This window comes from Pseudoalteromonas sp. SR44-8 (assembly GCF_014163635.1).
GTDB lineage: Bacteria > Pseudomonadota > Gammaproteobacteria > Enterobacterales > Alteromonadaceae > Pseudoalteromonas > Pseudoalteromonas rhizosphaerae.
Genome location: NZ_JACJDS010000021.1, coordinates 1 through 57,671 on the forward strand (window position 1 = coordinate 1; position 57,671 = coordinate 57,671).

A 57,671-nucleotide genomic window follows, 5' to 3' on the forward strand; every position below is an offset into this window, starting at 1 on the left:
TAGGTTCTAGGTTCTAGGTTCTAGGTTCTAGGTTCTTCAAAAATTTATAAACAACTATCTGTGTATCAAACTATTCTTAGAACCTAGGGCCTATTTCTTCCTAGTACCTTGTCACTTTTGTATGTGACTTAGGCTAAATAAACTCATTAACGCAGCTAAAGCGAACTACACACAGCAGACGTTCACCTAAGTAGTTTAGTCTAAGATAAGGCGGACACTCGACTTATCCCTATGAGCATACGTAGTTGTATGTGATTAGGGTCAGTCGAGTGGACAACGCAGTATTAGATTAAAATACGACGGTGATTACATTTGCTCCATGACTTCAATGCCTAAAAGATCTAGGCCCGTTTTCAGTGTATCCGCTACCAAATTACACAGCACTAAACGGCTATCGCGTACACTTGGCTCTACGCCTTCTTTAAGTACTGGGCACGCTTCGTAGAAGGTCATGTATAGGCTGGCAAGCTCGTATAGGTAACTACATAATACGTGCGGTGTTGCCTCACTGATCATTTGATCAAGTACTTCTTCTAATTGCAGTAGTTTAAGCGCAAGGGTTTTTTCTTGCGGCTCAACAATAGCGACATCTGCGTTTAAACTTGCTGCGTCTACGCCTGATTTACGGAAAATACTGCGTACACGAGTATAAGCATATTGTAAGTAAGGTGCTGTTGCCCCTTCAAAGCTAAGCATACTGTCCCAGTTGAAAATGTAATCACTGGTTCGGTGCTTAGAAAGGTCTGCATATTTAACTGCGCCAATACCTACTTTACGGGCAATTTCACTGCGCTCTTCATCAGTTAAGTCAGACTCACGCTCAGCAAGCTTAGCAGCAGCTCGAGTGATTGACTCTTCAAGTAAATCAGCAAGTTTTACCGTGCCACCTGTACGCGTTTTAAATGGTTTGCCGTCTTCACCCATCATGGTGCCAAATGGGCAAAATTCGTAGCTAGTTTCATCGCGTAGTAAACCGGCTTTACGTGCAGTAAGCTCTACTTGATTGAAGTGTAGGCTTTGACGCGCATCAACAAAAATTAAAATGCGGGCTGCGCCTAACTTGTTTGAACGGTAATCACAGGCGGCTAAATCGGTGGTTGCGTATAAGAAACCGCCACCTGACTTTTGCACGATAAACACTGATGGCTCACCATCTTTATTTGCCAGCTCATCTAAAAACACCACCTGTGCGCCTTGTGACTCAACGGCAATATTCTTATCTTGTAATAACTTAATGATATTGTTCAGTTCACTGTTATAAGCACTTTCAGCCATGATGTCGTCTGGTGTAAGCGTTACATTTAAGCGTTTGTATACTTCTTCAGAATGCTTTACCGAGGTTGCGATAAACAACTTCCATAGTTTTTCACAATGCGCGTCGCCACCTTGTAGTTTTACTACGTAATCACGCGCTTTATCTGCAAAACCTTCTTCATCATCAAAACGCTTTTTAGCGTCGCGGTAGAAGGTTTCTAGATCAGCAAGTGCCACAGAATCTAAATCAACACCTTGGCTGATTTGATCTTCCAGATGCGCAATCAGCATACCAAATTGCGTGCCCCAATCGCCCATGTGGTTTTGACGAATAACCGTGTCGCCACGAAACTCCAGTGCGCGTACTACTGCATCGCCAATGATCGTTGAACGTAAATGCCCAACGTGCATTTCTTTAGCAAGATTAGGTGATGAGTAATCAACCACTACTTTTTGCGGTTGTGCATGCTCAGCAACAGCCAGCTTTGCATCTTGGTTTGCCGCTTTTAAGCTTTGCGCTAAAAACTCAGGTTTTAGGTGAATATTGATAAAACCAGGGCCGGCAATTTCTGTTTTGTCTGCGATATCACTTACATCTAAGTGATCAATAATTTGTTGTGCAAGCTCTCGCGGGTTACTTTTCATTTTTTTAGCAGCGCCCATTGCACCATTAATTTGGTAGTCACCAAATTGTGGGCGGGTACTCTGTGTTACCGCAGGGTTAGTATCTGCTGGTAAGCCAGCGCCAGTCATGGCTGCGATGGCTCTTTCAATTAGTAGGGTACGAATATTCATGTAATTTATTACCTTTACCAACCCGCGTTAGCGGGCTTTAAATTAAAATTTGAGTCTAATTTTCACGCGTGTGGTTAAATGTCACTTCTGGATAGCGCTCAATTGATAAGTTAAGATTTACACGACTCGGCGCTATGTAAGTTAAATTATCGCCGCCATCAAGCGCTAAGTTGCTTTCGCACTTACGTTTAAAATCTTCAAACTTTTTAACGTCAGTCGAACTTACCCAACGTGCGGTATTTACATTTACGCTTTCGTATAAAGCATCTACGTTATATTCTGCTTTCAAACGCGCTACAACCACATCAAACTGCAATATACCAACCGCGCCTACAATTAAGTCGTTATTAATAAGCGGTCTAAATACTTGTACTGCACCTTCTTCAGATAGCTGCACCAAGCCTTTTAATAATTGCTTTTGTTTAAGTGGATCACGCAGACGAATGCGGCGGAATAATTCCGGCGCAAAGTTTGGAATACCAGTAAATTTAAGCTTTTCACCTTGTGTGAAGGTATCACCTATCTGGATCGTACCGTGGTTATGTAAACCAATAATATCACCTGCAAAAGCATCACCTGCACGCTCACGATCACCCGCCATAAAGGTTACCGCATCAGAAATACTGACTTGTTTACCTATACGCACATGGTTCATTTTCATGCCTTGGCTGTATTTACCCGACACAATACGCATAAACGCAATACGGTCACGGTGCTTAGGGTCCATATTCGCTTGAATTTTAAATACGAAGCCAGTGAAGTTCTCTTCTGTTGCAACAACAGTACGGTCTTCTGTTTCACGCGGTAATGGCGTTGGTGCCCACTCAGTTAGGCCATCAAGCACATGATCAACACCAAAGTTACCAAGCGCAGTACCAAAGTACACTGGTGATAACTCACCCGCTAAAAATAGCTCTAAATCAAATTCGTGCGATGCACCAATAACAAGTTCTAACTCTTCACGCAGTTGCCCAGCAAGCTCATCGCCAATCGCTGCATCAAGCTCAGGATTATCAAGCCCTTTAATGCTGCGTACTTCTTGAATAGTATGACCTTGGCCGGTTTTGTATAACAAGGTCTCGCCGCGGTGAATATGATAAACACCTTTAAACTCTTTACCACAGCCAATTGGCCATGTGATCGGTGCACAAGCTATATTTAGCTCTGTTTCAACTTCGTCTAACAACTCCATCGGATCACGAATATCGCGGTCACATTTATTCATAAATGTGACAATTGGCGTGGTACGTAAGCGCGTTACTTCCATTAATTTACGAGTACGATCTTCAACACCTTTAGCCGCATCGATCACCATCAAACATGAATCGACCGCAGTTAAGGTACGATAAGTATCTTCAGAGAAATCTTCATGTCCTGGGGTATCAAGTAAGTTTACTAGCGCTTTATTGTATGGGAATTGCATAACAGAGGTCGTGACCGAGATACCACGCTCTTTTTCCATTTCCATCCAGTCAGACTTGGCATGTTGATTAGAGCCACGGCCTTTAACGGTACCCGCTTTTTGAATAGCTTGTCCGAACAACAGTACTTTTTCGGTGATGGTAGTTTTACCAGCATCCGGATGCGAGATGATCGCGAACGTGCGTCGCGTATTGATTTCGTTTAATAAATTAGACATGTAAGCCGCTTTAAGTCATAACAAGGCGCAACCAAAAACAAACCTAAGCACAGGTCTTCGCTACGCACTGTAAATATAAAATAGAATTAGTCACATTATACCTTGTTTGTCTTAGCCAAAAAAGCAACGATTGCAAGTAATTAGCCGATAACTTGGTTTAAAATCAGCTCAACCCGTTTGCTGCAGCGAACGCACTAAACTTGTGTAATTTTACGCTAACGCATACTATTGATAGATTACATGGAGGATATTTTGTTTGGGTATGAGAACAAGTAAGTTAAGTATAAGATTATTATGGTATATCACGCCTTTGGTGATTTTACCGTTATTGTTTTTAGGTGGCTTTACTCTCACCAACGTTACCAGCTCCACACAAAAACAAGCCGAGCTCATTGTTAGCCGTTTTGTTGAACAGCAACAACAAAAAATGTTCAATTACATCGATTCATTTCACTCTACTACAAAGTTACTCTCGGCCTCCCCTGTACTAAGTGACTTTTTAGCAGATGACTTACGCGATAACGGCAATTACACCCGTCGCCTAGGCGCACTAATGGATGTATTTGCAAGCTATTCAGAAGCTTACCCCGATATTGTTAGCGTAAATTTAGTCTCTCCGGATGGTCAAAGCGACGCCTATTACTCCAGTAATTTAAATACCGCACCAACCAGCTATCCATTTTTCTCACAAGTTTTACAAAGTAACTTACGCCAACAACAGTTTATGGTGCAAAAACAAGATGGCACTACCAGTTTGTATTTTATTCAACGTATTTACAGTGCTGATTACTACCTTAAACGTCCGCAACAATTAGGGTTTATTGTGTTGCATGTTGAGCCATCGATTTTAAATACCAGCATTTTAGAAGCGCCCTATAACAATACCTTAAATTTATTACTGACCAGCAATGGCAAAATATTATTTAGCTCAGACTACAATAAGCGCGGTCAATATATTAGCGAATATGAGCTGCAACAAATTCACGACTTAGCCGATCTAGGTAAGCTCTCAACCATAGAGTTATCGAGTATTGATAAGGTTGAACGGATGATTTACGCCATCCAAATGAGCGGCGGTTATTATTATGTCTCGACCATCCCCAAAGCCTTGCTTTATCAATCCGGCAAAGCGATCAGTTTGATCACCGCCTTGATTGTAATTATTTCAGTGATCACCCTGCCGATGCTGATTTTTATTGTGGTACGTAATTTACTACTTAACCCAATTGAGTTACTTGGGGCAGCCAGCCATCGAGTAGGAGACGGCGATTTGTCGGTATATTTGCCTGCCCATAATAATGATGAGGTGGGGGTATTATTTAATGATTTTAATCACATGGTGAACCAAATTCGTCATTATCAAGACGAACTTGAAGAATATAAACATCACTTAGAAGATAAAGTCGAAAGCCGTACCAAAGCACTTGAAACCATGAATAGTCAACTCGAGGTGGCCATTGCCCAAGCGGAACAAGCGAACCAATTAAAAAGCCGCTTTTTAGCCAATATGAGTCATGAGATACGTACACCACTAACCGCTATCATGGGCTTTACTGAGCAGCTATTACACAGCCAAAATACAACCGGCGACGCTTGGCACCTAAATACTATATTACGTAACTCTAAACACTTACTTGAACTCATCAATAATATTTTAGACTTGTCGAAAATCGAAGCCGAAAAATTAGCAGTTGAAAAAGAACCGCTAGATATTGTGCAGTTAGTTCATGATATTGATTCGATTATTCGTCCTTTATCACAAGAGAAAAAACTTAACTGCAATATCAATTTTCACTTACCATTACCGCGCATAATTAATAGTGATAGCACTCGTTTAAAGCAAATTCTCATTAATATTGCCAGCAATGCAGTGAAGTTTACCGAGCAAGGTTTAATTGAATTAGATATTACCTATAACAGTGATTTACAACTCATAGAATTTGCCATTAAAGATAGCGGTATTGGCATGTCAGAGCGAGAAGTTGAGCGGGTATTCAAGCCTTTTGAACAAGCTGATACAACAACAACACGACGCTTTGGCGGCACTGGCTTAGGCTTATGTATTTCTAAAAATTTAGCACAATTGCTCGGTGGTGATGTTTATGTAACAAGCACGCCAGGCCAAGGAAGCTGTTTCTGCGTGCAAATTGCCTGTAACTTACCTGCTGATAAACAACAAACAGTGCCAATGCTGACTGAGTTAAGCCAATTAACTCCCGCTAAGGACTTACAGCTTTCATTCGCAGAAAATAGCTTTGATGCCAATATATTAGTCGCCGAGGATAACCCTGACAACCAAGTACTAATCAAGTTATTACTGCAAACATGGGGGCTTGAGCCTGATATAGCCAACAATGGTGCAGAAGCTGTTGAAATGGCGCTGGTGAATGACTATCAATTAATCATTATGGACATGCAAATGCCGGTAATGGGCGGCTTAGAAGCCACACAAATGCTCCGCCATGCAGCCTACGATGGGCCGATCATTGCACTTACCGCGAATGTAATGAAAGATGACGTAAACACCTATTTGCAAGCCGGTTGCGACGAAGCACTGGCTAAGCCTATCGATAAAGATGCCTTAGAAAGTGTGCTTGTTAGCTATTTAAATATTGAAAAAGACAGCCAAAATAAATGGGATAGCTTGCTAAACAGCGAAAAATTTCAACAGATCAACGACAACTATCGCTTAAAACTGCCAGGTTATTTAACCGACGTTACGCAGCTATACAATAATGGTGAGTGGGAGCAGCTCAGAGCACTGGCCCATAGTTTAAAAGGCAGTGCTGGTTGTTTTGGTTTTAGTAATATTCACCATGCGGCGGCCACACTTGAAGATAATTTACGTGGTCGTGATCACAATCGCCGTGATTATTTGGCACTGAGCTTAATTGAAGCGATAAAATATACCTTGCAACAAGAACAGTCATTAACCAAAAAGTAATGTCATTCCCATTAAGATAGCATCTTCATGGCCATTTTTTGATGGGTCACTACTTGGGTAGTAATTTTTACGTACCGACATTTCACTAAAGCCTGCCTGCTCATATAAGGCGATGGCACGAGTATTGGTTTCACGTACTTCTAAAAATAAGTTTTCAGCGTGATGCTTTTCGCCGTATTCAATAAACGCTGCAAGCAATTGTTTGGCAATCCCCTGCCCCTGAAAATCAGGTGCCACGCAGATATCCATTAAAGTAAAGTCAGGCCCTGCTTTTTCACCGATATAAAAACCAATAATTTGCTGCTCATTAAACGCAGCTAAATTAAAGTAACGCCCAGCGAGACATGATTGCATAGTGTTTACTGTCCACGGATGAGTGTGACACGCGTTCTCAACACGCATCAGCGCATCAATGGATAATTCATTAACAGATTCAAAGGTTATCAAGGTGTGTGCTCATCAGCGCCCATAGCGCGCGTTTATTATCAGCATTAAGCTGCTGGGTTGGTAAGCTCAATTGACCATCATGCCATGCAAGCTCATCGCTTTGCACTACTTGGCTAATTTTTAATGGCGCAATAGCGCGATTTAAATCAGCCAATAGCGTTGTACTTAGCTCTATATTTACCTGCGGCGCTGCACTTGGTGCATCAGAACGTTGTTCAGCGACTGGCTGTAATCGGAAATGCTGATTTAGTTCGAGGTTTTCTATACCAAAAATAGCTGCGTATCGTGGATGCATAAAAACTCAGTAGATTTAAACACTGGAACAATATAAGAAGTAATCAAGGCTATGTAAAGAAGAAGTGGCAGGGGCGGAGAGACTCGAACTCCCAACCATCGGTTTTGGAGACCGCTGTTCTACCAATTGGAACTACGCCCCTGCAATGACGACGAATTATAGAGAAGTTTCGCTAAAGGTAAAGAAAAAAATCACTCTTTTAGTTTAACTGCTTTTTAAATAAACAAAACGGCGAATTAGCCAACTAATTCGCCGTTTTTATAATTACTTACCTAAACTAGGATAAGCCTTCATATATCCATGCTCAGAACTTTTTACATTTTGCTACTCGCAGACGTTTTAGTTCAGCTTTGGCCCAGACTGAGGATTCGGCCATATCACAACGAAGCCCGTGCTTCTTTTCAGTAGTAAGCACGGTTAGGTTCAATTCTATTCACTTTTTATACTCAACTTGTTGTCCATTTTTAAAGCGTATCAAAACATGAGCGACCAGCTGCATATCAAGTCATACTAAGTGATGCAGACTCTGTTGTTAAAACTCATAACTCGCTTTTGCCCCAAAGTTATTTAACGCTCGTCGATATAAAAATATCCTTACTATTTTTTTCTTATTGTTTTTTAAGCGAAACTTTGTTGTTTATGCATGTACATAAAACCTTTCAGGTTGCTTAATAGCATCGGCAGTACGATCAATGCGAAGGCAATGTTAGATAAAGGGACGGCTAACCAAACACCATCGATACCTAGGTATTTCGGCAAGATGAATAGGAAAGGAAACTGTATCAACATATTGCCGACGGAAACAAACAGGGCTTGTCCGCTTTTACCAACGGCGACGAAGTAGATGGACGCCATGAATAAGAAGCCATCTAAAAACAATGCCATTAAGTGTAAACGAATACCGTTTTTGCTTGCTTCAAGTAATGCATCATTGCCTGTGGTAAAGATGCTGATAAAGATTTCTGGAAAAATGTTAAACAGTATTACCAAAGCTATACCGGACCCAACGGTAACAGAAAAGCCAGTTTTACGGTTTCGCTAATGCGTTTGTATTGCTTGGCGCCTAAGTAGTAACTCACTGGTGGCTGCAAGCCGCTGACTAAGCCTTCAGCGAAGAAGTAATAACAGCTCGCTAAGTAGCCAACAATCGCGAATGCGGCTAACTGCGTGGTGTCTCCGTAGGCCATAAATTGCATGTTATGGAACGCCATGACGAAGCTGAAGTAGATAAACATCACTAAGTTTGACGACCCTAATTGCACGATACGAGTGGCGATGGTCTTATCAAGTTGTTTAACCGATAGCTTGGTTTTAGCTTTTGACGACGTAAAGTAACGTATATCGGTAAAAAGCACCCTCTCGCTAAAGAAGATGTGTTGACTCTTTCGCAACTACAACAATATCGTCAGTTCGTACTATGTAACCGCTCAGGAGAAAACCGCGAAAATGCCCTAAGCCCAGATCATTTTGATTTAGACAGTTATTATTTGATTTGTGAATTGGTAACGCAGAATCAAGGCTGGGCCATATTTTGACTTATAGAACAAAGTGTCAGAGCATTTTTTCAGTGATGTTCCGAACAAAAAAAGTCCGCAATTACGCGGACTTAATTAAGATTTAATGTCTGTTAGTGCCAGACATTTCAGGCCTAAAAATTATTCCCACTCGATTGTCGCAGGTGGTTTTCCTGAAATATCGTAAACAACGCGTGAGATACCGTCGATTTCATTAATGATGCGGTTTGAAACCAGACCTAAGAACTCATACGGTAAATGTGACCAACGTGCAGTCATAAAGTCGATAGTTTCTACACAACGAAGTGAAACAACCCAATCGTACTTACGTGCATCACCCATAACCCCTACCGACTTAACCGGTAAGAATACCGTGAATGCTTGGCTTACTTTATGGTAAAGCTCTGCTTTGTGAAGCTCTTCAATGAAGATAGCGTCAGCACGGCGTAATAAGTCACAGTACTCTTTTTTGATTTCGCCAAGTACACGCACACCTAGACCAGGCCCAGGGAACGGGTGACGATAAAGCATGTCGTACGGTAAACCGAGCTCTAAACCAATTTTACGTACTTCATCTTTAAATAATTCACGCAGTGGCTCAACTAAGCCCATTTCCATGTCATCTGGTAAGCCGCCCACATTATGGTGAGACTTGATCACATGCGCTTTACCAGTTGCAGACGCTGCTGACTCGATAACATCTGGATAGATAGTACCTTGACCTAACCATTTTGCATTTTTAAGCTTTTTAGATTCGCTATCAAATACCTTAATAAATGTATGGCCAATCGCTTTACGCTTGTCTTCTGGGTCTGATTTACCAGCAAGATCCGCTAAGAATAATTCTTCGGCATCCACTTTGATAATGTTTAGGCCAAACTTATTGCCAAACATATCCATTACTTGCTGACCTTCGTTTAAACGCAGTAAACCGTTATCAACAAATACACAGGTTAAACGGTCGCCAATCGCGCGGTGAATAAGCATAGCCACCACTGATGAATCAACACCACCAGATAAACCTAAGATTACTTCGTCATCACCCACAGTATCTTTAATGCGCTCTATGGCGTCATCAATGATTTTTGCAGCAGTCCACAGTTTTTCACAACCACAAATATCAATCGCAAAGCGTTCTAGCAAACGTTGGCCTTGATGAGTGTGGGTTACTTCTGGGTGGAATTGTACGCCGTAAAAACGCTTTTCTTCGTTAGACATTGCCGCATGTGGGCAAGTAGATGTCTTAGCTGTGGTTTTGAAAGTATCTGGAATTTCCATTACTTTATCACCATGGCTCATCCACACGTCTAAAATGCCTTCACCGCCATCGGTAATGCTGTCTTCAATGGCATCAAATAATGCACAGTTACCGACTTTTTCAACTTGCGCGTAACCAAACTCTTTCTTATCAGAGCTATGAACGCTACCGCCAAGCTGAGTAGCCATTGTTTGCATGCCGTAACAAATACCAAGTACAGGTACGCCTGCATTGAATACATACTCAGGGGCACGCGGGCTGTTTTCTAAGGTTGTTGACTCAGGGCCACCAGATAGAATGATACCTTGTGGATTGAACTCACGGATCTGCTCTTCCGTTACGTCCCATGCCCACAGTTCACAGTAAACACCAATTTCTCGCACACGGCGGGCGATCAATTGCGTGTATTGCGAACCAAAGTCTAAAATAAGAATTCGTGAATCGTGAATGTCTTTGCTCATTGAGGGTCTCGTTAGTCAAGAACTAGCACTCAGGTTACCTGAATGACTATAATAAATAAGGGCTAGCGAAGCTAGCCCAGTAATTTTAATAGATTTGAAGCTATTAACCTAAGCGGTAGTTAGGTGCTTCTTTGGTGATTTGCACATCATGAACATGTGACTCACCCATACCTGCTGAAGTAACACGTACAAACTGAGGTTTAGTGTTTAATTCTTCAATCGTGGCACAACCGGTTAAACCCATTGCGCTGCGCAGGCCGCCAACTTGTTGGTGAATGATTGTCGCGATTGGACCTTTATAAGCCACACGACCTTCAATCCCTTCTGGCACAAGCTTGTCTGCTTGATTTGATTTTTGGAAATAGCGATCTGATGAACCTTCTTTTTGGTTCATCGCACCAAGCGAGCCCATACCACGGTATGACTTGTAGTAACGGCCTTGGTAAAGCTCGACTTCACCAGGCGCTTCTTCAGTACCCGCTAGCATTGAGCCAACCATCACACATGATGCACCAGCAACAAGTGCTTTTACAATATCACCTGAGAAACGAATACCACCATCAGCAATCACTGGAATGTCACGACCTTTTAGGCCATCAACAGCATCAGAGATAGCTGTGATTTGTGGTACACCACAACCAGTAACAATACGCGTAGTACAGATTGAACCTGGGCCAATTCCTACTTTAACTGCATCAACACCGGCGTCGGCAAGCGCAATCGCACCTTCAGCTGTTGCCACATTGCCAGCTACAATTTGTAGTTCAGGGTAAGTTTGACGAGTTTGTGCAACACGGTCGATAACACCTTGAGAATGACCATGTGAGGTATCAATTAGTAATACATCAACGCCCGCTTCGACTAATGCAGCAATACGCTCATCAGTACCTGGACCTACACCAACGGCAGCACCTACACGTAAACGACCTTGTTCATCTTTACATGCATGTGGTTTGTCTTGTGCTTTTTGATAATCTTTTACTGTGATCATGCCTTTTAATTTAAACGCATCATCAACAACAAGGATTTTTTCGATACGGTGTTCGTGCATTAATCCTAAGATTTCATCACGCGCTGCACCTTCTTTTACAGTGACTAACTTTTCTTTTTTAGTCATCACTGTTGAAACCGGTTGCTCAAGCTTGGTTTCGAAACGCATATCGCGGCTGGTAACAATACCAACAAGGCCGTTTTCAGCGTCCGTTACCGGAAAACCTGAAAAGCCTTTTTCTTCAGCAAGTACAATTGCATCTGCAATGGTTAAATCCGCTGTCACAGTAACAGGGAAAGAAACAATACCCGCTTCATACGTTTTAACTTTACGTACGTTTTTGGCTTGTTCTTCAATTGTCATGTTTTTGTGGATAAAACCTAAACCGCCCTCTTGCGCTAGCGCAATCGCTAAGCGTGCTTCGGTAACAGTATCCATAGATGCTGAAACTAGCGGCAAGTTAAGTTTGATACCACGCGTTAAGCGAGTTGAAATGTTTGCCGTGTGTGGCAAAACAGTAGAATGACCGGGTACTAAAAGTACGTCATCAAAGGTAAGAGCTTCTTTAGCAATTCTAAGCATTTTGGCAACTTCTCACATGTGGATCTTGTTTAAGGAATTGCGGCCAAATTTTATCAGCGTTGTGGGCACGAGTAAATAAGATTTCACAATTATTTATGATAAAATACCCCCATCATCGCTTTTTAGAGTCGCTTTATGGCCGTAACATCCCAGCAGCAAACGATTTATACCGTTTCTAGGTTAAATAGAGAAATAAGAACCGTACTCGAACAAGGATTCGCATCGTTAAATTTAACCGGCGAAATATCAAATTTCATTACACCAGCCTCTGGTCATTGGTATTTCACGCTCAAAGATGATCGCGCTCAAGTAAAAGCGGCGATGTGGCGAGGCAACAATCGAGGCCAACGCTATCGCCCTGAAAATGGCGCACAAGTGACAGTTCGAGCCCGAGTATCGCTGTATGAACCGCGTGGTGACTATCAGCTGATTGTTGAACACATGGAAGCTGCTGGCGAAGGGCAACTAAAGCAACAGTTTGATGAATTAAAAATGCGCTTAGCCGCCGAAGGTTTATTTAGCTCCGCCCATAAACAACCATTGCCTGGGGTTGTGCATCGTGTTGGTGTTATTACATCAGCCACAGGGGCGGCTATCAAAGATATTTTAACGGTACTTAAGCGTCGAGCGCCACAACTTGAAGTCGTGATCTACCCTGCTATGGTACAAGGTAAAGACGCGCACCTACAATTAATTGATAAAATCAATATTGCTAATGTCCGCAATGAAGTTGATGTAATTATTTTAGGCCGCGGTGGTGGATCACTAGAAGATTTATGGTGCTTTAACCATGAGCTACTGGCACGCGCTATTTTTGCCAGTAACCTACCAATTATCAGTGCTGTCGGTCATGAAATTGATACCACCATTAGCGATTATGTTGCCGATGTGCGCGCCGCAACGCCAAGCGCGGCTGCAGAGCTTGTTAGCCCCAATAGCAGCGAACTTTATAATCAAATCCAACAACAATTAAATCGCTTAGCCAATGCGTTTAAACATCAGTTATCTGCAAAGCAAAGCGTTGCAACAGCACTTGAGCACCGTTTAACATTATGTCATCCGCGTAATCAGTTAAATCAACAAGCACAACGTTTAGATGAATTGACAGTAGCATTACAGCAGGCGATACAAAATCGGCTCTATCAATATGAGCGCCGCTTAAATAATCTAACGCCGCGACTAATGCAGCGCTCACCAGATCGCAAAATTACTCAGGCAAGTCATCAATTACAGCAACTACAAGGGCGTTTAACACAAACCATGCAGCAACAATTACACAGTGCCCAAAATACCCTCGCAATGCAGGCTAGCCGATTAGAATCGGTAAGTCCGCTCAATGTACTCGCTCGTGGTTATAGCATCACTAAAAATGAGCAAGGGCAAGTGATTAAGTCTATTAAGCAAGTAACTCAAGGTGATTTAATTGTAACCGAGCTTGCTGATGGCGTGATTCAAGCTCTTGTCAGCTGAGGCTCGTTATTCTGACTCAGTACTTAATAATAATGAAAAATCGCGATCGCTTGATTTTGAAGTACTGACTTTAAATTGCTGCCAAAAGTCTTGTTGTACCAACTTATCGTTGAGTTCGCGCCATTGGGTATGATCAAAATCATCTACATCCTTTGGCGCTGCAAGTTCAAATTTACATACCGAACTTTTACACTGCGCACTAACTAATTCAGGGGTGATGCCAAGGTCAGCAATCTGTAAAAAGTCTTTCATAGCAGTCTCGGTACGATAAGCCCACTCTTCATTGCGACTTTGCTCAGTAAACTTGTCTAGCAAAGCTTGTTCAAAATCGGACGGTGCTTGTAATTGTTGTTCGTAAGCTTTTACTAATTTTTGCTGTTGCAGTAACTCACGCTTGAGCTGTTGCACTTGTTGCTCAAGCGTTTGTTCATCCGTTGTTTGCGCTGATGTATCTTGGGCAGACGAGGTAATATCAGTCACTTGTTGAGACTGGGATACTGTATCTAGCTCTGCAGCTACGGTACTGGCAGGCATTATTTTGACTTCTTGTTCAAGTACCTGTGTTTGTGTTGTAGTCACAGGAGCTGCTTCGTCAGAGCTCAACGCAAAATAACTCCACGTTAGAACAACACCTGTGATAAATGCTAACAACAGCGAAAATGGATTATTTTTACTCATACTTAATTCCTTTTAAGTTTTTTACTTAGAGCATTGCACTGGTGTGTGATTCGTTTTGCGGCTCATCAACCTCTAAAAAATTCTGATTCATACTTTTCGCTGGACAGGGGCAATTTGGTTTACCAACTATTTTAGCTGGTACGCCTACAACCGTGGTGTGTGGTGGTACGGCGCTCAGTACCACTGAGCCTGCGCCAATTCGGGCGCCCTCGCCGACCTCAATATTGCCGAGCACTTTAGCCCCAGCACCAATTAAAACACCGGCGCGAATTTTCGGATGACGATCGCCTTTTTCATTACCAGTACCACCTAGAGTAACTGATTGTAAAATAGAGACGTTATCTTCAATAACAGCTGTTTCACCAATCACTATACCAGTTGCATGGTCAAACATAATACCATGGCCGACTTTACAAGCAGGATGGATATCAACGCCAAATACTTCTGAGGTACGGCTTTGAATAAAGCGAGCGAGCTCTTTACGGTTTTGTAACCATAAGCAATGGGCGAGTCGATGTGCTTGAATTGCATGGAAACCTTTTAAATTTAATATCACAGTTAAATATGTATCGGCAGCGGGATCACGATCTTTAACGGCTTTTATATCATGGGCAACATAAGTAAGCATTCGATCACATTCAACAAAAGCCTGATCAAATAACTCCCGGATAGTAAATGCAGATACCACAGCATCAGATAACTTATTGGCAACGATAAAACTCAACGCAGACCCTAAACACTCATGATTTAAAATGCATGAATACACATGACTTGCTAATAGAGGTTCACGGGTAACGACTTCTTTTGCTTCGGTGCGGAGCTGTTGCCAAATTTCATGACGCATAGGACGGCCTTAGATTAATACGAAGATAAGCTTTTATGCAGTTTAACGGATTTCAAGTCAGATGTGTTAACGCTGCGGTTATTTGTTCTAGTTATTAGATATAACTAAATTTCAAAATCATTCTTTAATAATCTCATTATAGTTTTACATAATGAGTTACGACAGTAGATAAAATTAACGTGTAGCCATAAAAAATATAAAACTTTAAAATTCAATAACTAAACATCAATGACAGTTATACTGTCATATGACAAAATAACAACTGGCGTAAAGCTGACGGCGTAAAAAATAATAATAAACGCTAAATTAGCATCATCAACTTAATAAGGAATACGATGATGAACAATGACATACTCAATACAAAGAAACTAGGCTATAAATTTTACTTTCAAGATGGCGACGATCAAATAGCCTGCTTTGGCAGTTACTTCACCGGTAAGGAAGAAGTCTATATTAATGATGAGCTAGTTAGTGAAAAGCGAAGTATTAATGTCACAAGTAAACACCAATTTGAACTATCAGGTAATACTTTTAATGTTAAGTTTGAAATGCACAATATTTTAACTGGTAGGCTTGAGTGCTCACTGTTTAAAAATAAAAAGTTAGTTAAAAGCTTAGAGCAAACAACTTTATTTAGTAACCCTAAAAAATCAGCTCTTTTTATTGCTGGATGTTTTGTTGTTGGTTTTACTGTTGGGTATATTATTTCAACATTAGCTTTGGGGAAATAATCATGCAATTAAACCCCAAAACCATAAAAGCATTAAGGCAAAAGCTTGATTGGACTCAACAACAGCTTGCAGATGCCTGTGACGTAAGTTTACGAACTATTCAACGGGTAGAAAAAGAAGGTGCAGCGTCTAAAGAAACCACCATGGCCTTGTGTGCAGTGTTAGAAGTACGTCAAGGTGAGTTAATAAAACTTGAGGAAAATACAGTTTCAGTTGCTCAGACACACACTTTAAATACGCAAAGTATCACAACAATTTTAGCGCTGTCGTCCATTGCCAGCTTTGCGCTTGGCATGATCACCGTGTTTTTAATTATGAAATAAGGAGATTTAAATTATGTCAAAGGAATCGCGAGGACACATCACCTTAGTGCTTATCGTCAGTGCAATTATACTTTTTGGATTAGGTGTAAAAATTGGCGCAATGTTATAAAAATGCCCCAAATTTGGGGCATCTAAATTAAGCTTCTTAGTTATTTAAATGCTCGTTATTCAAACACCTTATCTACAGCAAGTACTTCAATATTTTTCGCTGGTATTGCCAGTTTGTAATTAGCGATTACTTTATCCTCAGCAACTAATTCAGCTGGTTTCTCTGCATTATATACCATAGGGGATGTTTGCTCTGACGCTAGGCGCTTTTGCATATCTTTTCCGTCGCCGGTGATAAACACATACTGAATATCATCCGTTTGTAAGTTCTCTTTTATGACACGATTTACATCAGCTACTGTCAGTTTTTCAAGCTTGCTCGTTACATATTTTACGAAAGTATCGGTGTTGTAAAACTCACTATCTAGCGCATACCCTAATTGACGGTTTTGGCTTGCTACCATTTGCGGCACAAAGTTAATTAAGAAGTTACGCGTTGCGTCAAAGTCTTTTTCTGTCATGCCATTTTTGATTAGCTTATCAAGTTCAAATAAAGCGGTACGCGTTGCAAAATGAGCGTCATTGTTCGAGCGCAGCGGGCGAAGCCATACTTGAAATATTTGCTCAGAGCGGCCTAAGTTTGCATCAGGCTTAGTCTGGAACATACCTCGTGGGAAATACTCAATATACGCGTAATCGCCGTAGTTCATACCGCGGGTTTGACGAATGCGCTCATAAAGATATGAGTTTGAACTGCGGTGCTCGCCAAAGTATGAGCGAACTAACCACAGTGCCGTCCAGTCTTCACTACTACGAATGGTATCAATTGGGAAGCCAAACGATACCGCAGTCGATTGCACTGATTTTTCTACAATTGTAGCGTGATGACCTTTTAGCGCTGGTGCATCAGGAATCGATAAACGACTTTGCTGACCTTTAGGCAAAGCACCTAAATCGCTAAACATGGTTGCTTTAAGTGATTCAGGTACTGCGCCAATTAAACCGACAGTCAGTTTAGCTTGAGTAAATTCTTTCGCATAAAACGCTTTCACGTCATCAAGTGTTAATGCTTCTAAATCAGATAGATCACCGTAGTTATAGCTCTCATATGGGTGACCTTGATACAGCTTATGATAAAGCACTTCTTTACCTAGCTCTTCGTCATTTGAGGCTTTTAGGCCAGATTTTATACCGTCGATGAGCTCTTTCTTAAGGCGTTTAAAGTCATCTTCTCTAAAGCCAGGATTTAGTAACTGCTCACTAACCAGTGCATACCATTGTGCAGCGTTATCTTTATGGACACGCCCTTGTAGCGAAATCATTTCTTTATCTATCTGATAACCAAAGCTACCTGCCAATGGATAAAGTGCCTGTTTAATGTCGTTGTAGCTCTTCGCCTGTGAACCACCTTGAGCAAGCATGGCCGCAGTGAGTGCAGCTACGCCTTTTTGACCTTTAGGATCAGCCGCAGCACCGGTATGGAATAACCAGTTAATATCAATCAATGGCGAACTATTGGTTTTATCTAGCACTTTAAAATGACGCTGTTGCACAGTTTGCTTGCTAGCAACGAGAGTGTTTAAGTCCACTTCTTGTTCAAAGCCAGCCACTTTATCCAGTGCAGACATAGTCACAGTAGTACGACCACTGTCTACAAAATACTTATTAGCAATGTCTTTAATATCTTGCGCGGTGATGCTATCTGCCGTTGCATATAACTGATTGACGACTTCTGGATCGCGCTCAAAATGCATATAACTGGCAAGGGTTGAACCTATAGCTTGTGATGAGTCTAGGCCGTTAATAAAGCTGTATTTAAGATTGGATTTTAAATCAGCTAGCTTTTGGCTATCAACCAACTCAGTGCGAGCTTTTGCGTAGGTGCTATTAATTGCATCACGAGCAACCGCTAAATCAGCCTCATTTTCAACTTTCACAAAAACATGTAATAAGCCGGGATCTTTGGTATCAGGGTTATAGCTAAACATTTGGCTAGCAATTTGTTTATCAACCACTAACTCTTGGTAAAGCTCTGAGTTGGTTGAAAAATAAAGCTGTGACAGTAAATCAAGCGCGGCTCTGTCTTTTTGTTTTGGCTGCCAGGCTGTGCCTTTATAAGATACTAATAACCAATGCCCTGGTAAGCCTTCGTTTTGCTCATGTATATATTTCGCCGCTTGCTGTTTTGGTTCGGTTGGAATATCAGCAACGAAATCGCCTTTTTGCCATTGGCCCCAGTGTTTTTTAACCATAGCCATAGTTTCAGCTGGATCAACATCGCCTACAATCACTAATGACACATATTCAGGTTTATAAAACTTAGCAAAAAACTCTTTACCGTATGCCATTTGATCCGGCATGGCTTCAATATCTTCAAAAAAGCCCATGGTGGTATGTTTATAAGTATGTTTTTCGAATGCTTCATTACGTACTGCAGAAAGTAACTTACGAACCGGGCTGGCATTATTTTTAAGGTATTCGCCTTTAACTGTTAATGCTTCGGTACGAAATTGCTCTTCTGAATAAGTCAGGTTTTGAAAAATATCCGCTTCAATTTCAAGTACTTTATCAAGATGTTGCTTTGAAAAGTTTAAGTGATAGTTAGTGTAATCATTGGTTGTATAAGCGCGATTATCAACCCCAGAATTTTTTAGAATATCAGAATACACATCTTGCGGATATTTTTCAGAGCCTTTAAACATCATGTGTTCAAAAAAGTGTGCAAAACCGGTTTTACCTGCTTCGACTTCATTACGAGAACCGACAGACACTGGAATTTGTAGTGATACCACATCAGGGTAATCAGTTTTCACCACCATAACGCGTAAACCGTTATCAAGCTCTTCTAATAAATAATCTTGTGAGAACACCCGATCATTACTACTGGCAACCGTTGACTGTTCAATCTCAACCTCTTTGACCATGTTTGAGCCGCTGTTATTTGCACAGCCGCTCAGTGCAAGCGTTACCGCAAGGCTCGTTGCTAATAATTTAAATTTCATTGCTATCCCTTGTTAGTTGAATAAATTTCTTGTTTTTAGTCATCCGATTATGCAACAAAGCAAGTCAATATAAGACCCCTGAGGTAATAAATTATGTAAACAGTTGTGTATCAGAGAACTCTTCATTCAGAGCAACATGAATAAAACTCACCTTCGTTGAAAAAGTTTCACTAAAAAAATCTATCTAGACGTCTAAATGGCTGCTATATTATTTGCCATAGACACTAACTTAGCTGGAATGAGGATTATGGCTTTATCACTACAAGAGAAAATTGAAGACACCAATCAGGGTGTGTACTTAATTGGTACAACCCCACCACGTATTGGTACTGATAAAGCGCAGCTTGAAATTATCGCCCAAAAGCTCTTAGCTCGTTTGCATGAAATTGAATACGATGGCGTGATTATTTATGACATTCAAGATGAAAGTAGTCGCACTGAGATGCCTCGCCCTTTTCCGTTCAAGCAAACAGTAGATCCTCGAGAATACAGTAACTTACTACGTAATTTATCGCATCAAGAAGTGATCACTTATAAAAGTGTTGCACAGCGCGGTGTGGCCGAATTTAAACAGTGGTTAAGCGAAACTAAAAACCAGTTTAATTTAAAAAACCTAGTATTAGTCGGTAGTCCATCATCTGACGGGGATATTAAATTAAGCCTGCCTGATGCTTATAAAGTCTTAAGCGAACAGCCTCAAGACTTCTTTTTAGGAGGCGTTACCATTGCCGAGCGCCACGCAAGTAAACGTAATGAACATGAACGCTTACTTGAAAAAACCACGCAAGGCTGTAAATTTTTTATCTCACAAGCTGTGTATAACGCGCAAGCAACCGTGGATTTGATCACCAGTTATGCGCGCAGCTGTAAAGCTCAAGGTATCGAACCTAAACGTATTATTCTAACCTTTACACCCTGCGGCAGTGAAAAAACCTTAGAGTTTATGCAATGGTTAGGAATTTCCGTACCTGATGCAACTAAATGGCGGATGCTTGATTCGCAAAACCCACTGAGTGAATCTGTACGTATTTGCCGTGAAAACTTAGATTTAATACTAAGAAGTTGCGCGCATTTAGACGTGCCACTGGGGTTAAATATTGAAAGTTTAACCAACCGTAAAGAAGAAATTGATGCATCTATTAATCTTTACCGCTTATTAAAAGCGACGATGGAATTAAACTTAGCTGAAAAACAAATTGCGTAAGTATCCGTTTTTATAATTTATCACTCAAAGTAAGCATATCCGTTTGCTTATTTTGAGCTTGATAATAAATACTATATTATGCAATGAATTAATAAGTCACGACTGAGAACGATTATTTGCGTCTTCTGTTTGGTGTTTTTTGCCCTGTAATACGTTTTTTGTCGCGCTCTTTACGTGATTTATTGGTGTTTTTACGGTTGTCTTTTGGCTTTTTATTTGGATCAGGTTCATAGCCAGCTAACCACTGCGGCGTTAGACGAGTATCAAGCAACACTTCAATTTCTTCAAGTAACCACTGCTCGTCAAGGCTGACTAATGACATCGCTAAGCCTTGCTCGCCAGCGCGCCCTGTGCGGCCAATACGGTGGACATAATCTTCAGCTATATAAGGTAATTCAAAATTAATCACATACTTTAACGAGACTATGTCTAGACCTCGAGCTGCAACATCGGTTGCCACTAGCACACGAGTGGTACCTTCTTTAAAATCTTGCAGTGCTCTATCACGTGCACCTTGAGATTTATCACCATGAATTGACTGTGTTTTTAAGCCATCTTTACACATTTCTTTGGCGAGTTGATCGGCCATTTGCTTTGTGCGAGTAAAGATCAGTACTTGGCGCCAGTTTTTCATGCCAATCATGTGCGAGACAAGCTCACGTTTACGGTCTTCATCAACCGCGTAAATGATTTGCTCAACTTCTACAGCCGCAGAATTACGTTTATTGACTTCAACAAGTTTTGGATCTTTTAATAACTTTTTACTGAGCTCAAATACACTATCGTCAAAGGTCGCTGAAAATAGTAAGGTCTGACGATCACTGGGAACATGGCGCAATATACGTTTAATTTCGTCAATAAAGCCCATATCAAGCATGCGATCGGCTTCATCAAACACCAGTGAATCAACACTTGATAGCTTAATGCTGCCTTTGATTATATGATCAAGTAATCGCCCTGGTGTTGCCACTACAACTTGTGCATCTTTCATGGCTTTAATTTGCGGGCCAATACTGGCACCACCATAAGCGAGTGCACCTTTAATATCAGTACCTTGCGCGTATTTCTCAAAGCTAGCGAAGACTTGCTGAGCAAGCTCTCGAGTTGGTGTCAAAATAAGTACTCTAGCAGTACCCGGCTCATCTTTACTTGGTGTATTAAGTAATTTATGTAACAGAGGTAATACAAAAGCAGCTGTTTTACCTGTTCCTGTTTGTGCACTCCCCATAACATCATGACCAGCTAAAATCAGCGGAATAGTTTTTAGCTGTATCGCCGTAGGGGTATGATATTCATTTTGTTCAAGTGCATTAAGCAGTACAGGATCGAGTTTTAACTCAGAGAAAGTAGTCGCAGACATAAGTTTAGCTTTGTGTAACAAATAATGGCGCTATTGTACGCCCAAAGCGAATAACAAAAAAGGCGCTTTGCGGCGCCTTTTTAAGCTTGCTAAATGTTCAAGCTGGTTTGAGGGTTTCTTTACGTTGGTTATAGAACGTAATTAGATCATCCACCGTATCTTGGCAATATTGTTGAATACCTGATACCAACATGTGCTTTTCACCACAGCCGACTTTTACGCCATTTTCTAACAAGTTAAAACGCAAAGTGATTTTTCCACGCTTGCCTGTATATTCAAAACTCGGCTCTGCGTATTCTAACGTAGGTGCATGGATCTCTAATGTATCGAGATTAATCAACATTGACTCATAGATAACCATAGGGCGAGCAGGGTTGATCATGACATCTTGCTTGCCCATGAGTGGAATAATAACATGCGGAAAAGTTGTACCTGAAAACTCAACGTAATTTTTTATTAGACTATCTGTGAGTGTTTGGCACTGGCTAGTTTTACCTTCACGCTTAACCTTCAGCATGACTTTATCGCCACTGGTAATATCAAACTCATCTGCCCCCTCAGGGAAGTTGAGTTTGGTATTCTCATCAACCATGCCGGCAAAGGTAAATTCCATTTTTTCACTGATGCCATAACGACTTAATACCAATGAAAATAATAAATCTCCAGGCACACAAAAACGTTTTGCATCTTTATCATGAAGTGGATTGTAATCATCAGCAACGCACTTTGCGAAACGACACCCTTGTTCACGAGAAATAGAGACATAGTCAGCATGTTGCTGATAAAAAGGACTTAACATAGTTGTTCACTGCTTAAACTGCTTATAACCTGCCTATTCTACCAGATAAAATTACAATAGAGGTCGAATCTGTTAAACTTTTGTTTCAGATACAAAAAAGCCGCGATATCGCGGCTTTTTTAATGATTTATTATAACTTATAAACCAGCACGTTCTTTAATAGCTGGTATTAATGCAGAACCGCCATGACCATTTGCTTCGGCCCATGCTATGTCAGCTCCATCTTCTAAAGAGCTTTTAGATAAGTTTTTCACAATGTATTCACCAGTATCAACTGCATTACTGGCAACCGCATGGCGTAGCAAGTTAAGACCATTACATTGTACTGCATCATAAATATTACGAATTTTCACACGTGAGCTTTTTAATTTATCACGTAGACGGTTTTTATCATCCGCAGCTATGTATTCACAGATTGAAACAGCTAACTGATCATCCGCTTTAACTGGCGCGCTAAAAGCAACAGAACCAGAAATAACAGCTGCAGCAATAACGAGTGTTGATAATTTAATCATTTTATACCCTTGTGTAATACTTTATAACTACCTTAGTTGTTTAATATTGTATCAACCTATAAGCTTAACCGCAATAATGTTACTTAACTTTATCCAATGTGACGAATTTATAACCATAAATGTTTTTATCGTCAGGTTGATTATACAGCTCTTCTACAACTTGCCAGTTTGCTGATTGTTCATAATCAGGGAACTGAGTATCCCCTGCAACATCAAGGTCAATAAACGTTAAATAAAGTGTATCGGCACTTTTTAAAAATTGTTGATATATATTCCCGCCACCAATCACCATTACCTCATCAGACTCACACAGCAATGAAATTGCGGCTTCAGGAGATGTTACTACATCAACCCCAACTGCAGTATAGTCTGTATTTCGGCTAATAACGATGTTGCGTCGACCAGGTAAAGGGCGACCAATTGACTCAAATGTTTTACGTCCCATGATCACGGGCTTATTCATTGTAACCGCTTTAAAATGCTGTAAATCAGCAGGTAAATGCCATGGCATATCATTATCTTGGCCAATCACTCTATTTTTAGCCATAGCTGCAATCATTGAAATTTTCACATTAAAACCCAATACTTTTTTATTATAAAAAGAAAAAGGAGCACCAGCTCCTTTTAAAATATTTTACTTTAGTCTAACGCTCATAGACAACTTCAACGTCATAATCGTCATCATCCCAACTATCCCAGTCGTCGTCATCATTCTTCTTAGTGGCATCTTTATGATAAGTATCCCATTTGAATTCAACTTCTTCATCTTCAACTGGTACAAACTTTTCTTTTGGCATGCTATCAAGTAGCGTCATGATGTTATGAATTAATGGCTGAGTATTTAGCTTATTAATTGCAGAAATATGATAAATATTTTCAGTCTCGCCTAACTCTTCAGCGATTTGCTCACATAGCTCCTGAGCTTCATCTTCAGGCAATAAGTCTATTTTATTAAAGACTAACCAACGTGGTTTTTCAGCCAGCTTCGGGCTGTACTGATGCAACTCATTGATGATCGCAAATGCATTATCTACTGGGTTTGAACCATCGGCAGGCATAACATCGATAATATGCAGTAATACACGGCAACGCTCTAAATGTTTCAAGAAGCGAATACCCAATCCAGCGCCATCAGAGGCACCTTCAATTAACCCTGGAATATCTGCAATAACAAATGATTTATTTGCTTCTGGACGTACCACACCTAAATTTGGAATCAGCGTAGTAAATGGGTAATCAGCTACTTTTGGTTTCGCTGCCGATACACTACGAATAAAAGTAGACTTACCTGCATTTGGCAAACCTAATAAACCAACATCAGCTAATAATAATAGCTCTAGTTTAAGGTTACGTACTTCACCCGGTGTGCCTAATGTTTTTTGACGAGGCGCTCGGTTAGTACTTGATTTAAAACGCGCATTCCCCAAGCCGTGGAAACCGCCTTTTGCAACCAAAATTCTTTGACCATGTTGAGTTAAATCACCAAGACCTTCTTGGGTATCAACATCCATGATCCGAGTACCTACAGGCACCATCACATATAAGTCATCAGCCTTTTTACCGGTACAGTTACGACTGCGGCCATTAGTACCACGTTCAGCTCTATGAAAACGCTCAAACTGATAATCGATTAGGGTATTTAAGTTTTCATCAGCTTGTAGATAAACACTACCACCATCTCCACCGTCACCGCCGTCTGGTCCACCATCTGGGACATATTTTTCACGACGGAAAGATACGATGCCGCTGCCACCGTCTCCAGCTTCTGCGCGAATTTCTACTTCATCTACAAACTTCATGATTACTCACTTTAGGGATTGGCTTGTTAATTTCACTATTATATACCTAAGCCAAGCTGATTGCAGGCTTGGCTTAGGTATATATTTATTTTCAAAACAAAAAACCCCGCAAAGGCGGGGTTTTTTAAGAACCGATTCTGATTACTCAGATACGATGCTTACGTATTTACGGTTTAAAGGACCTTTTTGTTCAAACTGAACTTTACCATCTGCTTTTGCGAAGATAGTGTGGTCTTTACCGATACCTACGTTTGTGCCAGCATGGAATTTAGTTCCACGTTGACGAACAATGATGCTACCCGCTAGAACTGATTCGCCACCAAAACGCTTAACACCAAGGCGTTTGCTTTCTGAATCGCGACCGTTACGAGTACTACCAGCTGCTTTTTTATGTGCCATTTCTAAGTACCTCTAATTAAGCGCTAATGCCAGTGATTTTAACTTCTGTGAACCATTGACGATGGCCCATTTGCTTACGAGAATGCTTACGGCGTCTAAATTTAACAACCTTAATCTTCTCACCGCGACCATGTGAAACAACCTCAGCTGTTATTTTACCACCGTTTACGAACGGTACACCGATCTCGATTTTCTCACCATCAGCAACTAAAAGTACTGAATCAAATTCAACTGCTGCACCAGTCTCAACGTCTAATTTCTCAAGACGAATTGTTTGACCTTCAGTCACACGGTGCTGTTTACCACCACTTTGGAAAACCGCGTACATAATTAACTCCGTCTGTGCGCCCTCAAATCGACGCAACTAAAATATTATTCAATAGGGCGCGAAGTTTACGCTAATGTGCAAAAACTAGCAAGCCTGTTTTATTAATTAAATGAATAAAAAATAGCTGCATTGAAGGCGATTCAATATTTTCACCTATTTTATATTAAATTGGCATTATGCCAAGCCTTTTTAGCGTTTCATGACAAATAAATTACACCACGAACAAACACGCACTAAGAATAAAAAACAACCATGTTGAATTAACGTAAATTTTCTCAAATAAAAAAGTTATCTTTCCAAATTAAGGCTAAATTAAGCTGCTTAACCGTGTTTTTTCAGCGAATCGTCACAAACTGTCGAGCAAAGCTGTTTTTTGTTGTACAATCAGCCCCGTATACCCATTAAAATTGGCTCGGAGATCAATGGATATAAAAGCTATCCAGGCGTTAATCGAAAACGATATGAATGACGTCAATCAACTAATTTACGCGCAAATGCGCTCTGATGTAGCATTAGTCAATCAACTAGGCTTATATATAGTAAACAGCGGCGGCAAGCGTGTTCGCCCTATGTTGGCTATTTTAGCGGCTAAAGCACTTGGCTATGAAGGCAAAGATCATGTTACTTTAGCAACTATTGTTGAATTTATTCACACAGCTACATTACTGCATGATGATGTCGTTGATGAATCAAATTTACGCAGAGGAACACCGACAGCAAATGCTGAGTTTGGTAATGCAGCCAGCGTACTTGTTGGTGACTTTATCTACACCCGCTCATTTCAGCTGATGGTTGGTATTGGTAAAATGCAAGTTATGCAAATACTCGCTGATGCAACCAACGTGATTGCCGAAGGTGAAGTGCTGCAATTAATGAACTGTAACGACCCTGATACCACCGAAGATAGCTACATGCAGGTAATTTATTCTAAAACAGCTAAATTATTTGAAGCTGCAACAGGCCTTGCTGCGATTATTACCGAAAAAGACGACTCTACGCTGCAAGCGCTTAATCTTTATGGTATGCATTTAGGAACCGCTTTTCAATTGGTGGATGACGTACTTGATTACAATGCTGATGCTGAGCAGTTAGGTAAAAACATCGGTGATGATCTGGCCGAAGGCAAACCTACCCTGCCACTACTTTATGCTATGCGCCACGGTAATGCTGAGCAAGTACAGTTGATCCGTGATGCCATTGAGCACAGTAATGGTATGGACCACTTAGAAGCTATTCTAAGTGCCCTCAATGAAACCAAAGCACTTGAGTTTACGATGAATAAAGCCAACGAAGAAGCCGATAAAGCGATTGCATGTTTATCTGTATTAGATGAATCACAGTATAAAGAAGCACTCGTTAGCTTGGCTCGTATTGCCGTTGATCGTAATCACTAATAAACACCTAATGTATAAAAATCCTTCGAGCATAAAAAAGCCTGCAAATGCAGGCTTTTTTGTATCAATCGACTTAGCAATTAAGCGTTGATGAAATCAACACCTTCTTGGATGTCTTTTTTCAGCGTATCAAGCATGTCGTTTTTAGCTTGCTCTTCAAATGCGCTTAGTTCACCGTAAGAAAGAATTTCTTCTACGCCGTTTTTACCTAAACGTACTGGGTGTGCAAAGTATGCAGCATCGCCATTTTCAACAGCAACGTAAGCGTAATCTACAACGTCTTCACCTTGTAAGCCTTTAACTAAAGACATACAAAAACGTGCAGCAGCAGCGCCCATTGATAATGTTGCAGAACCACCGCCCGCTTTTGCATTTACTACTTCAGTACCTGCATTTTGGATACGTGGAGTAAGTGCAGCAACTTCTTCATCAGTGAAAGTAACGCCTTCAACTTGAGATAGTAACGGAAGGATTGTTGTGCCTGAGTGACCACCAATTACTGGTACTTTCACAGTTGCAACGTCAACACCTTTAAGCTCAGCTACAAATGCTTCTGAACGGATCACATCAAGAGTGGTAATACCGAAAACACGTTTCGCGTCGTAAGTACCTGCTTTTTTGAATACTTCCGCAACAATTGGCACAGTGCCATTTACTGGGTTAGTGATAATACCCACTAATGCTTTTGGACAGTTAGCAACAATACCTTCTGCTAATGTTTTGATAATACCAGCATTAACATTAAATAAATCAGCGCGGTCCATACCAGGCTTACGTGGCATACCAGCAGGGATAAGAACGATATCACAACCAGTTAACGCTTGATCTAGTGCATCAACACCAAAGCCTGCAACTTTAACGTCAGTTGGGATATGAGAAAGATCAACAGCAACACCAGGAACAACTGGAGCAACATCATAAAGTGATAATTCAGAACCAGCTGGTAAGCCTGTTTTTAATAATAAAGACAACGCTTGGCCGATACCGCCAGCAGCACCTAATACAGCAACTTTCATTGGAATTCTCCGTAATTTGAGGTAGGAAATATTTGTGGCTCTAAAGATAATGAAATTAACGACTAAAGACAAATTTATCCTGCTTATTTCACATATAATTTAGACCATAGTTGTAAACTTGCTGGTTTACAGCACTAAAATCCATCGCAAAAGCAAACAACTACTGCATAAGTATGCAACATTGTGTACAATTAGCGCATCACTTATGAATAAGAACCTATAATATGCAACCACAAGATAAACAAGAAGCATTAGTAAAGGCCTTTAAGGCACTTTTAAAAGAAGAAAACTTTGGTTCACAAGGTGAGATTGTTGACGCCCTAAAAGAGCAAGGCTTTGATAATATTAGTCAAAGTAAGGTGTCGCGGATGTTAAGCAAGTTTGGCGCGGTACGCACTCGTAATGCCAAACAAGAAATGGTCTATTGTTTGCCTGCTGAAATGGGCGTACCTACAGCGAAAAGCCCATTACGTCAGTTAGTGATCGATATAATGCATAACGAAATGATGATCATTATTCGAACCAGCCCAGGAGCTGCACAATTAATTGCTCGACTATTAGATTCATTAGGTAAAGCAGATGGCGTACTAGGTACCATTGCTGGTGACGATACTATTTTTATCGCTCCAGCTAAAGTATCTGAAATTGATGTAACTCTTGAACGTGTGCGTATTTTATTTGATACGGTATAAATCTACCGATTCAAACTTTTTACAGCTGCTTTAAAAAGTTAATTGATGGGGCAAAAAACGCAGAACCCATATCGGCTTGAGTAAAATCAAGCCAATGATCGTAGCAATCGGCATCACCTAATCGACTTCGTAATACTTGCTCAAATGCATTTCCCTGTGCTGCATAACTAATCGCTAATATCCCCTGTTCGTAAACGTCACCATAAGGCATGTTTTGATTTAATTGCAGTGGTTGCCCTTGCTCATCTTTTAACTCAGTGCGTACAGCATGACTATTCTCAGTCGCAGGCATAATCAAGGTATTATCTAAGCGAGTGCGTCCCATTATTTGCTCTTGCTCACTCAGAGGTAAATTTTGCCACACACTTAAGTCATGCTTATAGCGCTGTATATGTACGTAACTGCCTTGATCTTCAAAATGGTTGGGTTTATTGATTAACGCTGTGATGCGCTTTTGGCGACCATGAGGAGTGTCACCACCGAGTATAAAACCATTAAAATCGCGACCATCTAAAAATCGAAAGTTTCGCACTTGCTCAACCAATTCAACATCGGGGGCAAATAACTTAAGAATTTGCAAAGCAAATAAATGGTTTACATCTTCCCTATCGGAACGAATTTGGACAAATAAATCAAAAGGCTGAGCCCCCATAATATGATCATTATGAGTAATATTAGGAAAGCTCTGTAATTCACTAGGCAGAAATTCAGGCAGAATGTGCGGCCAGTACTGTGCCCCCACTGCAACTAGGCTGGAGAGCATCGATTCAGAAAACTGATCTGAAAACTCATCTTGGATAGCGCTAACGTATTTTAACTTTTTGCGTAATGACTCATCGTGGCCATCAAATACATTAAAAAACAAATGTAAACCGTGCAAGTTTGCCTCAGCACAAATTCCAGATTGCGCTTGCGCCATGGTATTTCCTTAACTCAAAATCTCATACACGGCGTTTTTAATGAAATTAAAAATACTAAAGCACTTAATCTGCGAAAAAGTTAACCGTGTGTGGTGTTATTTTTATTGTCACCTGTTCATTTGCTAAAAATGAGTGGCCCAACTGAGCAGCAACTTCAATTTCTTGTCCATCAACCATAACCTTATACACAAAATGCGAACCAACAAAACGACTGTTTAAAATAGTCACCGTATTTGCACTACAGCCTTGTGATTGAAAAGGTATTAACTCAAGATGGTGTGGGCGAACATAAAGTTTCCCAACTTGCTTAACATGACGATGCGTAACTAATGACTCAACACATCCGAAAGCAGTATGATATTCAGTTGCTGTTAATACTTCTGCATCTAAGTATATGCCCTGACCAAGAAATTCTGCAACTACCTTTGAGCTTGGAGCACTAAATAGCTGCTCAGACGTACCTTGTTGAGCAATTTTCCCACAGTGCATTACCGCTAATGTATCAGCAAACGCAAATGCCTCTTCTTTTGAATGAGTAACAAATACAGCTGATACTTGCTGGGTTTTAATAATACGACGAATATCTGCAATTAACTCAAACCGTACTTGCGTATCAATATTGGAAAACGGTTCATCTAATAACAATAAACTAGGTTTATAAGCCAGTGCCCTAGCAATTGCCACTCGCTGCTGCTGACCCCCAGATAACTGATGCGGGAAACGTTCTGCACAATTAATTAAATGCACTAACTCAAGCATTTCAGCAACGCGCTTTAACTTATCCGCTTTTGTCATATTGGTTAAGCCAAAGGCAATATTATCAGCCACAGTTAAATGTGGAAATAGCGCATAATCTTGAAACATCATGCCAATATTTCGATACTCTGGCGCTAAAAAAGTATGCTCATCACTGACTAACTTACCATCAATAAATACTTTTCCTTGCTTTGCTTCAATCAGCCCAGCAATAGCTTTTAATGTGGTGGTTTTTCCACAGCCACTAGCACCGAGTAAACACACTATTTCATCTTGTGCGACAGTTAAATCTAAGTGCTCAATCACGGATGTGCCGTTGTATTGATACGATAAATTTTCTAATACTAAACTGCTCATTAACTGCGTTGCTCCATCGAGCGATTAATAAAGTATAAAGGAATTAACCCCACCAAAACAATTGCTAACGCTGAAATAGACGCCAGCTCTAACTGCTCATCACTGACATACTGAAACACATGAGTCGCTAAGGTTTCAAAATTAAATGGCCTTAATAACAATGCGGTAGGTAATTCTTTCATGCATTCAATGAATACCAACAATCCTGCGGTTAAAATACCACGACGTAATAACGGGATATGTACTTTGCGTAGAGTTTGGCCTTGGCTTTTCCCCATTGATTGACTCGCCATATCAAGCGATGGGCTTATCCGCATAAAACTAGCTTCAATTGCACCATGAGCTATAGCGTAAAAGCGCACCACATATGCAAATATAATTGCAAACAAAGTACCGCTCAATAATAGCCCCGGTGTAATACCTATTGGCTCTAACCAAGTATTTAATTTATCGTCTAACAAGGTCAATGGTAACAACACTGCAATAGCGAGTACTGTTCCAGGTAACGCATAACCTGTACTGGCTAATCGCCCAGGTACAAGTGGATATTGCTGCTTAGCAATGCGCTGATAAAATACCACTAACAGACTCAAAATAATGGTGATAATGCTCACGATGGCCGCGACTTTAAAGCTTTGCCATGCATAGAGAAAAAATACGCTATTCCATGCTTGTCCGAAATATGAAATGGCATAACCCATTAACACAGCGACAGGTAATATAAAGGCAAAAAATAACACTGCAATACAAAAGATAGTTGCCAGCCATGCACTTTTGCCCGTTAAGTTATATAGCGCATCACTGTTGACGCTTGGTTGGCGCTCAAATACAGCTTGATTACGACGACTAAAACGCTCCATCGTTAACGCTAAAAACAATATAAGTAACATAATACCTGAAATTTTAGCCGCAGCTGTTAACGAATAATACCCTAACCAAGTATCATAAACCGCTGTGGTTAAAGTACTTACCGCAAAATAATTAACGGTTGCAAAGTCAGCCATTGCTTCCATACTGATCAGCGTCAGTCCAGCCACAATCGCCCCTCGAGCAAGTGGTAAACTAACTTTGAAAAAGCTCTGCTTAGGTGATAATCCCATCAACTGACTCGCCTGCACCAATTTAAATGACTGTTCGCGTAATGCAGTTTTAAAAATCAAATACAAATAAGGATAAAGCACTAAGGCAATCATAATAATCGCACCAGATAAAGTACGAATATCAAAAAACCAATAATCATTAGGTGATTGCCAACCAAACCATTCGCGTAACCCTATTTGCACCGGACCGGCATAATCAAACAGATCAGTGTAAACGTAAGCAATAATATAGGTCGGCATCGCAAGGGGCAGCATAAGCGCCCACTCAAACTGTTTACGGCCGGGAAAATCACAATAAGCGGTTAACCAGCCAAGCGGAAGGGCAATAATACAACTGACAACGCCAACACCCAAAATAAGTAACAGTGTATTGCGGGTATAATCCCACAGCACGGTATCCCAGAGGTGGCTAAATACGTCAGAATCGCCTTGTAGTGATTCGAACAATAAAAAACACAATGGGGTTATCAACACTATGCCAATAACCCACGCGAATAACTGCCATCGCGACAGTGAAAATTTTAAACTCATTAAAGGTCGAACTTCACCTCATCAATTAGCTTAAGTGCTAAAGGACGATATTTGCTTATTTCATCAAGCGCTAAGCTATCTTCCTTAAAGCTACCCCATGATGCTACTAAGCTTGATAATTCAACGCCCAGTCTTACTGGATATTCCATATTGACCGAAGCGTACATATTTTGCGCCTTATTGTCGGTCATAAACTCGATTAGTTTCAAGGCATTTTCAGGATTTTTAGCGTACTTGGTCATAACTACACCAGATACGTTAATATGTGAGCCTCTGTTATCTTGATTCGGAAAGTTAATATGTACGGCATCAGCCCATGGTTTTTGCTCGGGATCTTCCATCATCTTACCAAAGTAATAACTATTACCGATCGCTAAATCACATAAGCCTTCTTTTACTGCCTTTACTTGCCCGCGGTCATTACCTTGAGGTTTACGAACTAAATTTGCTTTCACACCTTCAAGCCATTTTTTAGTTTCTGCTTCACCATGGTGTGCAATCATTGAAGCGACCAAGCCTAAATTATATGGGTGCTTACCCGAACGGGTGCAAATTTTGCCTTTGTATTTAGGATCGGCTAATTCTTCATAGCTTAAATGCGCTAATGCACCTATGCGCTCTTTTGATGAATAAACGTTACGCACCCGCTTAGTTAATGCAACCCATTGTCCTTCAACATCACGAAACTTAGCCGGTACATTACTATTAACGGTTTCACTATTAATTGTTTGGGTTAAATCTAATTCATCTAGCTGCACTAAATCACTAAAATTAGAGGTTAAGACTAAATCAGCTTGGCTATGCTTTCCTTCACGCTTAACACGCTCTATTAATCCTTTTTTAGCAAACACCACATTTGTTTTAATGCCTGTTTGCTTAGTAAAATCATCTAATATTGGCTGAATTAAAAACGGTTGTCGAAAAGAGTAAATATTTACTGCTTCATCTGCAAACACAGGGGTTGTTAACACTAAGCCAACTAAAGCTGCTAATGTCTTTTTCATAAATCGCTTCCAACTAAATAATAACTATTATCATGTAATGATAACTTGCTCCTTGAAAAAGTGCACTTATTAAATCTTAATCAATGATGACCATGCCCATAATGGAAATCACTTGTGCGATATATCTCACGGTTATGACAGCTATTGAGTATAAAACATCATAAAAAAAGTCTAAAAACAAACTAACCACATGAAATATAATAACTATTATAAAATTTCAAAATAATGACTGTATTTTCGTTACTGTTTTTAGCCTATTTTGTTTGCAGATACTCTCTATACTTACTTCATCGGTTAAGCAGTGACGCTTAAATGAGTAAACGGACAAGGAATGATTACTCATAAACCTCGAATTAAAGGTTACGTTAGGAAAAAATGGATTCACGGACAGGCTCAGGATGAGTAGCACTAAGGATAGTAAATACACGGACAGCGTCAAGATGATGCGAAAAGGAATAACAACAGGGCTCGCAAGAGAGTTGTTAGACAGGATGTTATAAAAGCGGACAGATGGACAGGCCCTAAAGGGTATCACAATGGAACTGTTAACTAAGGGATAGCATCAGGACGATGCGTAAAGGACCGGTAATAGAGATTACCAAAAAGGATCAAAAGGAAGCACATAGGACAGAGGCACGGATAGCCTATATCACGCAGAACGAATAAGTAACAGTGTGATCACATGGATTAGTAAAGTTTAGGAGTTGATTAAGTTCAATTGCAGGATGCAGAAAATTAGAAGATTCCGCAAGCGCGACTAGCAATAGTTCGCGCTTTTCTTTTGCCCAAAAATACCCTCTGCTTAACGACTACTTGTCAATTAACTCGCTCATTAATACTCTCGCGTCTAATCTAATACGTTATTGATTGTGTATAAGCGATGACTTCTCTAAAATAGCGCGCTCATAAATCATTGAGGTCGGCCGTGTTAATTAACTACAATCCTCCATTAGATCCTTATTTAACCATTTTATTTCAAGATGATGATTTACTGATCGTCAACAAGCCCAGTGAACTTTTGACTGTGCCGGGAAAAGATCCTAAACACGCCGATTGTTTGATAGCTCGCGTTAACCGTGTTTTTCCTACGGCAAAAATAGTTCACCGCTTAGATATGGCAACCTCTGGAATTATTTGTTTAGCAATGCATAAAGCGGCTCATCGTCATTTAAGTATGCAGTTTCAAGAACGCCAAACTGCAAAGCGCTATATTGCACGAGTGTACGGTAAATTAGAGCCATTAACGGGATCAGTCAATTTGCCACTGATCTGTGATTGGCCAAACCGCCCTAAGCAAATGGTTGATCATGACAAGGGGAAGCCCTCTTTAACTCATTACACTGTATTGGAGCATGAGTTGCACGCCACTCGTGTGGAACTTACCCCTATTACCGGACGCTCACATCAATTACGTGTGCATATGTTGTCATTGGGGCACCCTATTTTAGGCGATAGGCTCTATGCTAACCCTGATGCCCTGGCTGCTGCCCCGCGCTTGCAATTGCACGCACAAATGCTACAGCTCACTCACCCGGGAACAGCACAAATTATGACTTTTGAAGCTGAGCCAGAGTTTTAATTACGAGCTTAAAATCACACTAAACTTTTTGCTGTACACGCCGATAACAACTTATTGATTCATCGTGGTGGTTTATATGGCTATCGGCAAACAGTTTAAAGTATGGCAATTAATTAGTTTGGTTTACGCGACTTTCTTGGCCATGCAAGCCCAAGCAGCCGACTTTATTGCACCCACACCATGGTCAACAATCAGCAGTAATGATTTATCACGCCTAATGCCGCAAGATGAACTAAAACCGCTACTTGCTGGTGAGACTGAGTTTTTAAGTTTATATCGCCAACACATGAGTGCCCAGCAGCGCGGTGTGGTGTTGATTATCCCTGATTGGCAACACTTACCTACCAATAACAACGGGCTCAACTTTTTACGTACGCAACTTAACGATTTAGGCTATGCCACAATTGCTATGACGGTACCCGATATTGATTGGCAAGCAGCGCCACCTGCGGATGCAAGTGAAACAACTGAACCTGCAGCGGCTAAGCAAACTACAAGTTCAGACAATGGCGAACCATCAGCTGACACAGCCACTCCTGTTGTACATGTTGATGCTATCGCTCATATAAGCAATGCGATAATAGATAATTATAAACTCAACTTAATTGCACGCTTTAATGCGTTGTATCAAAGTGCATTGGATGAAGATGGGAAAATTGTTGTTATTGCACAAGGTGCCTCTGCTGGAGTATTGCTCGAACACTATGGCGAATATCCAAATACCAACATAGATGCATTTGTCAGCCTTAGCAGTTATTTACCAAACAGTAAACGTAACCAACAACTTAACGCGATTATATCGACTATTAGCCCGCCGTTATTGGATATTTACTACAACATAGATAACCCAGACTTACTGCTGAGTGTGGCGGATAGAAAACGCTGGGTTAAACGTCACAGTAAATATGATTACCGCCAACGTGAGCTGTTTGGTTTGCGCTCTGAGCCTGAGCAACATGAGCGCTTGACCAAAGAAGTAGACGGGTTTTTACGCCGCCTTTTTTAAATATTCGTAAGCGGCTTGAATATCTTGGCTTTTCTTGACTGCCAGTTCCATCATATGTTTAGGTAAACCTTGAGAAACTAATTTATCTGGATGGTGCTGTGCCATTAATTTACGGTACGCTACTTTTACTTCTCGTTCACTCGCCTCATTATTTAGCCCCAGCAAAGCCAGAGCTTGAGTACGGCTCATGCCACTATTTGGCGGTACATGATGCCCTGAGCCTTCACGATAACTACTGCTTTGCCCTTGTTGACGTTGTTGCTGCTGTTGATAGCGTTGTTGTTGCTGACGAAATGAAAATTCAGCTTGGTAACGTTTAAGTACAAATGCAAAGTGAGTTTTAGAGATCCCTAATAACTTACTTACCTCTTGGAGTAGCTCCTTTTCTTGCGCAGCTAACACCCCATCAGAAAACGCCATTTGGATTTGAATTTCTAAAAACAGTTGTAATAAATCATGGCGACGAGCAAAACGCTCTTTAAAATCGAAAACAGTTTCTTTTAATGAAAAATCAGCGTCTTTTCCCGCTTTAAATGCATCTTGTGCCTCTTTGCGATCATCACCAGTGAGTCCCATTTCATCCATAAATAAACTGGCAGCACGGATGTGGGTTTCGCTTACGCGGCCATTTGACTTAGCAATGTGCCCCATTACTCCAAAACAGCTGGTAAAAAATAACGCTTGGCGCTGATTAATATCATCATCGCCTTTAAATAAGCTTGAAAAGCCGCCGGCTTTATCAAAGTTCTGCTTTAAACTCTTGTCAAACATATGGCCCAGGTATAAGCCTATAAATAAGCCTATAATACGCCCAAACATAAAGCCAAAGCAGGCACCTAAAATTTTACCCCACATGAGGCGCTCCTATTATACGTGAATTACTTAATGAGTTTTTTGTTGCTCTATCAACAACTCATTCAATTGAGCTAATCGTTCTGGAGTTCCGATATCGTCCCAGTTACCTATGTACAGCTCCGTAGAGACAACATGCTCAGCCAATTTACTTTTTAATAATGGCCCTAAGCGATGAGTACCCGCTGTAATTCCTGCAAAAAATTGCTGATGAAAGCGACTGATACCAGAAAATGTATACTTGGGGCTATCTGCGCTTAGATGACGCAACGTAAAGTCACCATTTGGGTTGTGGGCTGGATTTTCAACCAACACAATATGTGCCTCGCCCGCATCTAAGTGAATATGCAGTAATGAACTAACATCATAGTCGGTAAATATATCGCCATTAATAACAATAAATTGCTCACCAAGCAAAGGTAATGCTTGAATAATACCACCTGCAGTTTCTAATCCCTGCTCAGGCTCTTGGCTATACTCAATATGTACACCAAGCCGGCTACCATCGCCAAAGTAAGCACGGATCTTATCTCCTTGCCAAGCAAGGTTAATAATAAAATCAGTGATCCCTGCTGTTTTTAGTCGCTCAATATGATGCTCGATTAATGGTTTTCCTTGCACCTTTAACATAGGTTTAGGTAATTCTGCGGTAAGTGGCATCATTCGCTGACCGCGACCCGCGGCTAAAATCATCGCTTTCATTATTTAGTTGGCACTTTATTAAGTGCGACTAAGGTAGCAGGAATAATCTTACTGCTGATCCATTTACCCAGCTCCACCAACGATGAATGATCTTGCGCCACATCACTAATGTAGCGCAGTGTCGGTAATACATTATCCATATAACCGAGTTTACCATCGCGTAAATTTAACCGGCAAAAAATACCCGCCGCTTTTAAATGGCGTTGAATACCGGTTAAATCAAACCATTGTTTAAAGGTTGCAAAGCTGATGTTACTGAGCAAGCCCTGTTGCTCAAACTCAGCAAATGCATGCTCAAGTAAGTATTCAAGTTCATCGTGAGGAAGTTTAAAATAACAATCACGCAGTAACGATACCAGGTCATAACATACCGGGCCTTGCACGGCATCTTGATAGTCAATAATTGCCCATTGCTGTTCACTGTGCATAATATTACGGCTATGAAAATCACGGTGTACAGTGACGCTAGGTTGCGCGAGTATATTTTCAATTAATAACTCACAGCTCGTTTGCCATAAAGTACGTTCTGCAGCAGTAACTTCTAGCTCTAAAAATCCCTCTACCAACCATTCTAAAAAAATACTTAGTTCTAATTCTAAAAATGCCCGATCAAAATCTTTCATGTGCTCAACAGGCGGCATTTTTGCCCATTGTGCACTAAGTTTTATAAGGTGTTTATAGTGATTAATACGTTCTTTATCATCTAGCATATCAGCAAGATGTGTGTTGCCTAAATCGCTTAATAAGAAGAACCCTTGCTTTTCATCAGCATGTAATATTTTTGGTAGTTTGAAACCATGCTCAGAAAAAACTTTGTTGAGTTCTATATAAGGAGTGTTATCAAGCTTAGCTGGATCTGAGTCCATAACTATATAGCTATCTTGACCGCGGTTTAGACGGAAATAACGACGAAAGCTGGCGTCTCCGGTGATCGCAGCTAGCTGGTATACTTCATCTTCGAAGTGCGGATTTAAAAACTGCTGTAAACTTTTATAACGATTCATTTTACAAGATATCTATTTTTCACTAAGTCAATTACTGTATTTGCCATTGTTTTCCTTTATTATGTCATTCTTACATCCAACGACAGCATATTAAGGTTAATAAATGAGCAAAACCTGGGGCATGATGATGCTAAGTGTGATCAGCGCACCATCGTTCGCCGAAACTGAACTGACACACAACTTTTGTGGCAATTCAATGCAAACCAGAGCTTGGCAACCGCTTGCTGGCCTTGACTTAGGCATGATCGATATCCGTTCAGATGATATTGAACTGCTTGGCACCCAAAGCGCAGAATTTACCGGTAATGTTGATATTAACACCCTTACTATGAGTTTGTCCGCACAAAGTGCGCTAATTGACAAACAGCGTGGGTTACTTAATGCAACTGGCCCTATTACTTACCGTGACGCTATCAGTGAAGTAAATAGCTCAGGTCTTAATGCTGATTTAAATAGTTCTGAAATCAGCCTACTTGGTGCCGATTATAAGCTGACGGATCAACAAGCACACGGCGGAGCAGAAAAACTCACTATTAATAAGTCTGGCTTAGATCTGCTGAACGCAAGCTTTACTACCTGTCCAAGCGATACGCCCGTGTGGGCAATTCAAGCTGAACAAATTTTATTATCCAGTGATGAAGGCTGGGGCGAAACCCATGATATGGTATTGCGTATTATGGATACGCCTGTACTTTATTTACCCTATTTCACTTTCCCAATTGATAATCGCAGAAAGTCGGGCTTATTAACACCCAATATTTCCAGTTCAGATCGCTACGGCGTAGAAACAGTTACTCCATATTATTGGAATATTGCACCAAACTTTGATGCCACGATTACACCACGCTATATGTCTAAAAAAGGCTTGCAGCTGCAAACCGAATTTCGTTATTTGAGTGATAGCAATGAAGGTCTCGTAGCACTTGAATACCTTGACAAAGACGACTCCGAACCAGAACTCAAAGAGCGCTTTCTATTTCACTGGCAACAACAAAGTTATTTTGCCGAAAATTGGCGTGCTAATGTTGATATAACCAACGTCAGCGATGATAACTATCTCACTGATTTGGGTTCTAATTACGCAACACGTACTGACACCCAACTGTACCGTACTGGCTCGTTATCACACTTAGGTGATACTTGGCGTACAGATATTAAAGTACAAAACTTTGAAGTGCTCGGTGATCATGTTGAATCGTATGCGGCGTGGCCACAAATTAGCTTTTCGCAAACAGCACCATTTAGTTTTCAGGATATTGAACTTACCCTAGACGGTGAACTGAGCCACTTTACAAATGACACTCAAGTTATTGAAAAGGCAACTCGTTTACACATCGAACCAAAAGCAAGCTACGGCTACCAAGAGCATGCATGGTCGTTTTTATCTGAATTTAGCGTATTGCACACCAACTATAAGCAAGAAGGTGATTTGGCAAATACTGATTATGCTAAATCAGTATCGCGTACTTTGCCTAAAGTGCGTTTATACAGCCAATTAAACTTTGAGCGTGAAACCACTATCTTCGCTGATGATGGTATTCAAACCTTAGAGCCACAACTGCAGTATTTGTATACACCGAATAAAGATCAATCCAATATAGGTTTATACGATACAACAAAATTACAAGATGATTTTTTTGGTTTATTCCGTGATAGTCGTTTTTCAAGTGTGGATCGTATAGCCGCAGCAAATCAATTTACATTAGGTGCAACCACGCGTTTATTTAATAATAAAAGTGAAGAGTTGTTTAATTTTAGTGCTGGTCAAATATTTTATTTAAGTGACTCAGCCAAGCCAACATCGCAAGGGTTAAACTCAGATACCAACTATAATGCCTTGTTTGCCGCACAAACCATGTTACATTGGCACCGCCGCTGGTATTTATCAGGCGGAATTCAATATGACACCGATGGTAAACAGATTATCCAGTCAAATGTGACCTTAGATTATAAAGGTGACGATAATCAACTCGTTCAATTGAACCATCGCTATGCAAATGATGTCTCAGGCAATACAATCGAACAAGTTGGCTTTTTTACTAGCATTCCGCTCAGTGATCAATGGCAGTTTGTAAGTAGCTATCACCGTGATTTAGAAAACGGTCGTAGTGTCGAGGTGTTCAGCGGATTGCAATATGAATCATGCTGTTGGGCCTTTCAAGTTACCGCCCGTCGCCAAATCGCAACTGATTTAAATCAAGCGATAGGCCAAGAACAAGCCACTTTTGATTCAAGTATTGGATTTAATATTGTCTTAAAAGGGTTAGGTAGTAAAAGCCGTTATGATGCACAAAAATTATTACAACAAGGTATTTTTGGCTATCGTAGACCGTATTTTCTTAATAACTAGTATCACCGTACTATTAGCAAGAGTATTAGAAAAAGTATGAATTTAAAAAAATTATTAGCATCAGCATTTTTGACGCTTGGTTTATGCCAAAGCGCTTTCGCAGCCCCTGTTGAAATAGACAAGGTGGTTGGTATTGTAAACCAAGGGGTTATTTTACAAAGTGAAGTAAACACTATTGTTAACCGCGTAAAAACCCAAGCCAAAGAGCAAGGACAAGAATTACCTTCGGATGATACGCTACGTATTCAAGCAATGGAGCGTTTAGTAAATCAAGCGTTGATGATGCAATTAGCTGAGCGTATGGGGTTAGAAATCTCTGATAGCCAACTGGACCAAACTTTGGTTGGTATGGCGAAAGAGCAAGGCGGAACAATCGCAGACCTACGCCGTACTATTGAATCATCAGGCGAGAGTTTCCAATCTTATCGTGAAGAAATTCGTAAAGAGATCACCACTCAACAAGTAATGCGCGCAAACGTAGACCGTCGTATTTATATTAGCCCACAAGAAGTTGATAATCTCTTAAAAATAATGGAAAGCCAAGGTCAAAATACGGAAGAGTATGACATTGGCCATATCCTCGTTGATATTCCAAATAATGCCACTGCGGATGAAATTGCTAGCGCAAAAACTCGCGCAGATAAAGTTATTGAGTTTTTACAAGACGGGAAAGAATTTAAACGTATCGCCATTTCATCATCAAGTGGTTCAAAAGCACTTGAAGGTGGTCAATTAGGCTGGATGAGCATTAATGAAATGCCATCACTCTTTGCTGAAGCAGTTAAGGGCACCAAAAAAGATGCCATTATAGGCCCGCTTCGTTCAGGCGCTGGTTTTCATATTATTAAAGTTCAAGACATTCGTGGTCGCCAGGTTGTTGAAACAACCGAAGTGCGCTCTCGCCATATCTTAATCAAGCCGTCAATCATCTTAAGCGAAGAAAAAGCCCGCAATATGCTTAATGGCTTTGCTAAAGATTTACGTGCTGGGACTGCCGACTTTGGTGAACTTGCTAAAGAGTATTCAGAAGATCCAGGCTCTGCACTTAAAGGTGGAGAGTACGATTGGACAGATCCTACGACCTATGCGCCACAGTTTAGAGATGCCCTACTATCACTTGATAAAAATGAGATCAGTGACCCGTTTAGAACCACATTTGGTTGGCATATAGTGCAGCTATTAGACAAACGTATAGCTGATAAAACCGAACTAGCTAAACGTAACCGTGCTCACGGCATGCTCTTTAATCGTAAATTTAAAGAAGAAAGCTTTAACTGGCAGCAAGAAATGCGTGAGCAAGCCCATGTTGAAATTTTCCCAATTGATGAATAACCAATGATCCTACGTATTGCAATTACTCCCGGCGAACCTGCCGGGATCGGCCCAGATTTACTGTTGCAACTTGCACAGCATGATTGGCCTGCGCAGCTGGTTGTGATTGCTGATAAGCAATTATTACAACAGCGAGCCAAACAGCTTGGTTTAACAATCAATTTAATTCCATTTGATGAAAATGCACCAGCTGTAATCGCCCCTGCAGGGAGTGTCTATCTGCACCAAGTTGATTTAGGTGCCGACGTTGAGATGGGTGTGTTAAATGATGCCAACGGTCAATACGTACTCGATACCTTGCGTATCGCGTGCGAAAAGAATATGAATGGTACGTTTGCAGCCATTGTAACTGGTCCTGTTAATAAAGGTATTATCAATAAAGCTGGCATTTCATTTAGTGGCCATACCGAATACTTTGCCCAGCAATCAAACACCCCTGATGTGGTGATGTTATTAGCTACTGAAGGCTTAAGAGTTGCACTAGTGACCACGCACATCCCACTGGCTTATGTATCACGTGCTATTACAAGTGAGCGTTTAAGTAAAGTTGCAGGTATTTTAAACCATGATTTACAAACTAAATTTGGTATCGAAAAACCACGTATTTTAGTCTGTGGGCTTAACCCTCATGCGGGTGAAGATGGCCATTTAGGGCGTGAAGAGATTGACACCATCACCCCAACCATTGAACAGCTAAATAGTGAAGGTATGAATTTAATCGGGCCATTGCCTGCTGACACCTTGTTCCAAGACAAATATCTATCACAAGCTGATGCAGTGCTGGCAATGTATCACGATCAAGGTTTACCTGTGCTAAAATACAAAGGTTTTGGCAAATCAGTTAATATCACCCTTGGTTTGCCGTTTATACGCACCTCAGTTGATCACGGTACGGCGCTCGATTTAGCAGGTACTGGTGATGCTGATGTTGGTAGTTTTGAATTAGCGATCCGCGAAGCAATTAAGCTCGCCCATGAAAAAGCACAAAATCAATGACAGATAAAGTACATTTAGGACACCGCGCCCGCAAACGTTTTGGGCAAAACTTTTTATGTGATGAGATGATCATCGATAAAATCGTCACCGCGATTGATCCTAAACCTGAAGATAATTTAGTTGAAATCGGTCCTGGTCTAGGTGCTATCACTGAACCGGTAAGTGAGCTAAGTGGCCACTTAACGGTTGTTGAACTAGATAAAGATTTAGCCCAGCGCTTAACTGAGCACCCATTTTTAGGGCCTAAGCTTACTGTGCATCAAGGTGATGCGATGAAATTTGATTTTTCAAGTTTGATCAAAGCTGACCGCAACAAACTAAAAGTGTTTGGTAATTTACCATACAATATTTCAACACCATTGCTGTTCCATTTATTTGAGTTTGCCGACAACATTGAGCATATGCACTTTATGCTACAAAAAGAAGTGGTGAAACGCATGGTAGCAGGACCTGGTAGTAAAACATTTGGTCGCTTGAGCGTAATGACACAGTATTACTGTAATGCAATGCCTGTCATCGAAGTACCACCAGAGTGTTTTAAACCAGCACCGAAAGTTGATTCTGCCGTTATTCGTTTAATACCGAAAAAGCCAGAGCAACGTACAGCAAAAAGTACTAAAATTCTTAACACTGTGTGTTTAGAGGCCTTTAATCAGCGCCGCAAAACACTGCGCAACAGCTTAGCTAATTTACTCACCGCAGATGAATTAACTAGCATTGGTATAGATATCACGTTGCGTGCTGAAAGCCTTTCGTTACAACAATTTATTGATATAGCTAATTGGATTTATGACAACAAGCAGTAATTTGGGCTCACCCATCAAAGTATCGGTAGAAACATTTTATGTTGAGGGTCAATCACAACCTGAACTTGATAAATATGTATTTGCTTATTCCGTTACCATTAAAAATCACAGTCTATGCAGCGCAAAGTTAATTAGCCGCTATTGGTTGATCACTGATGCAAATGGTAAAGAAATCGAAGTACAAGGTGAAGGCGTCGTCGGTGAAAAACCAACTATTGGTCCTGGTGAAAGCTATAAATATACCAGTGGTGCAGTGCTAGATACTCCCGTAGGAACGATGCAAGGTTATTACACCTTGAAGAATGAGTTCGGTACAGAGTTTGATGCACCTATTAATGTTTTTCGTTTATCACTGCCTAATATTTTACATTAAATAACCTGAAATCGGGTTAAGATATTTATTAACGCATTGATTTAATGATATAACTAGCCTTTAAGCTGTCCTGTCGGAGATTTTCAGAGATAACAAGGCGAATTTACGCGTCAATAGCTGGCCTATTGCAAGTAGATTCAACGCAGTTAGCGTTGAAAATAGCCACAGGAGATAGATTTATTATCCCGAATTTAGGTTAAATAATGGCAAATTATGCGATAGGTGATCTACAAGGTTGTTATAAAGAATTTCAAGCTTTGTTGCTGCAAGTTGACTTCAACCCAAGTAAAGATCACCTTTATTTAGTGGGCGACATTGTCGCCCGCGGCCCCGACTCTCTTGCCTGCCTAGATTATTTATATACACATCAAGATAGTATCACCGTTACCTTAGGTAATCATGACTTACACCTGATTGCCAATTATATGTTAGATAAACCCGCTAATCCAAAAGACAAGCTCACCGCCCTGCTTGGTTCAGCAAAGCTACCTGCTTATATAGCCATGCTAAAGCAGCAACCATTGGCTCTATGGCTTGAAACAGAACAGGTATTTATTAGCCACGCAGGCCTCAACCCCGCATGGTCCATTGAGCAGGCTCTGCAACATGCTCAATTTGCTGAATCCTGCTATCAAGGTGAGAATGCGCGCGATTTTTTCAAACATATGTATGAGCAGCACCCAGGCCTTTGGAGTGAGCAACTCAATGAGTTTGAGCGATTTCGTTATATTGTTAACTACTTTACCAGAATGCGATTTTTAACCCTTGATGAACAATTAGAGTTAAGCTATAAAGGTAGTATTACTAACGCTACTGCAATGATGCCTTGGTTTGAGCACCCAAAATTTACAACTTTTAAACAGCACATTGTATTTGGACATTGGGCTGCTCTTGAGGGCGTAACTCATCATGCAAATATCCATGCTTTGGATACAGGCTGTGTATGGGGTGGGAAGCTGAGCTTGATGGAGTTAAAAAATAAGCAATACTTTAGCGCTAATTCTACTGATTTCATCTAATTTAACTGAAAAATTAATCATCTTCTGTTAGATTTATAGTAACGAATGTTAAAAGTAATTGAATTTAATTACTTAACTTATCCGCAATAAAGCCGATAAAGTCTAATTGCTACTCTCTTTATGGAATTTTTATATGAACTTAACTGTCAGCCAACGTATTTGGGGTGGTTTTATTTGTATCACCTTATTACTTCTTTTAATTGGGGGTAATTCACTGTTCAGAATCGCAAATATTAATAATTCAGCACAGCAAGTAAATCAATTATCATTGCCGGCATTAGAACAAAGCTCAGAACTACAGGTTGAGTTTATCCTGATGAGTAAAGCCGCCCAAGCTAGTTTTTATACCTCTTCAGCAGCAGAGCTTGCGCCAATTGAAAAGTTGGTGTTCGAACAAAAACAACGCTTTGATAAAGCTTATTCACAGTTAAAACTCGTTGTACGTGACAACGATCAACTAAATCAAAATAGTCAAAACGTTGAGCGAACTTACAAAAGCTTTATTAAATTAGTAGAAGATTTATTAAAAGATAAAAAAACCCAATTAGAACTCAATAAATCATTACGAGCACAATTAGAAACGATAGAGCTTGCAGCGGAAGATGCTAATTCTGTGGTTTTGGATATTATCGATATTGATGGTTTAGAAAGCAGTGATAGCAGAGCCTATCAAGCGGCTAATAAATTAGAAAATAACTTTTTGTCTTTAGTCACCAACAGCACTGACATGCTGACAGTTAAAACCCAAAATACCTTAGATATCGTCAAAAATGAGCAGCTTTATTATTTAGAGGAGATTGAGCGTAGCTTAAAGCTACTAAAACCGGTTGTTGAAGCAGCAGAGCCTGGTTTATATAACGATTTAAACAATTACTTCGTCTCTCTTCGCGATAACATTCTCGGCAACAATAGTATTTCAGCTAACAAAAAGCGTTTAATTGATGTAATCGCAATGACTGAAAAGGAACTTACAGAGGCAGAGCAAGCTACGGCAACTGCAATAAAACAACTTAATGAATTAGTTTCTCAAGCTAGTAATGTTGCTTTTGAATTGCAAAAAGAAGTTAGGACCGACGTAGATTCAGCTAATTTATGGACCTGGGTTGGTATGATCAGCGCAACTTTGTTAGCCATAATCGTAGCTTATATAACGGTTAACCGCATTATTAAACCGCTTGCAGAAGTAAACCGCATTCTTGATATTGTTGCTAGTGGCGACATGACACAACGTCTAGACGATACAGCTAAAGATGAATTTGGTGAACTATCGCGTAGCTGTAATACACTTATAGCCAGCTTACGCAGCTTGATCCAAGGTATTATATCTCGTTCCACACAACTTGCTGCGGCCTCAGAAGAAACGTCTGCTATCACCGGTGAATCAAGTCAAGCAATTCGTAATCAACAAGCACAGGTAGAACAAGCTGCAACAGCGACAACGGAAATGAGCAGTACCTCACAAACAGTAAGCAATAGCGCACAACAGGCACTTAAAGAAATCAAAAATGCCGATAAAGAAGCTGAGCGTGTTAAGGGTATTTCTAGCCAGAATAAATCGACCATTGAGCAGCTAGCTCGTGAAGTTGAATCAGCCTCACTAGTCATTAATAAGCTTCATCAAGATAGCGCCTCAATTGGTAGTATTCTTGATGTTATTCGTGGTATCGCGGATCAAACTAACTTACTAGCACTTAATGCAGCTATTGAAGCAGCACGTGCTGGTGAACAAGGTCGTGGTTTTGCCGTTGTTGCTGATGAGGTTCGTTCATTGGCTAGTAAAACACAAGCCTCGACTCAAGAAATTCAAGCCATGATAGAATCATTGCAAACAGGCGCGGAAGCAGCCGTGACTGCAATGTCTAAAGGCAAGCAACAAGCTGATTCTTGTGTTGAACAATCAGACCTAGCCAACGCAGCACTGGATTCAATCACCTCAGCGGTTGCTTTAGCACATGATGTGAGTGAAGAAATATCGACAGCAGCACAAGAGCAACAACAAGTCTCACAAGAGATTAGCGAGCGCCTTGAGTCTATTGTAGCCATTGCAGAACAAACCGCAGAGGGGGCTAATCAGACTAATATATCAAGCTCTGAGGTCGCTAAACTTGCCGAAGAGTTACGCTTATCTGTAGATGAGTTCAAAGTCTAGGGCAAAGAAAATTAAAACAACAAAGCCGTGTTGATTTAAAACACGGCTTTTTTTTTGAAAAAATAAACCACCGATATCCCACTTCTCACTGCTGAGCTAACAAATTGCGTGAGAACAGCCAATTATTATTATTTCATCGTCCACACACTAGCTTTGCTTGTTGGCAATACTCCATTATTTTTCCACAAAAAAGCCGAACTCCACGTTAATAAAGTTCGGCTTCTAATGATCATCAAGCTTAGCTAGATTACTTTACCTATGCAGCAGGATACTCGCGATACGCACGCTCAATATTCTTCGCTTGCTTTTTAGAGATACCTAAATGCGCAAGTGCTACACGTAAACGTGCGCGCGATAGATCTGAGCCTAATATTTCCATTGCATCAAGTACTGATGTTGAAGACGTTTTGCCAGTAATAGCGACAAATATCGGCTCTAAAAAGTCTTTAATCTTCAGCTCATGGAAAGTAGACACCGCTTTAGCTATAGCAAATATTGCTGATTTCTCCCAGCTTCGTAAGCCCTCAAGCTCCCAGATAAAGAACTGTAAAGCTTGGCGAATTACATCTTCATCGGCTTTACCAGCGGTCAGTAACGCAGGGTCGTAAGTTGGAATACCACCGACAAAATGACCGGCTAAATCAACCATATCTGATAGGGTATTAATGCGGGCTTTCGCCTCTGGTAATACTTTAGCAAGCATTGCCCCATTAAACTTCCAATCTACAAAGCGCTGAATTAGCTCTTCGTTGCTGAAGTTTTCGCGGATCCACATGCCGTTTAACCAGCTTAGTTTATCAACGTCAAATACTGGGCCACCGAGTGATACACGCTTCATATCAAAATGTTCAATCATTTCAGCAAGCGTGAACTTTTCACGCTCATCCGGCATTGACCAGCCCATGCGTCCAAGGTAGTTAAGTACCGCTTCAGGTAAGTACCCCATTTCTTTATAGTAATTAATAGAAGTTGGATTTTTACGCTTAGATAGCTTTGACTTATCTGGGTTACGTAATAGTGGTAAGTGACCAAGCACCGGCGCTTGCCAACCAAAATCTTCATATAATTTTAGCAGCTTTGGCGCAGAGTTGATCCACTCCTCACCACGGAAAATATGGCTAATTTCCATGTGATGATCATCAACCACGTTAGCTAAGAAGTACGTTGGGAAACCATCGGCTTTTAGTAACACTTGCATATCAACGTTTTCCCACGGGATCTCAATTTCACCACGTAAGTAATCGTTAAATTTAAAGGTACCTTCGCTTGGAATATTCATACGTATAACGTAAGGCTTACCGGCAGCTAAGTTGGCTTTAATTTCGTCATCCGTAAGGTTTAAACCACGGCCATCGTATTTAGGACGCAGGCCTTCAGCCATTTGCTCTTCACGCATTTGGTCCAGCTCTTCGCTAGTTGCAAAACAATAAAATGCTTTGCCATCATCAACTAACTGATGCGCATATTTTTTATATAAATCGCTACGCTCTGATTGACGATAAGGACCAAACTCACCACCGACATCAGGACCATGATCCCATTCAAGCCCTAACCAACGAAGACTATCCATAATCGCTTGTTCTGATTCTGAAGTGCTACGTACTTGGTCTGTGTCTTCAATACGAAGTACAAATTCGCCACCTTGCTGCTTAGCAAAACAGTAATTAAATAAGGCGATATAAGCGGTACCAAGATGCGGGTCACCGGTTGGTGACGGCGCAACACGTGTACGAATTGTCATGGTTATGTTCTCTTTCAATGGGCAATAAAATATGCGCTAAATGCTAACACAGCAAATGCGCTTGAAAAATGAATATTAAGCTGCAGCTTTATTTAAGTAAGCAATGATATCGTTTGATTCATATAACCAAGTGACTTGGTTATCTTTTTCGATACGTAGACACGGTACTTTTATTTTTCCGCCTTGTTCGAGCAATTCTTGACGATACTGTTCATTACTTTTCGCGTCGCGCATTTCAACTTTTAACCCTTCGCGTTTAATTGCACGGCGCACTTTTACGCAGAATGGGCAAGCTTTGAATTGATATAGTTTAAATTGTGCAGTGAGTTGATCAAGCTGAGCTTGCTCTCCCGCAGGACGTTTTTTACTACGTGGTGTAAAAACAAAATCAAAAAATAAGATCAAACTACCTAATAACCAACGAACTAATTTCATCAACTGGGCCCTGTTTACAACAATTTAAGGGCACAGATTTTAGCACAGAATATAAAGCTAAAATAGCATCAAAGAACGCGAATCCATCTCCTAAAAAGTAAAGCAATCCACGTTATTTTAAAAATATAAAGCAAAACTCAATACCGCAGTGAAAAGGCCGGCATCAAAGAATAAAAGCTTGAGTCTTGCTGTATTATTAAACTATTCATTTATATCCTCAATGGATGACTTTAATGTTTTACAATGTAGTAGCTTGATAATCTAAAACAACACCAAATCATCTCGATGGATCACTTCACTACCGCAATCAAAAGCTAGTAACTTAGCTATTTCACTTGAATGACAACCTTTAATAGTATCGGTTTCAGCTTTACTAAAACGTACTAACCCACGGGCCACTAATTGTTGATCGCTGGTGACTAAATCAATCAAATCGCCACGTTCAAACTGCCCGCGCACACCGCGTACGCCTTTGGCTAATAAACTAGCGCCTTGTTGCTGTAAAGCATTTACTGCGCCATCATCAATCACTATTTGGCCACTACTTTTAGGTCCAGCTAACAGCCATTTTTTACGGCCATCTCTTGGCGCTGTTAGCTTTACAAAGCGTGTTCCTGGTAACTGTTCGCTCATACAATTAAGGATCACATTTTTACCAGCACCTTTGGCTATAATCACTTCCACCCCGGCTCGACGAGCGATATCAGCGGCTTGCAATTTCGTTGCCATACCACCCGTGCCTAGACTAGTTCCACTGCCACCAGCAAGCTGGCGTAACTCATCATCAATATGTGCCACTTCGTCAATTAATTGCGCATTAACATCAGTACGTGGATCACTGGTAAATAAACCTTCTTGGTCGGTTAGTAATAATAATTTGTCGGCATTAGCTAATATAGCGACCAGTGCTGAGAGGTTGTCGTTATCACCTACTTTAATTTCAGCAGTTGCGACCGCATCATTTTCATTAATGATTGGCACCACGTCATAACTTAATAATGCAGTTAAAGTATCGCGGGCATTGAGGTAGCGTTCTCGGTCATCAACGTCAGCGCGAGTCAGTAGCATTTGCCCTACATTGACGCCATATAAAGCAAATAAGCTTTGCCAAATGTGGATAAGCTGACCTTGACCAATCGCGGCAAGCATCTGTTTATCAATCAATGAACGACCGCAGGGTTTTAATAGTTGCTCTCGGCCAGCAGCCACCGCGCCACTTGATACCAGCACAACTTGATGACCTTGCTTTTTTAATTCACAACATTGGCGAACTAATTCAACCATGTGTGCTTTGTCGAGTTTATCGGTTCCACCAGTGAGTACACTCGTTCCCAGCTTAACCACTATTACCTGTGCCCTTTGCATGCTTTTTACTACACAAAAATATTGAAGGATTTATTTATACCAGTTATCGATTTTTGAACAAGTTAAAAATATTCAATCACGGTGCTGACGTGCTAGGATCGTGTTTTAATTCACTTTAAAGCGACCTTCATGCCAGCCAGTTTATGTTTAATAATCGCCACCTTTTTATGGGGCAGTTCTTTTATCGCGCTAAAATACGCGATCGCCATTTATGACCCTGCACTGGTGATTTTTTTACGCATGTTAACCACCTTAGTCATGGCATTGTGCTTATGGCGTTACGTTATTCGCTTTAAATATCATCAAGGTGACTGGAAATATCTGGTGGGGATGTCGCTGGCTGAGCCCTGTTTGTATTTTTTATTTGAAGGCCATGCGATGGAATATACTTCAGCTTCTCAAGCGGGAGTTATTGTATCGTGCTTACCGATTATCGTAGCACTTTTAGCGTTTTTTATGCTCAAAGAGTACATTAGTAAGGCCATTGTTATTGGTTTCACTTTTTGTATTGGCGGCAGTATCTTATTAACTTTAATGTCGCCAAGCTCAGAGCAGGCTCCCAATCCATTGCTGGGTAACTTTTTGGAGTTAATGGCAATGGTCTGCGCTGCATTTTATACTATTTCAGTTAAACATTTAGTTGCTCGCTACTCACCATTAACCTTAATTGCATTGCAAGGTTTTAGCGGTAGTCTGTTCTTTGCGCCATTTTTACTGTTTATTGATTTACCCAGTGAAAATCAACACGACCTTGGCGCATTATTAAGTATTTTATATTTAGGCTCTTGCGTCACCTTAGGCGGCTATGGTTTGTATAATTACGCAATTAGTAAGGTGTCGGTGCTCACTGCCGCAGCCTATTCAAATTTAATACCGATTTTCACCCTAATATTATCAGCAATTATCTTGGGAGAAGTGCTTTCTCTTAGCCAATGGCTCAGCATTGGCGTGGTATTTGTAGGTGTAATGATAAGTCAGCGTCATCAAGAATTGGTAGTAGACATAGATAACACCGATGCAGGTGATGGCAATTTATCGGCAGAGACTAATAATCGTAATTCAGTCCCGGAGGCTAAAGAATCAAACGGATAACAGGTTAATAAATACAAGCCTTTATGCGCTAAAAAATCGTACTGGGACTGATGAATAACCGCAATCCCACGCACTCGATAGCGATCAATTTGGCCATTTTGCGTTTGTAAGCTAAATTGCTCACCCACATTCACTTTTTGTAAGAAAGCAAAGTGAGTGTCATTATGTCCAGCAATTAACACGCCTGCTTGCTCAGAGCCTAGCTCTGCACTAGCTAAAAAGTGACTCGGGGCAAACGCTAAGTTACGGCCACTGGCTCCTGCTAATATTGTTAAGGTTTGCTTTTGGCTTGGCCAATTCAGTTGTGCAGTTACATAACTATCAGCATAGAACCAGGGTTTAACTTGTTGCTCTGGCGTTGTCAGTGCCACTTGCCAAGCCTGCTCTATAAGGCGTTGTGCCAGCCACGCTTTAGCTTGCATATAACTACCATGACCAAGCAACGCCAAGCCAACAATCAACAATATAGCGCCAATCACTGCTTTCATTTTTTCAGTCTCAACACTGCAAATCCAGCCAACAGCATGCAACCGAGTAAAATATGTAGTCTGCTTTGCCCATCAGTTTGTGGCAAACTCATTGCTAGACCCTGAGGTCGTTGATTAGCCACTTGCACATTCTGCTCAGCAACAGTGCTCGATGGTGTCTGTTCAATCGCTACAAAGGCGGTAAACGGACTAAGTAATTGATGTTCAAGCGCTAGACTCTCAACCTGTGCTTTAACCTGCTCTTGCTCGTTATAAAGTAATAATGATTTAATTTTTTGCCGTGCCCACAACCTTGCAATTCCATGAGCCGGTCGCCCTTGTTGTGTATTTAACTTTATCGACAACGGTCCTTGCGCCGTTTGCCCCGCTAAAGTAACGCCGGCATTATTATCAAGCTTTATAGCAACCATCACCGGCTCTGAAAAGTACAGGTCGGGTAACAGCGATGGCCAATATTCAAGAGCTTGATTTGCCAAATCACTGCTAAGCGCAAGTTGAGTAATTGCAGGATGAGCTAACTTATCAAATAGTTGCTGCATTTTTGGTTGCACGTCACTACTGCTGCCAATATAAGTAAACGTTCCGCGCCCAACATCTGCAGCTCGACGCATAAAGTAGCTATTAGGCGCACTACCGATACCAATCGTAAACAAACGACTATCACCCAGTTGCGCACTAATATGTTTAAACAATGCATCTTCATTACTGACACTGCCATCGGTTAAAAATACCACTTGACGCACATACCCTAGATGCTCACGAGCATCTAGTACACCATCTAATGCCTCTTTAATATCGGTGCCGCCATCAGCTTGTAAATTATATACAAAGCGCTCAGCACGGCGTAAATTAAAATCATTAGCCGGCACAGGTTTATCGCTCATAGGCATAATTTGATCGTCAAAGCCGACAATATTAAAGCTGTCGTTACTATCAAGTAACGATAACGCATAATGAAGTGCACTTTTGGCTTGCTCCATTGACTGTCCGTGCATAGAGCCGGAAGTGTCGACTACAAAAATCATTTCTCTTGCTAGACGCTGAGTCTGCGTAAAATGATCATCCGGCGGCAGCAACATTAATAATCCATAACGTTCACCATTACTGAGCTGCTCAGTAAAAAATGCGGCTTGCGCTTGCTCTTTTTGCAGCGGTTTAAACTCCAGTAAAAAATCACGATTCACGGCACGTTGTTCATTTAAAGTAACTTGATACTGACCAAATGCCAGATTTTCGGTATTAATACGATGATATTTAGACTGAATATCCACCAGCTCTAGGCCAACATCAATATTAACCGTTAGATTAAACTCGCCTTGAACCGAGCCGGCATTTTTAGTGGCCATGTAAATCGGTGCTATCCACCCCGTGGCAGCAATACTCGCTGATGATAACTCATTACTCTGCGAGTCAATCATATCCTCTGCTGTTTCATTTAATACCCCATTAATCGGATGGTAACGCGGCGTTATCGTGGTTGGAAATCGTAGTGCAAATGTACCACTGCGATAATCAATCACTTCTTGGTATTGCAGCTCTATTTGCACTTCTTCGCCAGGGCCTATGTTTGCCACATTAGTGACAAACATGTTTGCACGCTGCTGGCGCACTAAAGCGGCTTGTTTACCCGCTTGTTGCGCCTGTTGAAAACGCAGCTCGGCTTGTGCTTTTTTATCAATTTCACCTTTGATCACTCGCTCACCAATGTGCATAGTCATAGCATACACCGCACTTTCATCGGGTAGCGGAAAGACATAGCGTGCATTAACAGCAAACGGGTTTTCATTGCGATAATGTTGAGTTACCACGACATGGTTTATCAATCCGGTGACTGTCATGGTGGCATCACTTTTTAAGATAACGCCAGGCGCTGCCTTTGCACCATTGCTGTCGAACATAGTTAGTTCTGGCGATGTGCTGGCGTTACTCGCACAGCTAACAAACGCGATGAAGGTAAAAAGGCTTCCCCGTAACCATAAATGGCTACGGGTCAGCACTTTGCTTGGTTTACTCAACATAAAAATCACTCCCTTGGCGGCTACTTGGCAAAATGGCGATTAGTTACTCGCGGTTTGGTTATACGGCTGCGTGCTTGGACGAGTTGTTAACGTTACACGGCGGTCAAACATGTTTTCTTCATAATTATCGCTATCTGCCACAGTTTGTTGCTCACCAAATGCGGTAGTCGTTAAGCGGGTATGGCTAATACCTTGCTTTATTAAGTAGCTTTGTACATTTGCGACTCGCTGTTTTGAAAGCGCTAAGTTAGCGAGCTCATCACCACGTTGATCGGCAAAGCCATTTAAATCCAGCTGCAAGTCTGGCTGGCTTTGAAGTAAATTCACTAGTTGATCAAGTTGGCTGGCAAAGTGCGGGGCAATCTCACTTGAACCGGTTTTAAATTGAATGGTCATTGCCATTAGGTTATGCATTTTGGCTAATGCAAGGCGTTCGTTATTACTCTCAAGCTTATCGAGCTGCTCACTCATTTGCGTATTTTGAGCAAGTACATGCTGGTAATCATCGGTTTTATCTTGCAGCACAACTAAAGCTCGTTGTTGCTCGGCAATTTTATCTTCTGCCACTTCTTGCTCGCCAATCAAGCCTCCGGCAAATGCACCAACAAAGGCACCAATTGGGCCGCCAACAATACCGCCAACAATTGCCCCCGTACTTAAACCTATCACCGTTTCTTTATGAGTTTCTTTTGCTTTAACTGCAACTGTGTCAGCGTGGGCTAAGTTAGGTGCTGCAAAAATAGTAGCGACAGTGCAAGCGATAATCATTTTTTTCATGGTGTAATCCTTTTTTGCTTAATTACTTAATAGTTGGCAACTCATGGGTTGGTAGCTGCCCGATTTGGTATAACGCCATTAAAGCAAGCTCAAGTGGCAACAAAGGGGAGCAAAAAAGGCAAACTGCTGAGCAATTGTGGCAAAAAAAAGGCAATTGCTTTTTCGCCAGTGCGAAAGCAAAAAAATTAGGTATAGTGCAACTAGAATATAAGAAGGTGCTGTAAATGAAGAAGATTGCAATTATTGAAGACGAACCCGCGATCCGCGAAAATTACATGGAAATGCTCAGCGCGCAGGGTTATCTGGTCAGCGGCTATAGCAACCGTCAAAGTGCAGAGCATGCTTTTAATGACGCACTACCAGACTTAGCGATTGTCGATATTGGTTTAGGTCATGAAATTGATGGCGGTTTCTTACTATGCCAAACTCTGCGTTCGCTTTCTAAAACCTTGCCGATTATTTTTTTAACCGCCCGCGACAGCGAAATAGATACAGTGTGTGGCCTACGCATGGGCGCTGATGACTATCTCACTAAAGATATCAGCATGGCGCATTTGGCGGCTCGTATCGGTGCACTGTTTCGACGTATGGAAGCACTCGAGCAACCCGCTGATCAAAATGCTTTACTCAATCGCGGCCCGCTCACGCTTGATACTAAACGCATGCAAGTATTTTGGCAGCAGCAAATAGTCGATTTAACCGTAACTGAATTTTGGATGCTGCATTCACTGGCACAGCGCCCTGGGCATGTAAAAAGCCGTAACGAACTAATGAGTGATGCAAAGATTTACGTTGATGACAGCACTATCACTTCTCATGTTAAACGTATTCGCAAAAAATTTATCGCTTTAGATACTGACTTTGATTGTATAGATACCGTGTACGGTATGGGTTATCGCTGGGAGCAAGTGTAATGCTGCGTTTTGGTTTGCGCAGTAAATTTATATTGCTGTCGTGTTTTTTATTTTTACTGCCTTGGCTTGGCTATGAATACGTGTGGGAAATGGAAAAATTTCTGCGCCAAGGTCAAGAAAAAACCTTAGTCGGCACTACTCGAGCACTCGCCACGGCCCTGCATGAGCGCCCAGCATTATTTGACTCGCAAACCAATTTTTTAGATCAGGTTATAAAAGGCCGTGATCTCTACGCCTATAACCTTAGTAACCCCATTCAACTTGATGGCAAACTGTCGGACTGGCAGCCTTATCAAAGTCTTTTTTGGCATTACGACGAGCGCTATTTACAAACTAATAAACCAGACCATCAGCTTGAGGACTTATCGTTTGAGCATATGGTTGGTAAATATGAAAACTTTTTATATGCAGTATTTAAAGTTACCGATGACTCGGTGGTTTATCGCGCTAAAAACACCCTAAGTTTAACCCGTAATGATCACTTACAGATCATGTTAAAAACCCCACAAGGGGAATTTAAGCACTATATTGTTACCGCTCGCCAAGATGGCTGGATCAACGCATTTGACGCACAAAGCAAAACCCCAATAACAAAAATTCAAGGCTATTTTGTCAGTACAGAGACTGGCTACAACATAGAGTTGCGGTTTCCGCTAACGATGCTTGGCAATAAGCTCGGCTTTGCAATTGAAGATTGGGATCAAGGCAAGCCTGAGCCACAGACTATGTCGACTTCAAACTTACAAAACCCCAATGATATTGGCTCAGTGCTGGTGCCCTCCCCTGAAATAAATCGTATATTAAAAGGTATGGGTCACAGCGGCAGCCGAATTTGGGTGGTTGATAATCATCACCGCGTGTTAGCGCAGTCGGGATCAATTCATCATGCCGACGGCGTTTGGGCTGATGGACTTAATGACCAGCCAGCAAAAACCTGGTGGCAACGATTTGAGAAAAACTACTTACATCCACTTTACTATAAAGTACTTACCCGCCCTGAAAATGAATTTTTAGATACATTGCACGATGTCGCAGCGATGCAAGGCACACATATAGGTAAAGCACTCAGTGGCACACCAGCATCGTCTTGGCGACTCACTCCAGATAACAAAGCGGTTATTTTATCAGCCGCATATCCTATTTGGATCCAAGATAAGGTCATTGGTGCTGTAGTGGCCGAAGAGACTACCAATGGTGTTCGCACATTACGCAACAAATCGTTA

The 57,671-nt window shown here is 41.0% G+C and carries 49 protein-coding genes, 1 tRNA gene and 1 pseudogene (1 of these 51 running past the window's edge); 19 read left to right on the forward strand and 32 right to left on the reverse strand.

Translation table 11 applies throughout. The features are described 5' to 3' along the window. Positions 1–306 precede the first annotated feature (306 nt). Together argS and prfC are read right to left on the reverse strand one after the other, a co-directional pair. Positions 307–2,049 carry an arginine--tRNA ligase gene (argS, locus tag H5183_RS11910; protein ID WP_182731774.1) on the reverse strand — a complete coding sequence of 581 codons (1,743 nt, stop codon included), beginning with the start codon at positions 2,047–2,049 and terminating at the stop codon, positions 307–309. 55 nt (positions 2,050–2,104) lie between these two features. After that, positions 2,105–3,688, reverse strand: a complete 1,584-nt coding sequence (gene prfC / locus H5183_RS11915) for a peptide chain release factor 3 (RefSeq protein WP_145235504.1) — start codon at positions 3,686–3,688, stop codon at positions 2,105–2,107. Between the two features lie 262 nt (positions 3,689–3,950). On the opposite strand from prfC, the gene H5183_RS11920 reads away from it, so the two are divergent. Beyond that, positions 3,951–6,632: a hybrid sensor histidine kinase/response regulator gene (locus H5183_RS11920; protein WP_182717137.1), complete on the forward strand. Its 2,682-nt coding sequence runs from the start codon at positions 3,951–3,953 to the stop codon at positions 6,630–6,632. On the opposite strand, the gene rimI is transcribed toward H5183_RS11920, so the two are convergent. From rimI to guaB, 6 genes and pseudogenes are all read right to left on the reverse strand, one after another. Beyond that, on the reverse strand, positions 6,618–7,079 hold the full coding sequence (rimI, locus tag H5183_RS11925; protein ID WP_182731775.1) for a ribosomal protein S18-alanine N-acetyltransferase: 462 nt from the start codon (positions 7,077–7,079) through the stop codon (positions 6,618–6,620). The two genes, H5183_RS11920 and rimI, sit on opposite strands and share 15 nt — an antisense overlap. Next, complete coding sequence (locus H5183_RS11930) at positions 7,066–7,374, reverse strand: hypothetical protein (protein ID WP_182731776.1); 309 nt, start codon at positions 7,372–7,374, stop codon at positions 7,066–7,068. Before H5183_RS11930 ends, rimI begins: the two co-directional genes overlap by 14 nt. A gap of 65 nt (positions 7,375–7,439) precedes the next feature. Continuing rightward, a tRNA-Trp gene (locus H5183_RS11935) sits at positions 7,440–7,516 on the reverse strand. Between the two features lie 476 nt (positions 7,517–7,992). Beyond that, a pseudogene (locus H5183_RS22020) lies at positions 7,993–8,609 on the reverse strand (MATE family efflux transporter). 420 nt (positions 8,610–9,029) lie between these two features. Continuing rightward, positions 9,030–10,607 carry a glutamine-hydrolyzing GMP synthase gene (gene guaA / locus H5183_RS11945; RefSeq protein ID WP_145235498.1) on the reverse strand — a complete coding sequence of 526 codons (1,578 nt, stop codon included), beginning with the start codon at positions 10,605–10,607 and terminating at the stop codon, positions 9,030–9,032. A 103-nt stretch (positions 10,608–10,710) separates the two neighbouring features. Beyond that, positions 10,711–12,180 carry an IMP dehydrogenase gene (gene guaB / locus H5183_RS11950; RefSeq protein ID WP_149982073.1) on the reverse strand — a complete coding sequence of 490 codons (1,470 nt, stop codon included), beginning with the start codon at positions 12,178–12,180 and terminating at the stop codon, positions 10,711–10,713. 135 nt (positions 12,181–12,315) lie between these two features. Here guaB and xseA point away from each other — a divergent pair, with 135 nt between their 5' ends. Next, positions 12,316–13,650, forward strand: coding sequence for an exodeoxyribonuclease VII large subunit (gene xseA / locus H5183_RS11955; protein ID WP_182731777.1), 1,335 nt, complete (start codon positions 12,316–12,318; stop codon positions 13,648–13,650). Between the two features lie 6 nt (positions 13,651–13,656). On the opposite strand, the gene H5183_RS11960 is transcribed toward xseA, so the two are convergent. Continuing rightward, positions 13,657–14,328, reverse strand: a complete 672-nt coding sequence (locus H5183_RS11960) for a hypothetical protein (RefSeq protein ID WP_182731778.1) — start codon at positions 14,326–14,328, stop codon at positions 13,657–13,659. 25 nt (positions 14,329–14,353) lie between these two features. Then, positions 14,354–15,172, reverse strand: a complete 819-nt coding sequence (gene cysE, locus H5183_RS11965) for a serine O-acetyltransferase (RefSeq protein WP_182731779.1) — start codon at positions 15,170–15,172, stop codon at positions 14,354–14,356. A gap of 338 nt (positions 15,173–15,510) precedes the next feature. On the opposite strand from cysE, the gene H5183_RS11970 reads away from it, so the two are divergent. Continuing rightward, entirely contained in the window at positions 15,511–15,903 is a 393-nt protein-coding gene (locus H5183_RS11970) for a hypothetical protein (protein ID WP_182717228.1), read from the forward strand. Positions 15,904–15,905: 2 nt separating this feature from the next. Continuing rightward, on the forward strand, positions 15,906–16,226 hold the full coding sequence (locus H5183_RS11975; protein WP_016708636.1) for a helix-turn-helix domain-containing protein: 321 nt from the start codon (positions 15,906–15,908) through the stop codon (positions 16,224–16,226). Between the two features lie 164 nt (positions 16,227–16,390). On the opposite strand, the gene H5183_RS11980 is transcribed toward H5183_RS11975, so the two are convergent. Further along, positions 16,391–19,276 carry a pitrilysin family protein gene (locus H5183_RS11980; protein WP_182731780.1) on the reverse strand — a complete coding sequence of 962 codons (2,886 nt, stop codon included), beginning with the start codon at positions 19,274–19,276 and terminating at the stop codon, positions 16,391–16,393. A 247-nt stretch (positions 19,277–19,523) separates the two neighbouring features. On the opposite strand from H5183_RS11980, the gene H5183_RS11985 reads away from it, so the two are divergent. Continuing rightward, on the forward strand, positions 19,524–20,480 hold the full coding sequence (locus H5183_RS11985) for a methylenetetrahydrofolate reductase (RefSeq protein ID WP_145235486.1): 957 nt from the start codon (positions 19,524–19,526) through the stop codon (positions 20,478–20,480). A 112-nt stretch (positions 20,481–20,592) separates the two neighbouring features. Here the strand turns inward: H5183_RS11985 and H5183_RS11990 are convergent, their stop codons facing one another. From H5183_RS11990 to rplU, 7 genes are all read right to left on the reverse strand, one after another. Next, positions 20,593–21,840: a DEAD/DEAH box helicase gene (locus tag H5183_RS11990; protein WP_182731781.1), complete on the reverse strand. Its 1,248-nt coding sequence runs from the start codon at positions 21,838–21,840 to the stop codon at positions 20,593–20,595. Positions 21,841–21,937: 97 nt separating this feature from the next. Further along, entirely contained in the window at positions 21,938–22,639 is a 702-nt protein-coding gene (locus H5183_RS11995; protein ID WP_145235481.1) for a DUF3581 domain-containing protein, read from the reverse strand. A 137-nt stretch (positions 22,640–22,776) separates the two neighbouring features. Then, positions 22,777–23,154, reverse strand: a complete 378-nt coding sequence (locus H5183_RS12000) for a DUF3718 domain-containing protein (RefSeq protein WP_145235479.1) — start codon at positions 23,152–23,154, stop codon at positions 22,777–22,779. A 79-nt stretch (positions 23,155–23,233) separates the two neighbouring features. Next, positions 23,234–23,713, reverse strand: a complete 480-nt coding sequence (gene folA / locus H5183_RS12005; RefSeq protein WP_145235540.1) for a type 3 dihydrofolate reductase — start codon at positions 23,711–23,713, stop codon at positions 23,234–23,236. A gap of 85 nt (positions 23,714–23,798) precedes the next feature. Then, entirely contained in the window at positions 23,799–24,953 is a 1,155-nt protein-coding gene (gene cgtA, locus H5183_RS12010; protein WP_145235477.1) for an Obg family GTPase CgtA, read from the reverse strand. Between the two features lie 141 nt (positions 24,954–25,094). Further along, positions 25,095–25,352 carry a 50S ribosomal protein L27 gene (gene rpmA / locus H5183_RS12015; RefSeq protein WP_064665557.1) on the reverse strand — a complete coding sequence of 86 codons (258 nt, stop codon included), beginning with the start codon at positions 25,350–25,352 and terminating at the stop codon, positions 25,095–25,097. A 16-nt stretch (positions 25,353–25,368) separates the two neighbouring features. After that, on the reverse strand, positions 25,369–25,680 hold the full coding sequence (gene rplU / locus H5183_RS12020) for a 50S ribosomal protein L21 (RefSeq protein WP_006794538.1): 312 nt from the start codon (positions 25,678–25,680) through the stop codon (positions 25,369–25,371). Between the two features lie 422 nt (positions 25,681–26,102). Between rplU and ispB the strand changes: the two genes are divergently transcribed. Then, on the forward strand, positions 26,103–27,074 hold the full coding sequence (gene ispB / locus H5183_RS12025; RefSeq protein WP_182731783.1) for an octaprenyl diphosphate synthase: 972 nt from the start codon (positions 26,103–26,105) through the stop codon (positions 27,072–27,074). Positions 27,075–27,154: 80 nt separating this feature from the next. On the opposite strand, the gene mdh is transcribed toward ispB, so the two are convergent. Next, positions 27,155–28,090, reverse strand: coding sequence for a malate dehydrogenase (mdh, locus tag H5183_RS12030; RefSeq protein ID WP_145235472.1), 936 nt, complete (start codon positions 28,088–28,090; stop codon positions 27,155–27,157). Positions 28,091–28,314: 224 nt separating this feature from the next. Between mdh and argR the strand changes: the two genes are divergently transcribed. Further along, entirely contained in the window at positions 28,315–28,782 is a 468-nt protein-coding gene (gene argR / locus H5183_RS12035) for a transcriptional regulator ArgR (protein WP_145235470.1), read from the forward strand. A 19-nt stretch (positions 28,783–28,801) separates the two neighbouring features. On the opposite strand, the gene H5183_RS12040 is transcribed toward argR, so the two are convergent. The 4 genes from H5183_RS12040 to H5183_RS12055 all read right to left on the reverse strand — a co-directional run bounded on the left by H5183_RS12040 (position 28,802) and on the right by H5183_RS12055 (position 33,450). Then, entirely contained in the window at positions 28,802–29,701 is a 900-nt protein-coding gene (locus tag H5183_RS12040) for a Dyp-type peroxidase (RefSeq protein WP_182731784.1), read from the reverse strand. Positions 29,702–29,765: 64 nt separating this feature from the next. Beyond that, positions 29,766–30,815, reverse strand: coding sequence for an ABC transporter ATP-binding protein (locus tag H5183_RS12045; protein WP_145235466.1), 1,050 nt, complete (start codon positions 30,813–30,815; stop codon positions 29,766–29,768). After that, on the reverse strand, positions 30,815–32,446 hold the full coding sequence (locus H5183_RS12050; RefSeq protein WP_145235464.1) for an iron ABC transporter permease: 1,632 nt from the start codon (positions 32,444–32,446) through the stop codon (positions 30,815–30,817). Before H5183_RS12050 ends, H5183_RS12045 begins: the two co-directional genes overlap by 1 nt. Next, positions 32,446–33,450 (reverse strand): Fe(3+) ABC transporter substrate-binding protein, encoded by a 1,005-nt coding sequence (locus tag H5183_RS12055; RefSeq protein ID WP_145235462.1) that lies wholly within the window; start codon positions 33,448–33,450, stop codon positions 32,446–32,448. Before H5183_RS12055 ends, H5183_RS12050 begins: the two co-directional genes overlap by 1 nt. A gap of 925 nt (positions 33,451–34,375) precedes the next feature. Between H5183_RS12055 and rluA the strand changes: the two genes are divergently transcribed. Together rluA and H5183_RS12065 are read left to right on the forward strand one after the other, a co-directional pair. Then, the gene (rluA, locus tag H5183_RS12060; protein WP_182731785.1) at positions 34,376–35,029 is read left to right on the forward strand and encodes a bifunctional tRNA pseudouridine(32) synthase/23S rRNA pseudouridine(746) synthase RluA; all 654 of its coding nucleotides are present in this window, start codon (positions 34,376–34,378) and stop codon (positions 35,027–35,029) included. A gap of 76 nt (positions 35,030–35,105) precedes the next feature. Next, positions 35,106–36,035, forward strand: coding sequence for a DUF3530 family protein (locus H5183_RS12065; RefSeq protein ID WP_182731786.1), 930 nt, complete (start codon positions 35,106–35,108; stop codon positions 36,033–36,035). Here the strand turns inward: H5183_RS12065 and djlA are convergent. Genes djlA through H5183_RS12080 form a run of 3 tightly spaced genes read right to left on the reverse strand, consistent with a single transcriptional unit; the run spans position 36,018 to position 38,593 of the window. Beyond that, positions 36,018–36,890, reverse strand: a complete 873-nt coding sequence (gene djlA / locus H5183_RS12070; protein ID WP_149982088.1) for a co-chaperone DjlA — start codon at positions 36,888–36,890, stop codon at positions 36,018–36,020. The genes H5183_RS12065 and djlA overlap by 18 nt on opposite strands. A 27-nt stretch (positions 36,891–36,917) precedes the next feature. Continuing rightward, entirely contained in the window at positions 36,918–37,589 is a 672-nt protein-coding gene (gene murU, locus H5183_RS12075; RefSeq protein WP_145235454.1) for an N-acetylmuramate alpha-1-phosphate uridylyltransferase MurU, read from the reverse strand. Continuing rightward, positions 37,589–38,593 (reverse strand): aminoglycoside phosphotransferase family protein, encoded by a 1,005-nt coding sequence (locus H5183_RS12080; RefSeq protein WP_182731787.1) that lies wholly within the window; start codon positions 38,591–38,593, stop codon positions 37,589–37,591. Before H5183_RS12080 ends, murU begins: the two co-directional genes overlap by 1 nt. Positions 38,594–38,696: 103 nt before the next feature. On the opposite strand from H5183_RS12080, the gene lptD reads away from it, so the two are divergent. From lptD to H5183_RS12115, 7 genes are all read left to right on the forward strand, one after another. Continuing rightward, positions 38,697–40,943, forward strand: a complete 2,247-nt coding sequence (gene lptD, locus H5183_RS12085; RefSeq protein ID WP_182731788.1) for an LPS assembly protein LptD — start codon at positions 38,697–38,699, stop codon at positions 40,941–40,943. A gap of 36 nt (positions 40,944–40,979) precedes the next feature. Next, complete coding sequence (gene surA, locus H5183_RS12090; RefSeq protein WP_145235448.1) at positions 40,980–42,275, forward strand: peptidylprolyl isomerase SurA; 1,296 nt, start codon at positions 40,980–40,982, stop codon at positions 42,273–42,275. Between the two features lie 3 nt (positions 42,276–42,278). Beyond that, the gene (pdxA, locus tag H5183_RS12095) at positions 42,279–43,271 is read left to right on the forward strand and encodes a 4-hydroxythreonine-4-phosphate dehydrogenase PdxA (protein WP_182731789.1); all 993 of its coding nucleotides are present in this window, start codon (positions 42,279–42,281) and stop codon (positions 43,269–43,271) included. Then, complete coding sequence (gene rsmA / locus H5183_RS12100) at positions 43,268–44,077, forward strand: 16S rRNA (adenine(1518)-N(6)/adenine(1519)-N(6))-dimethyltransferase RsmA (protein WP_145235444.1); 810 nt, start codon at positions 43,268–43,270, stop codon at positions 44,075–44,077. Before pdxA ends, rsmA begins: the two co-directional genes overlap by 4 nt. Next, on the forward strand, positions 44,061–44,450 hold the full coding sequence (apaG, locus tag H5183_RS12105) for a Co2+/Mg2+ efflux protein ApaG (protein WP_145235442.1): 390 nt from the start codon (positions 44,061–44,063) through the stop codon (positions 44,448–44,450). The genes rsmA and apaG overlap by 17 nt, the downstream gene beginning before the upstream one ends. 203 nt (positions 44,451–44,653) lie before the next feature. Then, positions 44,654–45,469, forward strand: coding sequence for a symmetrical bis(5'-nucleosyl)-tetraphosphatase (locus H5183_RS12110; protein WP_182731790.1), 816 nt, complete (start codon positions 44,654–44,656; stop codon positions 45,467–45,469). Between the two features lie 133 nt (positions 45,470–45,602). Further along, complete coding sequence (locus H5183_RS12115; RefSeq protein ID WP_182731791.1) at positions 45,603–47,618, forward strand: methyl-accepting chemotaxis protein; 2,016 nt, start codon at positions 45,603–45,605, stop codon at positions 47,616–47,618. A 256-nt stretch (positions 47,619–47,874) separates the two neighbouring features. Here the strand turns inward: H5183_RS12115 and gltX are convergent, their stop codons facing one another. The 3 genes from gltX to proB form a co-directional block, all read right to left on the reverse strand. Then, entirely contained in the window at positions 47,875–49,359 is a 1,485-nt protein-coding gene (gene gltX, locus H5183_RS12120; protein WP_182717159.1) for a glutamate--tRNA ligase, read from the reverse strand. A 75-nt stretch (positions 49,360–49,434) separates the two neighbouring features. Then, the gene (locus tag H5183_RS12125; protein WP_182731792.1) at positions 49,435–49,794 is read right to left on the reverse strand and encodes a glutathione S-transferase N-terminal domain-containing protein; all 360 of its coding nucleotides are present in this window, start codon (positions 49,792–49,794) and stop codon (positions 49,435–49,437) included. Positions 49,795–50,055: 261 nt separating this feature from the next. Then, positions 50,056–51,159: a glutamate 5-kinase gene (gene proB / locus H5183_RS12130; RefSeq protein WP_182731793.1), complete on the reverse strand. Its 1,104-nt coding sequence runs from the start codon at positions 51,157–51,159 to the stop codon at positions 50,056–50,058. A gap of 129 nt (positions 51,160–51,288) precedes the next feature. On the opposite strand from proB, the gene H5183_RS12135 reads away from it, so the two are divergent. Further along, positions 51,289–52,251 (forward strand): DMT family transporter, encoded by a 963-nt coding sequence (locus tag H5183_RS12135; protein ID WP_145235428.1) that lies wholly within the window; start codon positions 51,289–51,291, stop codon positions 52,249–52,251. On the opposite strand, the gene H5183_RS12140 is transcribed toward H5183_RS12135, so the two are convergent. Genes H5183_RS12140 through pdsO form a run of 3 tightly spaced genes read right to left on the reverse strand, consistent with a single transcriptional unit; the run spans position 52,143 to position 55,534 of the window. Beyond that, positions 52,143–52,739 (reverse strand): class GN sortase, encoded by a 597-nt coding sequence (locus H5183_RS12140; RefSeq protein WP_182731794.1) that lies wholly within the window; start codon positions 52,737–52,739, stop codon positions 52,143–52,145. The genes H5183_RS12135 and H5183_RS12140 overlap by 109 nt on opposite strands. After that, positions 52,736–54,757 (reverse strand): marine proteobacterial sortase target protein, encoded by a 2,022-nt coding sequence (locus H5183_RS12145; protein WP_182731795.1) that lies wholly within the window; start codon positions 54,755–54,757, stop codon positions 52,736–52,738. The genes H5183_RS12140 and H5183_RS12145 overlap by 4 nt, the downstream gene beginning before the upstream one ends. Before the next feature lie 39 nt (positions 54,758–54,796). After that, a complete protein-coding gene (pdsO, locus tag H5183_RS12150; RefSeq protein ID WP_145235421.1) occupies positions 54,797–55,534 on the reverse strand; it encodes a sortase-associated OmpA-like protein PdsO in 738 nt (245 codons plus the stop codon). Positions 55,535–55,758: 224 nt separating this feature from the next. On the opposite strand from pdsO, the gene pdsR reads away from it, so the two are divergent. Together pdsR and pdsS are read left to right on the forward strand one after the other, a co-directional pair. Beyond that, positions 55,759–56,448, forward strand: coding sequence for a proteobacterial dedicated sortase system response regulator (gene pdsR, locus H5183_RS12155; RefSeq protein WP_145235419.1), 690 nt, complete (start codon positions 55,759–55,761; stop codon positions 56,446–56,448). After that, positions 56,448–57,671: the 5' portion of a proteobacterial dedicated sortase system histidine kinase gene (gene pdsS / locus H5183_RS12160; protein WP_182731796.1), read on the forward strand. The gene runs 909 nt beyond the window's last position; the window shows 1,224 of its 2,133 coding nt (coding positions 1–1,224); it begins with the start codon at positions 56,448–56,450; its stop codon lies off the right edge, out of view. Before pdsR ends, pdsS begins: the two co-directional genes overlap by 1 nt.

Excerpts from the sequence above, each read along its gene's own strand:
- argS (WP_182731774.1), bottom strand. The coding sequence starts at position 2,049 with ATGAATATTCGTACCCTACTAATTGAAAGAGCCATCGCAGCCATGACT.
- prfC (WP_145235504.1), bottom strand. The coding sequence starts at position 3,688 with ATGTCTAATTTATTAAACGAAATCAATACGCGACGCACGTTCGCGATC.
- H5183_RS11920 (WP_182717137.1), top strand. The coding sequence starts at position 3,951 with ATGAGAACAAGTAAGTTAAGTATAAGATTATTATGGTATATCACGCCT.
- H5183_RS11930 (WP_182731776.1), bottom strand. The coding sequence starts at position 7,374 with ATGCATCCACGATACGCAGCTATTTTTGGTATAGAAAACCTCGAACTA.
- guaA (WP_145235498.1), bottom strand. The coding sequence starts at position 10,607 with ATGAGCAAAGACATTCACGATTCACGAATTCTTATTTTAGACTTTGGT.
- guaB (WP_149982073.1), bottom strand. The coding sequence starts at position 12,180 with ATGCTTAGAATTGCTAAAGAAGCTCTTACCTTTGATGACGTACTTTTA.
- xseA (WP_182731777.1), top strand. The coding sequence starts at position 12,316 with ATGGCCGTAACATCCCAGCAGCAAACGATTTATACCGTTTCTAGGTTA.
- H5183_RS11960 (WP_182731778.1), bottom strand. The coding sequence starts at position 14,328 with ATGAGTAAAAATAATCCATTTTCGCTGTTGTTAGCATTTATCACAGGT.
- cysE (WP_182731779.1), bottom strand. The coding sequence starts at position 15,172 with ATGCGTCATGAAATTTGGCAACAGCTCCGCACCGAAGCAAAAGAAGTC.
- H5183_RS11970 (WP_182717228.1), top strand. The coding sequence starts at position 15,511 with ATGAACAATGACATACTCAATACAAAGAAACTAGGCTATAAATTTTAC.
- H5183_RS11975 (WP_016708636.1), top strand. The coding sequence starts at position 15,906 with ATGCAATTAAACCCCAAAACCATAAAAGCATTAAGGCAAAAGCTTGAT.
- H5183_RS11980 (WP_182731780.1), bottom strand. The coding sequence starts at position 19,276 with ATGAAATTTAAATTATTAGCAACGAGCCTTGCGGTAACGCTTGCACTG.
- H5183_RS11985 (WP_145235486.1), top strand. The coding sequence starts at position 19,524 with ATGGCTTTATCACTACAAGAGAAAATTGAAGACACCAATCAGGGTGTG.
- H5183_RS11990 (WP_182731781.1), bottom strand. The coding sequence starts at position 21,840 with ATGTCTGCGACTACTTTCTCTGAGTTAAAACTCGATCCTGTACTGCTT.
- H5183_RS11995 (WP_145235481.1), bottom strand. The coding sequence starts at position 22,639 with ATGTTAAGTCCTTTTTATCAGCAACATGCTGACTATGTCTCTATTTCT.
- H5183_RS12000 (WP_145235479.1), bottom strand. The coding sequence starts at position 23,154 with ATGATTAAATTATCAACACTCGTTATTGCTGCAGCTGTTATTTCTGGT.
- folA (WP_145235540.1), bottom strand. The coding sequence starts at position 23,713 with ATGATTGCAGCTATGGCTAAAAATAGAGTGATTGGCCAAGATAATGAT.
- cgtA (WP_145235477.1), bottom strand. The coding sequence starts at position 24,953 with ATGAAGTTTGTAGATGAAGTAGAAATTCGCGCAGAAGCTGGAGACGGT.
- rpmA (WP_064665557.1), bottom strand. The coding sequence starts at position 25,352 with ATGGCACATAAAAAAGCAGCTGGTAGTACTCGTAACGGTCGCGATTCA.
- rplU (WP_006794538.1), bottom strand. The coding sequence starts at position 25,680 with ATGTACGCGGTTTTCCAAAGTGGTGGTAAACAGCACCGTGTGACTGAA.
- ispB (WP_182731783.1), top strand. The coding sequence starts at position 26,103 with ATGGATATAAAAGCTATCCAGGCGTTAATCGAAAACGATATGAATGAC.
- mdh (WP_145235472.1), bottom strand. The coding sequence starts at position 28,090 with ATGAAAGTTGCTGTATTAGGTGCTGCTGGCGGTATCGGCCAAGCGTTG.
- argR (WP_145235470.1), top strand. The coding sequence starts at position 28,315 with ATGCAACCACAAGATAAACAAGAAGCATTAGTAAAGGCCTTTAAGGCA.
- H5183_RS12040 (WP_182731784.1), bottom strand. The coding sequence starts at position 29,701 with ATGGCGCAAGCGCAATCTGGAATTTGTGCTGAGGCAAACTTGCACGGT.
- H5183_RS12045 (WP_145235466.1), bottom strand. The coding sequence starts at position 30,815 with ATGAGCAGTTTAGTATTAGAAAATTTATCGTATCAATACAACGGCACA.
- H5183_RS12050 (WP_145235464.1), bottom strand. The coding sequence starts at position 32,446 with ATGAGTTTAAAATTTTCACTGTCGCGATGGCAGTTATTCGCGTGGGTT.
- H5183_RS12055 (WP_145235462.1), bottom strand. The coding sequence starts at position 33,450 with ATGAAAAAGACATTAGCAGCTTTAGTTGGCTTAGTGTTAACAACCCCT.
- H5183_RS12065 (WP_182731786.1), top strand. The coding sequence starts at position 35,106 with ATGGCTATCGGCAAACAGTTTAAAGTATGGCAATTAATTAGTTTGGTT.
- djlA (WP_149982088.1), bottom strand. The coding sequence starts at position 36,890 with ATGTGGGGTAAAATTTTAGGTGCCTGCTTTGGCTTTATGTTTGGGCGT.
- murU (WP_145235454.1), bottom strand. The coding sequence starts at position 37,589 with ATGAAAGCGATGATTTTAGCCGCGGGTCGCGGTCAGCGAATGATGCCA.
- H5183_RS12080 (WP_182731787.1), bottom strand. The coding sequence starts at position 38,593 with ATGAATCGTTATAAAAGTTTACAGCAGTTTTTAAATCCGCACTTCGAA.
- lptD (WP_182731788.1), top strand. The coding sequence starts at position 38,697 with ATGAGCAAAACCTGGGGCATGATGATGCTAAGTGTGATCAGCGCACCA.
- surA (WP_145235448.1), top strand. The coding sequence starts at position 40,980 with ATGAATTTAAAAAAATTATTAGCATCAGCATTTTTGACGCTTGGTTTA.
- pdxA (WP_182731789.1), top strand. The coding sequence starts at position 42,279 with ATGATCCTACGTATTGCAATTACTCCCGGCGAACCTGCCGGGATCGGC.
- rsmA (WP_145235444.1), top strand. The coding sequence starts at position 43,268 with ATGACAGATAAAGTACATTTAGGACACCGCGCCCGCAAACGTTTTGGG.
- apaG (WP_145235442.1), top strand. The coding sequence starts at position 44,061 with ATGACAACAAGCAGTAATTTGGGCTCACCCATCAAAGTATCGGTAGAA.
- H5183_RS12110 (WP_182731790.1), top strand. The coding sequence starts at position 44,654 with ATGGCAAATTATGCGATAGGTGATCTACAAGGTTGTTATAAAGAATTT.
- H5183_RS12115 (WP_182731791.1), top strand. The coding sequence starts at position 45,603 with ATGAACTTAACTGTCAGCCAACGTATTTGGGGTGGTTTTATTTGTATC.
- gltX (WP_182717159.1), bottom strand. The coding sequence starts at position 49,359 with ATGACAATTCGTACACGTGTTGCGCCGTCACCAACCGGTGACCCGCAT.
- H5183_RS12125 (WP_182731792.1), bottom strand. The coding sequence starts at position 49,794 with ATGAAATTAGTTCGTTGGTTATTAGGTAGTTTGATCTTATTTTTTGAT.
- proB (WP_182731793.1), bottom strand. The coding sequence starts at position 51,159 with ATGCAAAGGGCACAGGTAATAGTGGTTAAGCTGGGAACGAGTGTACTC.
- H5183_RS12135 (WP_145235428.1), top strand. The coding sequence starts at position 51,289 with ATGCCAGCCAGTTTATGTTTAATAATCGCCACCTTTTTATGGGGCAGT.
- H5183_RS12140 (WP_182731794.1), bottom strand. The coding sequence starts at position 52,739 with ATGAAAGCAGTGATTGGCGCTATATTGTTGATTGTTGGCTTGGCGTTG.
- H5183_RS12145 (WP_182731795.1), bottom strand. The coding sequence starts at position 54,757 with ATGTTGAGTAAACCAAGCAAAGTGCTGACCCGTAGCCATTTATGGTTA.
- pdsO (WP_145235421.1), bottom strand. The coding sequence starts at position 55,534 with ATGAAAAAAATGATTATCGCTTGCACTGTCGCTACTATTTTTGCAGCA.
- pdsR (WP_145235419.1), top strand. The coding sequence starts at position 55,759 with ATGAAGAAGATTGCAATTATTGAAGACGAACCCGCGATCCGCGAAAAT.